The sequence below is a fragment of the Cellulosilyticum sp. genome, assembly GCF_982396655.1.
In genome coordinates, this window is the sequence record NZ_CEVXFV010000035.1 from 1 (window position 1) to 46,329 (window position 46,329).

Here is a 46,329-nt window from a genome sequence, read left to right on the forward strand (position 1 = left end):
TTATCATAGAAAGCTGTGTTAGGATTTTAATTTACAGACTTTTCTTCACATCCTCTTTCAAAGGCTGACCATATATTTGTGATGTGGATAATAAGTTTAGTATGCTTACCACGATCAACTTGAACTAATTTAATTTTACTTTTACCAAAGTCTTCAATAGAGTGTAGCTTTAATATAAAGTTACTAGAAATTAATGCCATTGTGAGCATACCTAAAACAAAGATACAAATATTCGTTATACCATCTTCTATAAGTACGGCTCTTTCAAATCCAAAGGTTGAAACCATCCAACGTGAGTAGGGTTGAACCAACTGACTAAACATCATGTAGTGTCTCCTTTATTGTAGTATTTTTGGGCTATCATTTTAAATTCTTCTAGCATTTCTTTTCTATCTTCATCAGTTACGCCTTTTTTACTAGTAACCTCAGTAAATAGATGTCTAAGCTCAGGCATTTGCATAATCATATCTATTTCATCATTAGGAAGTTTGCCATATAAGGCGAATAGCTCTTTTTTATCCACACCATACAAATCTGCTATTGCAACCAATGCTGCATCTGACGCAGGTCTTTCCCCTCTTTCAATTTGACTAATATAATTTCCTGACATATTTATTGCACGACCAACTTTAAAAACGGAAAGCTTTGTCGCTTTGCGAAGTTCTCTAAGTTTAGCACCAGCTATTTTCTTTTGTTCATTTTTATCCATACAAAGCCCTCCTTTGCTATGAGTAGTATTAGCTTGTGAGGTTTTTAATATACGTTTTGCATATTTTCCATAATGCGATTGATGGTTAATAGGTGTATTATAATGCCATAAGAAGGATAAAGCACACGCATTAAGCGGGTGATTAAAATAGATTTACAATGAGAAAACATTAAGAGGGGTGTAACGTTTATGCATAAAGAATTTAAAGGTGTTAAAATCACAAGAAGATTACAAAGATATATAGGTTACGCAGAAAATAAATATAAAAAATTAAGCTTGTACGGGGAAGTAGATTTATGGGAAGTGCTTGCAGGATACAGTTTAATTATGGAACAACCAAAATGTATGCAAATGTTTATCTATGATTTAATTTGTGGTGAGTTTGTCCATTTTGGAGAGTATTCAGTTGTAAGGGATATAGATGGAGATATATATGTAAGAAAGTTAAATAAGCATAAAGTAAATATGTAGAGATTTGTTTTAATATATATGTGGAATTCCAGTAGAATAAATCATTAATTAAGCAGTTATAAATACTAATTCCAATTGAAAAGAATTAATAAAAAATTGCTATCAGTAAGCAATTATGGTATTATTTTCTTTGTGATATACATCACAGTTAAAAATAGCAGTATTATTAAATATAAAATTTACTAATAACAATTCTCAACACCTTACACGTTTTGAACCTCAAAGTCTACACAGAACAATATGCTACACTCAAGGATGCTTGATCTTCTTGAAGATGATGATGACGTTCAGAACGTGTATCACAATTGGGATGAAGAGTAATCCTTTGATAGTCAAGGGATTGGTAAAAATATAGTTATAAAAATAGCGTCAGTGATGACGTACAAGGACTTTCAGTGATGATGTACAAACATGCTAAGTATATCATCATTGGAGTTTTTTTTTTTTGTCTAAAGGACTATTGTTAGAAAAGTTGCTTAACGACTATTTATTAGGAGTTCTTTAGCTATTTAGAGAATGTTGAAGTTACTTTGGAGACTTAATGTTAAAATCAGATTTTGTATAAAATATAAGAAGCACGGAGATTCAAACTCCGTGCTTTTATTATAGTCTATGGCTAATTGATTAATCTTCTGATGTTGGGCAAGTATCACATTGACACTGTTGAACATCATTGTTATCTACATAATGTGCTATAGTTCTAATTCTAAAAGTTCTAGCTGCACATGCAGTAGCAGCTGTATCATCAATCATAAAGTTTACACAATGGCAATCTCTATCATTAGCACAGCTATTTCCTGTAGCTGTAGCTGGTAGTCTAATAATTTTATGAGCAAAAGGTACTTCTGTTACACCATCACTTTGTAATTCCGTTACAAATATACCGACATTAATATCCTTTTTTTGACAAACAGGAGGCATGTCGAGGTGTACAGCAAGTCTTCTTCCATATGAAAGTAGGGTAGGTGTTACCGTTTGTTCTACATAGTCTTCACATGAACTATCAATAACAGCTTCTTCGTAATCATTATTACAAGTTTCACAACATGTAGTTGTGCTTGTAGGGCAAGTGTTTGCTGTTTTAGTTGATGGCTGAATGATATCGGATGATTTAGGTTCACCATTAACTACATAATATACTGTTAATTTTGTTGCGAAAATAGCCACATTAGCATTTCCAGTATAAAGTGATTTAAATGTTAATGTTTTTGTACGCGTAGTTATAAGACTGCCAAAATCCCATGAGCCTTTTCCAGTAGCAGCAACATAACTAAGAGAATATGCCAAGTACAACGTCAACCACCTATTATATAACATTCGAAGTTGAAAGTGGGGATCGAATGGAATTTATAGTACAGGGGCAAGAGTATGGCATGTTGGTAGAACAAGATCGAGGAAAGTTAACTTTTCAAGGGACACGTTATCTTGGATTTGTGCGTAATTTAGATTAGGCTATCATCAATAAATTTATATAATAAAGCGGCCTTAGAGCTTGTAGTATTTAAGTATATTTGCCAAGGCATGGACATAAAATAAGCTATCAGTAAGTCGTAAGATAGGAGACCAATCCATAAGGAGGGAATAAGATGACAAGACTTAAATTATTAGGCGGTGTTGTAGGTTTTGTATTAATGTCAGTAGTGGCTATGGCAAATGTGGCACTAGAAGAGCATGGCAAGGTTAATATAAGTAAGATGGATGAGAAAGAGGAAGACGATGAAGCATATCAAGTAAATGAAAATGGTGAAACCTATGGCACTAATAATCCTGAGCTAGGTTATGAACCAGATTTAATGGCAGCCATCGGGGAAAATGGCGTATATGGATATGTTAGATCGGAAGATTTAGCGGGGATTGACTTTAAGACACCAGAAGAAGCTATTGAATGGCAAAATAGTAGGCCAGGAGTGAGGGAAATTCCTGTTTACGATCAAGAAGGAGAAGAAGTAATTGATACATTTAGAATAAGTGAGTAATTTTTAAAAGAGGAATAGAGGAGAGAAGAAAAGTAAAATGAATTAAAGATATAGATTAAAAATAGATAGAGTTATGCGTACTAGAAAAGCGACATTCCTAATAGTTTGGAAGGTCGCTTTTTGATTATGCAATTGAGCCATGAGATTGAGGTGGTGTTTTATACTTTCTGTATGCCTAAAGCGGTATATTATAGAAGTTGTTAAGGGGTTCATGTGAAGTATTGTAAACTCAATATAATATTTAAGTTGACAATTGCTAAAGAGTATTTTATCATAATTTTATAAAAAATGATAAAAAAGGGGACGGGATGATGAAAAATAAAGAAAAAGTATATGGCATGGTTTTAAATGCTATATTAGGGGTATTGTTGGCAATTTCAGGAATGATTAAAATGCCCGCTTTTATTCCTGGAGCAGAATTTCAGCTTTCAGCGCCCTTAGCAGTTGTGTTGGCGGCGTGTTTTGGATTTAAAAGGTATTTCATTACAGGAATTATTGCAAGTACGCTAAATTTTGCACTAGGTACCCATACGATTGTTAATATTATTGTTTCTTTAGTATTTAGGGTTGTGGCAGGTGGAATAATTGAGATTTTTAAACCCAATTTGCTTTCTTTAAGTATAAGTGGCCCTGTAGGGACATTAATGGCACGTATGATATTAGCTGTTATTCTGAATGTAAGTGCATGGACGCTCATTATAGGGGCAATACCAGGAATGATTTTTACAGCTGTTGGGGCAAATGTTTTATATCCTATCATATATAAAATTGTAAGGATTACGGTGTTTAAAAGATATCTTAAGAGGAAAGATTCTACTAAAGAAATGGGGAGAGCATATGACATTATATAGTGTAAAAATGAGAGGTGCGCGTCAGGAAAAAGAAAAGTCTATACATATTTCGGGGGCTGAAAAACTTGTGTCAGAAAAAAATTTAGTAGCATGTACAAGTGCATTTTTAGATCGGGCATTATATCATTCGAAGGGACAAGCTGATTTTATTAATTTAAAGGTAGAAAAGGTAGCACATGAAGAAATCTTATATTTAGAGGCATTACCTGTAAGTACTATTGTAGTTAACAATCCTCTAGAAGGTACTTGGAAGCTTAAGTCATTATTAGAAGAAATAGATGTGCCACATGTAGAGGTTATTTTAGAAAAAATGCAAGAAACCTATGGTATGCGAGGGGCGATGCTTTTAAATGTCGATACAATGCAACGTCTAGAGCCAGATGAAGAAAGAGGATTAAGAGCAACTTATATGGATCAAGAAGAAATGCAAGGGCGCTTTCCGGCTTATAAGAATCATTTTCAAGAAGCCTTGGTATTAGCGACTAAAGTTGCACATGCACCAGGTATTATTGCAGAAATTTGCATTTCAGATGATCCTGATTATGTAACGGGTTATATTGCAAGTGCTACACTAGGTTATGTACGCATTAGTCAGTTAAAAGAAAAGGGAAGTCCGAATGGTGGGCGTATATTCCTATATAAAGGGAGCCAAGATGAAGTACCAGCATGTATTCATTATTTGGAAAAACAAAAAGTCATTGTAAAAAATATGCCTCAGAAGAATACAATCTCTAGTCCTAATATTTTAAAAAAAGATAAATGGGAAAGGCTTGAAGCAGAAATTAAGGGATTAAAGCAAAAAGAACTTTATAGGCAAATGCGCGAGCTCGAAAGTGCACAAAGTGCGTATGTAACTTATAAGGGAAGACAGGTTTTAATGTTGGCGTCAAATAGTTATCTAGATTTATGCAATGAGACACGTATCAAAGCCTTTGCAGCTGAAGCTTTACAAAAATATGGGGTCGGTTCAGGTGGTGCAAGACTTACAACAGGGAATACAACATTATATAGAATGTTGGAAGAACGATTAGCGCAGTTTAAAGGAACAGAGGCAGCCTTGTTATTTAATACAGGATATATGGCAAATGTGGGGATTATTACAGCTTTATGTGATAAGCAAAGTGTTATTTTTAGTGATGCATTAAATCATGCGAGCATTATAGATGGGGCGAGGTTAAGTGGTGCTAAAATCATTATATATGCCCATAATGATATGGCAGATTTAGAAGAGAAAGTGAAAGCCAATCCTTGCGAGAAGGGGCTTATAGTAAGCGATGCTGTTTTTAGTATGGATGGTGATATTGTTAACTTGCCTTTGCTTGTTAAGATTGCAAAAAAGTATGGTTTATTCTCTATGATTGATGAAGCCCATGCAACAGGCGTGATAGGGGAAGGTGGCAAAGGTATTGTCAGTTATTATAAAGATGAGGCTATGCCAGATATTTTGATGGGAACTTTAAGTAAGGCTCTCGGTAGTGAAGGAGGATTTGTATGTGGATCTAAGCTTTTGATTGATTATTTACGCAATAAAGCAAGAAGTTTTATTTTTTCCACAGCACTTGCACCTGTAAATGTGGCGGCAGCACTTAAGGCATTAGAAATCATAGAAGCGGAACCTTGGCGTGTAAAAAAACTTCAAGAAAATGTTAGCTATTTCTGTGAGATGCTTAAAAAACAAGGTGTTTCAGCCGTCTCATCAACAGCTATTATTCCTATTCATATTGGTGATGCAAAAAAAGCCTGTGAAATAGCAAATCAACTATTGGATGAAGGCTATTATGTTTCAGCTATTCGTTATCCTACAGTTAAACAAGGAGAAGCAAGACTTCGCATTGCCCTTATGGCAACGCATACAAAAGAAGTATTAGATGAAGTAGCACATGTTATTGCAAAAGCTATAAACTCATAAATAAATGGAAACTATTGTATCTCATAGAATTTTAGAAGAAAGGCAAAATAAAAGGGTAAATTTATTTAAGGAGATGATCCCCTTATGAAAGAGGAAAAAATAGAGATTCGTGCTTTATCTAAATCTCAAGCTAAAAATCAATTACTTAATTCATTAGAAAAGATAGAGGGTGTAAAACATGCTTCTATTGATAGTTCAGGTGAAGTAGTAAAGGTTACTTATGATAGTCCAGCAAGTGCCCAGCAAATTGAGCATTGTATATATGGCGCAGGCAATAAAATTAAATAAATAAGGTCAGTTAAAGAGCACTAGAAGTTAATTCATAGTGCTTTTTGTTTGCTAATGTTTAGATTATGGAATAATATATATCTTATAATACTTTATTAAATTATAAGACATTCAGTTGGGGGGAACTATGGAACTTAAAGTAATTCATGAAGATTTTACAGTATGCCAAATTAAAGACACAAAAGAAGTAAAGTTTGAAGATGATTTTTGCTTTCTTTTAAAAACAGATGAGGAATTATCACTTGTTTGCAAGACGCTATTTGTACCAAGTAATACTATAAATAGGGAAGATGGTTGGAAAGCTTTTCGCATCGAAGGTGTTTTAGACTTTTCACTCATTGGTATTTTGTCAAAGATAGCAACGGTGTTAGCTGAAAATAAGATTGGAATTTTTGCAGTATCTACTTTTAATACGGATTATATATTAGTTAAGGAAGAAAACTTTAAAAAAGCTTTAGTTGCTTTAGAAGAAGCTGGATATAGCATAAGAAAAGGTGAATGAGAAGGCTGAAAATAAAGTGACATTTTTAAGATAATATAATTTATCATCATAAAAGGCTTCTAATTGTAACATGTTGGGAGCTTTTGTTGTATTTACAAATTCTCTAATTTACAATATATTCTGAAATATAATAATAGGAGGCGTTGTGTAATGAAAAAACATGGTTTTTTAGGCTTGTTTTTTGCACTCTTTATGTCTGTTATAATGCTAAATAGCACGAGTATTTTGGCAGCTACAGATGTAAACCACCCTGGATTTAGAGTAGAGGGCAGATTCCTTTATGACAACCAAGGTGAAAAGACTATTTTGTATGGCATTAACAAAATGGTTGTTTGGATGGACAAAGATGGTGACCCATCCTTTTCTGAAATTGCTAAAACTGGCGCAAATTGTGTCAGAATCGTATGGACGATGAAAGATGGTACAGCAGCAGAATTAGATAAAGCTATCACAAATTGTCGCAGCGAACATATGATTCCCATGGTAGAGCTTCATGATGCGACAGGTAATTTCAGCCAGTTATCTAGCCTTGTAGACTGGTGGGTGGATCCAGCGACAGTAGAGGTTATTAAGAAGCATCAGGAGTATCTTTTAATTAATATCGGTAACGAAGTGGGTGACGGTAATGTTTCTGATGCAACATTTAAGGAAAGTTATATAGAAGCAGTCATAAGAATGCGAGAAGCTGGTATTCATGTGCCATTAATTATTGATGGTTCTTCTTGGGGGCAAGATATTAATAAGCTTCAAGCATGTGGCCCAGATATTTTAGCTGCTGACCCAGATGCAAACTTAATGTTTTCTGCCCATTTGTGGTGGCCTTATATGTATGGCCATACAGCACAAGAAGTTATTGATGAACTTACAGAAACAGCAGAAATGGGATTACCACTTGTAGTGGGTGAATTTGCAAATCAATGGGAGCAGACAGAGCAAGGGCAGATTCCTTATAAAACAATTATGGAATACTGTGCGAAATATGAGATTGGTTATTTGATTTGGTCATGGGGTCCTGGTAACAGTCCTCAGACATTCTTAGATATGACGACAGATGGCACATTTGATACAATGCAAGATTGGGCAAAAGAAATGGTATTTGATGATAAATATGCCCTTGCAAATCTTGTTCAAAGACCAGCTTCAATGTTAACAGGTCTTCCAGCTAGCTTACCAGAAGCACCATTAGCAGCAGGGAACCTTGCAGGGGGTAAAGCTGTAACCTATTCTACCAAAGAAGGTGCAGCTTATGAAGGCAGCAATGTAACAGACGGGAATATGGATACACGTTGGGCATCTGATGCTAATTCTCAAACAGATTGGATAATGATTGATTTAGGTGAGACAAAAGAAATTAATAAGGTGCTCATTGATTGGGAAAATGCTTATGCCACACAATATCAAATTCAGGTTTCAGATGATAAACAGACTTGGAAAGATGCTTATAGAACATATAACGGCAAGGGTGGTCTAGAAGAAATTGCAGTAGATGCCACAGGTCGCTATGTTAGAATTTATTGTACACAAAAATATGGTTATACATGGGGTTATTCTATTTTTGAAGTAGGTATTTATGGCCCTGAATCTGAGTTATCAGCTTCAGTTACACCGACTATTGCTGTCTTTGATAAAAATGTAAGTAAACAAGAGGACTTAGTCTTTACATTAGATTCTAAAACAAATACATTAGTTTCAGTTAAAAATAAAGATGTTGTTTTAAAAGCTGATAAGGACTATGTAGTATCAGGAAATCAGTTAACCATTACAAAAGCATATTTAAGTACACTTGAAAAAGGTAAAGTGCAATTGACATTAGTTTACGATGCGGGTGTTAATCCTGTTATTAATATTGCAATTGGTGATACATCACCGATTGTGGCGTCATCTAACTCAGTGATTGCACCTACAACAGCTACTTTTGAAAAAAAAGCACCAAGTGAAGTTAAAGTTGAAATGACATTAAATGAGAATACGTTAACGGCTATTTTAAATGGTGCAGAAGCATTAGTAGAAGGGAAAGACTATACAGTAGAAGGCAGTACAGTAACAATTTCTGAAGCTTATCTCATGTCATTAGCGACAGGTAAAGCAAATTTAACCTTTGTATTTAGTGCTGGCGTAAATCGTTCATTAATGATTACAGTTACTAATACCGTTCAAAATGCATCTGTTTCGCCATCTAATGCAATATTTGATAAAGCGCAAGTAGCTGATATTACAGCTAATTTAGATTTAAAAGGTAATACTTTAACAGCTATTAAAAATGGGGAAATAACTTTAGTAGCAGGTGAAGATTACAGGATAGTAGATGATCAGGTGACTTTTAAAGCAGATTATCTTGCAACATTAGAAAGAGGAAACTATACATTTGCCTTTGAATTTAATGAAGGTGAAGTAGCAAATTTAATTGTTAAAGTCATTAACTCAGCTGAAAAAGATTCAGTAGTGACACCTAACGAAGTAATCTTTGATAAATATGTAGATTCAGAAAGTGGCGAAGTATTAAGGGATGTCAACTTAAATATAGCATTTAATGGAAATACATTAGAAGCTATTAAGCTTGATGATACAGTGTTAGTAGCGGATGAGGATTATGTTGTAACAAGTGAAGGTGTCACATTCCCAGTAAGTTATCTTATGAGCTTAGCAAATGGTAATTATGAACTTAAATTTGACTTTAGTGCAGGTGAAATGCAAGTTGTTACACTTGTTATTAAAGAAACAACACCAGTAGCAGAAGGTGCAATTAGCGTAGAACTTACTTCAAATAGCTCAGTAAGCACGAATACATTAAGCAATAACTTTAAATTACAAGTAACAGATGAGAGTGAATTTGACTTATCTAAATTAGATATTCGTTACTATTTTACAGCAGAAGATATGACAATTGGTCAAACATGCTGGATTGATAATGCATCTATTCAATATACATGTGATCCATGGTATATGAGTATAACGAGTAATGTAACGGCTAATATTGTAAAAATGGACGTACCAACAGAGACAGCTAATACATATCTTAGTTTGACCTTTGACTCAGGTGCACAGCTCAATCAAGCAGGTAAGATGGAAATTGCAACACGTACAGCCAATAATAACTGGTCAAATTTTGATCAAAGTAATGATTTCTCATGTAATGATGCAACTAAGGTAGCCGTATTTTATGATGGTAAGCTTATCAGTGGTTCTATGCCAAGATAAGTAAAAAAATGTACGCCGAAAGATAGAAGACTTTTTAGTTTATACCTTTAGGCGTACATTTTTGTTTTTATAGTATGGTATAATGGCTGTAAGAGCTGACTTTTTTCAAAAGATGGAAGTAGCAGTCAGTCAAGGACTTTATAAAAAATATGAAGAGGTGGATGAGCAGGGCATAATAAGTATTTGTATGCAAAAGTATGGGAAGAAGAGCAGGCGGGGCAACTGCAAAGAGCTTTTATAGATTACTGCAGGATATTATACGATTGCAAAGCGTAAGGAGAGGCAAGTAGAGTAGGTACTACAAATGATAGAAGGTTATTTAATAATAGAGAATAAATGCCATGAAATGAGACAATATCAGTTCGTGGCATTTTTATAGACTTGTTCGATTTTGAACTTGTAGATGTTAGGCGAAAGTGGTTAGCATTACATTCTCGTATAAGCGTTTTATAAGTGTTCAGCTTGTGCACGTTCTAGGGCGTTTTCTAGGTTGCCATAGAGCGTGACATCTAAGTAGTGCATTAAAAGGTCAGCACTTAGAGGTGTTTCAGCAATACACCAATTGATGACTTGACCTAAAACAGCATCAATATAAAAATCTGAAAGAAACTGTAGATATTGATCTGAGATTTTCATATCACCAATGAGTTCATTAATAATAAGGTCTATAATATGCTTGGCATCCTGATAAAAAATGCTTTTTAGGTTAATACGACCTAAACTATTGAGGGCACAAATCCATACGGCTACATTTTCTTGAATATAACGAAGAAGGAGTAAAATACCATCCTGCCATGTCTCGCAACTTTTACTTTGCTTTAAAAGTTCAATAGCTTCTTGTTGAAACATCCAAATAGTAAGGTCATAGATATCTTGGAAATGATAATAAAAGGTTTGGCGATTAAGATCACAGTCTTCTGTAATTTCACGGACAGTGATTTTTTCTAAGGGTTTTTTAGCCATATATTTTTTGAGGGAATAGGCCATACGTTCCCGCGTGAGTCTAGAGATTTCTTCTTGTTTCATATAATGGCTCCTTTCATATATTTTAATATAGCATTATCTAAAAATAAAATAAACGTTAAGTATAGAAAAACTAGACAAAGGCAATCACTTTGTCTAGTTTTTTACATTTGTTAGAGGATTGTAGATTTTAATGTAGTGTCATTACAGATACAATAAAACAGCAAAGATAAGCATTTTAAGTGCTTTAATTTAACGAGGAGAGAAAAGGAGGTACTTCTTATGAAGTACAATCAAAAAATAGATTTTCAAGCACACTACTTACCACCTACATATTATGAATTCCTTGATAGTCAAGGATTATCTATGCCGGATGGTTTCCCCACACCAGAGTGGGATGAAGAAATACAAAAGGAATTAATGGCGGATTTAGGGATTGCATTTGCACTTTTAACGGTGTCTTCACCAAGCCTTTATACAAAGGATAAACAAAAAACATGTGATTTTGCAAGAAGGGTGAATGAAGAAGGTGCACAGATTGTAAGCAGAAATTTACAGCAATTAGGATTTATTGCCACTGTGCCATTACCTTATATTGAAGAGAGTATCGCAGAAACAATTTATGCATTAGATACATTAAATGCAGATGGCATTGGACTTATGACGAATTACGGCGGTATGTATTTAGGCGATTCAAGTCTAGAGCCATTAATGGCAGAACTTAATAAGCGTAAAGCTTTAGTTGTTTTACACCCTACAGAGCCGGCAGTAGTGGTTCCTAATGTATGTGAGGGGATGTCTATTCCCACTATGGAATACTTTTTTGAAACAACCCGTACTTTTAGCAATATGGTGATACATGATTTATTTGAACGTTATCCAGATATTAAATGGGTATTACCACATGCGGGTGCTTTTATTAGTATTCTGGCAGACCGTTTTGATAGTTTTGCACTTATGTTACGTTTCCAAAATCCAACACTTGGTGTAGATATTCTGAAAAGTATGGCACATGTTTACTATGATGTGGCGGGATTTAGTGAACCTAAGCAAATTGAAATGCTTTTAAGAAATGTAGCGGTAAGTCATTTAGTTTATGGAAGTGATACGCCTTATACGCCTATTGAGGCATGCATAGGACAAACAGAAGCATTAGAAGATACCAATAAATTAACAGATGAAGAAAAACAGATGGTCTTTACAACGAATGCCTTGGAGTTAGTTCCAAGATTAAAGAATATAATGAAAAAATAAAGGAGTATAAAATGAATTTATTAGATTTAAAACAACAATATGAAATAGAAGTAAAAGCACCAGTAGGGGGGATTAAAGCTATTGTAGATATTACACGTGAGGGTGAAAATGCATTCCATGGTAAAACGCAAATTATGGGAAAGGAATGTGTCTTTGATAAGGGTCAAATTAACAATGTTAATAACTTTTTATTCCATGTGACAGTTCCATTACCTTTTGGAAAATTAGAGTTAGATGTCAATGTAGTGGTGGATGAAGAAGGAAAAATAAAGGGGGAAGGTGTAGCACCTAGACGCAAGCCTATGTGCATTGTCGGGAAGCGTGTTGCATAGCTACTAAAAATAAAGGAGGACAGTAAAGTGACAAGAACGAACAACAAAATAAGTTTTATGGAAAAGATGGCAACCTTTATTGTAGACAAACGGAATGGCATATTTTTGGCTTTTTTAGTGGCAGCTGTTTTTTGTGCTTTTTCCTCAAGTTGGGTAAAGGTCAATGAAGACATTACAACCTATTTACCTGAGACTACTGAAACAAGGCAGGGTCTTATAATTATGGAGGAGGAGTTTGTAACTTATGGGATGGCAGAAGTGATGATTGATAATGTCACTTTTCTACAAGCTCAACAAATTGCAGATGAAATTTCCCAGATACCAGGGATTAAAGAAGTAGTTTTTGAGGACAATAATGAACATTATAAGGGGGCAGCAGCCCTCTTTAATATTACGTTTAGTGGAGGAGAAACAGATGATATTAGCATAGAAGCAATGAACCAGATGAAAGAAATGCTAGTATCTTATGACACATATATTTCTAGTGAAGTAGGTGCAGGATTAGCCGCACTTATTCAGTCAGAAATGAATATTGTCATGGTGGTTGTCATGGTTATTATTCTGTGTGTCCTTTTATTTACGAGCCATACTTATATGGAGATTCCAGTACTTTTGATTACCTTTGGAATGGCAGCCTTACTGAATATGGGAACTAACTTTTTATTTGGTGAGATTTCCTTTGTTTCTAATTCAATCGGAGTTGTACTGCAGTTAGCTTTGGCTATTGATTATGCTATTATTTTATGTCATCGCTATATGGAAGAGAGAACTCATTTAGCACCTCGAGAAGCAGTTATTATTGCATTAAGTAAGGCGGTTCCTGAAATTTCGTCATCTAGCTTAACCACAATTTCAGGGATGGTAGCACTTATGTTTATGCAATTTGGCTTGGGATTTGACTTAGGCATTGTTTTAATCAAGGCAATACTGTTTAGTCTTTTGTCTGTATTTACCTTAATGCCAGGATTGTTAATGTTATTTTCATCATGGATCGATAAGTCACACCATAAGAATTTTGTACCCAATATTACAAGCTGGGGAAAATTAAGTGTAAAGACGCGTTATATCATCCCACCTATTTTTATGATTTTGCTAATCGCAAGTTTCCTTATCTCAAATAATTGTACCTTCGTATATGGCTATACGACACTATCAACCATTAAAAAAAATGAAAGCCAAATTGCCGAGAAAAAGATTGAAGAAACTTTTGGGAAAAACAATTTACTCGTTATAATGGTACCTAATGGAAATTATAAGCAAGAAGAAAAATTGATCCAAGAACTAGAAAAATTAGAGTATGTGGATTCGGCCATGGGACTTGCAAATATTGAGGCAATGGCTGGTTATGTATTAACAGATGCATTGATACCACGTCAGTTTGCAGAACTTACAGATTTAGATATTGAGGAAGCAAAATTACTCTATTCAGCTTATGCAGCAAAAAAAGAAAGCTATGGTGAAATTATTAGTGGTATTGATCAGTATAGGGTACCACTTATTGATATGTTTGGTTTCTTGTATGAGCAAAAAGAACAAGGTTATATCACTTTGGATGATGAAATGAATGATGAGATTGAAGAGATTAATACGCAGCTTAATGATGCAAAATTACAACTTCAAGGTCAAGATTATAGTCGCATGCTACTGAATACAAGTTTACCTGAAGAAGGCGAAGAGACATTTGTAGCCCTAGATGAATTACATGCCATTATTCAAAAATACTATCCACAGGATACTTATATTGTAGGAGATTCTACAAGTGATAATGATTTAGGAACCAGTTTTATAAGAGATAATGCAGTGATTAATATCTTATCAGCACTGTTTGTGACAGTCATTTTACTCTTTACTTTTCAATCAGCGGGACTTCCTATTTTATTGATGATGATTATAGAAGGTAGTATTTGGATGAATTTCTCCGTACCTGTGTTAACACATACTAATATGTTTTTTATGAGTTACCTTATTGTAAGTTCTATTCAAATGGGTGCTAATATTGACTATGCTATAGTGATTACCAATCGTTATCAAGAATTAAAGAAAAAGATGCCCCAAAAAGAGGCAATAGTGGAGACCTTAAATCAGGTATTTCCGACAATTATTACGTCGGGATCTATTTTAGCAGCAGCGGGTCTTTTAATTGGGGTACTATCTTCAGAAGAAGCTATTTCTTCTATTGGGATTTGTCTAGGAAGAGGGACTATTATTTCTATTATTTTAGTGATGGGTGTTTTACCACAGCTTTTAATATTAGGAGACTTTATTATTGAAAAAACAGCTTTTACAATTAGTCTGCCAAATCGCTTGCAGATGGAAAAAAGATACTTAGAATTAGATGGACATGTGAAAGGTTATGTATCAGGTAGAGTTGATGCGCAGATACAAGGTATTTTAGAAGGGACTATTATACCGGTGACAGAACCTCAAAGGTCTGAAGGTGCTGAAAGGTCCCAAGAAGAAAAGGAGGAAGCTAAGGATGAGAAGGCATAATAGATGGACAACATGGATTTTGATACTGTCTTTAGTGGTTTCTTTATTTGGAAATGTGGAGACAATTTTTGGTGCAGATGAAAATGTTGTTGCTATTGGCAGTGTGACAGAGCTAATTCAATTAGCTGAAAACTGCACTTTAGATACATGGAGTGAGGGGAAAACTATAAAGCTCACTACTAATATTGATGTTTCCGAAATAGATTTTGAAGGCATTCCTATTTTTAGTGGAACCTTTGAGGGGAATGGCTATACGATTACAGGTTTAAATATTAGTACTAGCGGTTCCGTACAAGGACTTTTTCGCTATATTAAGGAAGGCGCCATTGTTAAAAATCTCACTGTAAAAGGAAATGTTGTTCCAAGTGGGACTAAGAAAACAATAGGTGGTATAGCAGGTAAAAATGCTGGAACCATTAAAGGATGTCAATTTATAGGTAGTGTAAGTGGCGAAAGCTATATTGGTGGGATTGCTGGGATTAATGAATCTACAGGGAAAATCATTGAAGCGATTTCACAAGGAATGGTAGTTGGCGAGCACTATATAGGTGGCATAGCGGGTGAAAATTTAGGAATCATTTTAGAGAGCATCAATAAAATGAGTGTGAATACTTCGGCTACTGAGGAAAAGGTAAGCTTGGAGACATTAGAAAAAATAGAGTTAGGAGAATTAAATTCTACAGAAAATACGACAACTAAAACAGATGTGGGGGGTATTACAGGGTTTTCAACAGGTATTATACAAGGTTGTAAAAACTATGGCATAGTAGGTTATAAGCATATTGGTTATAACATAGGCGGCATAGTGGGAAGACAATCTGGATATATCAGTGATTGTACAAATTATGGTGAAGTATATGGGAGAAAAGATGTAGGCGGTATAGCTGGGCAAATGGAACCGTATATATCACTGAAGTTTTCTGAGGATAAGATTTCTGATTTGCAAGATGAATTAAATCGCTTGCAAAGTTTAATGAATAAAACAATTGCAGATGCAAGTGATTATTCATCAGAGGTTTCAAGTCGGTTAAATACAACAAAAGGGTATATTGATTCTGCATTAGAAACGACCAATACACTGATAAATCAGACAGGTGATATTTATAATGAAAGTGTAGATAATATCAATGATTTAAGCGCGAGAGTAAGTGATACCCTAGAAAGACTAGTACCGATTATGGCACAGACCACAGTAATTAATGAAGAGTTATCTCAGGCGCTCGTGCAGTTAGCAGAAGTCATTTCAGCCTTAGAAGTGACTTCTACTGAAGGAAAAAAGGTGCTTAATCAGTTAGAAAAAACTTTAGATAGTACGCAAGATAATGTAGAAGATTATATAAAAGCCATGGCGCATCTATCAGCAGCATTTAAACAACTAAAAGCAGCTATTGGTGATGAGAATGAGATGAGACTGGCACTTGAGGAATTAAGTCAAGCTTTTAAGACGTTGGGAACAAGTGTAAAGTTAATCGGTAAAGGATTTAATGAGATTTCAGAGGAGATGGCACAACTTAAAAATTGGGTTCAAACAGATGAAAGTTGGGAAAGTTTAGTAGAGGGCTTTGATGAAGTGGGAGAAGCCTTAGAAGAAATGAACATGGCAATCATGCAGGCACAGGTAGCTGTAGAAGCCATAATAAGTGCAACAGATTTAGCAAGTGTAGAGGCGGCGCTTATAAGTTTACAACAAGCTACTGAAAATGGTGCGGCAGCAGCTGTGCATCTAAAAAATGCTTTGGCAAAAATTAATGTAGAGGATATAAGGAAAGTGATCTAGAGGCAATTCAACAAGAGCTTAATGAAGCTGTAGCAGATTTACAAATAGGCCTTGAAAATATAGAAAAAGCATTAGAATTATTGAAAGAGGCTATTTCTAATGAGGAGGCAGAAGCGGCAAAAGCTGATTTACAAGAGGCTTTAAAAAGTGTGTCAGCAGCACTGGAAAAGGCACAAAATGCTGGAGATAAGATGCGCATAGCATTGGAAGAAATCAAACAAAGTGGTGTTGCAGGAGAAGCTTCAGAAAGTATCGTTAAGCTTCAAAAGGGAATGGAGAATATTAAAGAAGGGCTAGGAAAGCTCGCTCAGGCAGTATCCGCCATTCAAGATGCTATGAACGGCGCAGCAGGAAATATTGATAGTACTAAGATTGAATCAGCGCACAATCAGTTAGAAGCTGCTATGGATCAGTTGATAGGTGCTATGGCGCAAACAACTTCAGTGATTTCAGAGTTAAAGAAAGTAATTAGTGTGACTGGAGATACTATAGTCGCAACTGATGAAGCTATGGCAAAAATCAAAGAAGTAGTACAGAAATTGCAAGGCATATCCATTAAGACAACGGCTGTTTTAACAGATATCAATGAGGTGGTCACAAATCTGGCCAATCAGCCAACGCTTACAATTCCTAATTTAGATAGTGAATATATGAATAATGCCAATCAGCTTACAACTACATTAGGGGATATTTCTAATGCATTAGGTGGGCTTGATAGAAGTGTTTCAAGTTATAATGATTTGATTCTTTCAGACATACAAAGTATCAGTAATCAATTTTTTGTGGTTACGAACTTACTTATTGAGATGACGCTAACAAATGAAGAAAATCCGCTGGATTTAAGTGATTATAAAGCAGATATTTCTGATGCGGATACAGAAGGCAATATCCAAGGTAAGGTTACAAAAAGTACCAATGTAGGACAAGTACAAGGTGATGTGAATGTAGGGGACATAGCAGGTGCTATGGCCATTGAGTATGATTTTGATCCAGAGGATGATGTGACAAAGGTTGGAAGTAGTTCTCTAAAATTCCAGTATCTTGCGAGAAGTGTCATTAGACAATGTACCAATAAAGGAGCGGTGACTTCTAAGAAGAATTATGTAGGTGGTATTGTAGGACGTATGGACTTAGGAACAGTCATTAACAGTATGGGTTATGGTAATATTACAAGTAATGATGGAGAATATGTAGGCGGTATAGCCGGTGGGACATATAGTCATATTAGAAACAGCTTTGCGATGGCGGTGCTTTCGGGTAAAAAGCATGTAGGCGGTATAGCAGGGTATGCCTCTAAGCTAACAAATAATTATGCCATGGTAGCCATAACAAATGCAGTAGAAACAAAGGGTGCCATTGCAGGTGAGGTGGAGAGCCTTGATGCACAAAATCAGAACTACTTTGTAGACCGCAAGGTTGCAGGTATTGATGGGATAAGTTATACAGGAAAGGCAGAACCTATTTCTTATGAAGCATTTACTAAAGTACAAGGATTGCCAACAGCATTTACGACTTTACAAGTAACCTTTGTAGTAGATGGGGAAACAGTGGCACAAATACCATTCCAATTTGGTGGAAGTATTGATACAAGTAAGTTACCTGAAGTGCCGGAAAAAGAAGGTTATTATGGTACGTGGCCTGAATTTGAGTATAATGCATTGACATTTTCAGAGACGTTAGAAGCTATTTATACACCTTATACTTCAGTCATTGCAAGCAGTACAGCAAGAGACGGTAAACCACTTGCATTAGTAGAAGGGACTTTTGCCCCAGATACAGTATTAAATGTCATGCCGTCTGAAACGGCTCTGCCAAAAGAGGTAAAAGGAAAAGGTGAAGTTTGGAAGGTAGTCCTTACTGGCAAGACTTATAATAAAGAAAAGAGTTATAGTTTACGCTTATTAAAAGCTGTCAGTGGAAAAACTAATATTTATGGCTTACAGCAAGATGGCACTTGGAAAAAGCTTACGGCTAAAAATAATGGCAGCTATATCTGTGTAGATATGGCAGGAAATACACAAACATTTTGTATAGAAAATGTAAGTTATACTAAAGAAATCATTTTTGGTGTAAGTATGACAGTCATTGCTTTAGCAATAGCAGTTGGCAGTATATTATTTTTAAGACGAAGAAAATCAAATAAATAACTCTACGGAGCGTTTATTGAAAGTACATCTTCCAATATTTATACTAAAGATATAGGTTATAAATAATTGGGGGGATTGAAATGAAAGTATTAGTTTTAAATGGTAGCCCTAAGGCACAAAGTGATACAATGCACATAACAAATGCATTTCTAGAAGGCTTAAATAAAAAACAAATGCATGAAATAAAAGTAATAAAGGTTATAGAACAAAAGATTAAGCCTTGTTTAGGATGTTTTAACTGCTGGCAGTCTGCCGACATATGTTGCATACAAAATGATGATATGCAAGGCATATTAAAGGAAATTGTAGCTTCAGATCTTATAATATGGAGCTTTCCATTATATTGTTATGGGATGCCATCTCATTTAAAAGCAGTATGTGACCGTTTACTACCGCTTTCAAATCTAGCAATGAGAGAAGAAGAGGGCAAAGTTGTTCATGAATCAAAAGTAGATTTATCCTCTAAAAAGTATATAATGATTTCAGGGTGTGGTTTTCCTGACTTTGAAGGGAACTTTGCACCAGCTGTTGCACAATTTAAGAACTGCTTTGGAAAAGAGACAGTGACTATTTGTATTTCAGAAGCACCTATGTTTAATGTAAAAGAAGCAGAAGCTGTAGCGAGCCCTTTGCTAGAAAAGATTAAAAAAGCTGGGGAAGAATACAATATGACTGGAAAATTAGCACAAGAAACCATTAAAGAAATAGAAACACCAATGATTCCTAATGAAGTGTATATTAAAAATATCAATGGACAATAAAATAATAAATCTAGATATTTTCGAAAAATATAATAATATACTTTAAAATAATCCAATAAAGACGATAAAAGAGTTAAGTCATGTACTACATACTTAGCTCTTTTAAAATTTAAAAAATAAGAAGAGAGCTATATAAATAACATAGGCGTGGAAATAATCTAAAGAAATATAAGACATAGCAAACATGAGGAGGAAAGTAGATGGGAGAACTTGCAAAACTTCCGAATATCGGAAGTACGGTAGAAGAACAGCTTAATAAAGTAGGGATTTATTCTTACGAAGCACTAAAAGAAGTAGGGAGCAAAGCTGCCTGGCTTAAAATTAAGGAAATTGATGAATCAGCATGTATTAATAGGTTATATGCCCTAGAAGGCGCTATAGAAGGCATTAGAAAAACTGCACTGGCAGAAGAAAAGAAACAAGAATTAAAGGATTTTTATAATACACATAAGTAATTTTGTGGTTTCGCTATATTTACTTTTAAGCATATAATTGTTAGAATAATGTAAACATAAAAAGTGTAAATGGTGAAATTAGGGGGAGAATATGGAAGAAAAGCAAGGCATAAGGCTGTATAATTTGATTTTTCCAATTTGGCTATTATGGGTATTTCCATTAACATGGATTGTTGTGTTACCGGCAAACTTTATAATTGATAGTTTGGTGGTATTAATTACCTTAAGGCTTCTTAAAGTAGGGAATATAAAGCAAAATTATAAAAAAGCTATCTTAAAGGTGTGGGGCTTTGGATTTTTATCTGATTTTATAGGAACAGCCTTTATGGTTCTGGCACTATTAATAGATCATTTATGGGAATATGATACAGCCATTGGAAAGTAGTGGTATGACTATATTGCAATGCCAGTATCTTATAATGCTTTTGAAAGTATATGGTCTATTATTTGGGTGACAATATGTGTGATTATAAGTAGCTTTTGTATTTATATCTTTAATTATAAAATCAGTTTTAGAAAATTAGAGATGGAAGAAGGAAATAAGAAGAAATTAGCTATAGCACTTGCCGTATTTACAGCACCATTTTTATTTTACATACCAACGAGTATATATTAGCTATTTAAAAAGTACGCTTACATGAATAATGTGGCGTACTTTTGCTTTTGGCCTTTAATAAAAACAAGAAAAATAAGTGTTATTTTTGAAACATGTAGAAAATATTAATAAAAAATGATATAATTTTTAGAAAATTAAAGTATATTATAAATTTCACATAGCTATAGATTTCACATTTATAAAATTTAGTTATTCATGATTTTTAGTCGTGTGAAATCATTGAGAGAAACCTATTTACCTACATGTATATTTCAAGGTTTTAGTTGGTTTCTCTATATAACATAATGAATAACTAAATTTTTTAAGCTTATTAGAGCAGAAAGTTATGAGGTGGCAGTAGAAATGCTTGAGATGACACATTAGTATAAGGAGGTAAAGATGAAGAAGGTAGTATGGTTAAGTTTAGGAATATTATTTATTGCAAGCACTATATGTATATTATTTAAGATTAAAGCAGTAGAAGTAAATACAGCAATCAATGCTTATAAGGACTATGAAGTGAGTGAAATAGATAGAGAGAAAGATTCAAGTACGTATACGTTACATAGATAATAGGGACAGCAGTATAGAAAGATATAATAATTAGAGATTAATAAAAAAAATATGAATTAAGTATGAAGCTTGTACTATAATTATAGTAATGAATATATTTTTAAAGGGGGAATAATTTATGAAAGAAGTTTATGCATTTTTAAAGAAGTGTGAAACATATTATATTGCCACGATGGATGGGGATCAGCCAAGGGTACGCCCTTTTGGAACCATAGATTTTTTTGAGAATAAGCTTTATATCCAGACAGGGAAAATAAAGGCAGTTTCTAAACAACTTCATGCAAATCCAAAAGTTGAGATTTGTGGGATTGTCAATGGAAAGTGGATACGTATAGAAGCTATTGCAGTTGAGGATGACCGCGTGGAAGCTAGAGAGCATATGTTGGCGGCTTATCCTTCATTAAAAGCAATGTATGCAGCAGATGATGGGAATACAGAAGTATTTTATTTAAAGGATATGAAAGCAACATTATATGCATTTGGTGAAGAGCCACAAGTTATTGAACTGCGATAAAGATTAAAGCAATAATTACATAAGAAGAGGGGGGCTCGTATGCTAGGCCTTTATTTTAGCGGCACAGGGAATACAAGATATTGTATGAACATTTTCTTAAGGAGCTATGGTGAAAAATCACAGCCACTTGCGATAGAAGATGATAAAACGAAACGTACAAGAGCTTATCATGATTTGATGAAAAAATCACTACAAGAAAATGAACTCATTGTTTTAGCTTATCCCATATACTATAGTAATTTACCTAAAATTGTTTATGATTTTATTGTCAGTCATCAAGATGAATTTAAAGGAAAAAAGGTTTTTCTTATGGCAACAATGGGGCTTTTTAGTGGGGATGGTACTGGGTGTGGTGCACGTTTACTTAAAAGGTATGGCGCAGAGATTGTGGGCGGTTTGCACGTCAAGATGCCGGATTGTGTTGGGGATGTCAAACTACTCAAGAAACCGGTTATAGAAAACAAAGAGATTGTAAAAGAAGCTGAACGAAAGATTATAGCAGCTGTAAGGTGTTTAAAAGAAGGGAAACCACCACAAGACGGTTTAGGCATGATGGCACAGTTAGCCGGGTTGTTTGGACAACGTTTATGGTTTTTAAATAAGACAAGACGTTATTCCAATAAATTAAAGATAGATGCATCAAAATGTATAGGATGTGGTAAATGCAGTCAATTATGTCCTATGCATAATATAGAGCTAGCTGGAAATAAAGCAGTTCCAAAAGGAAAGTGCACAATGTGCTATAGATGTATTAGTAACTGTCCTAAAAAAGCAATTACGTTAATTGGCAAAGAAGTTTATGAACAGTGTAAGGTAGAAAGATATATATAAAGCTATTTATATAGGAAAAAGAATTGAGACTTGTCAAAAAATGATGAGTCTTTTTTATTGTTAAAAAATAGCAAAAAGAGTACAATAACAATAGATGGTATTTTAAAAGCAGATGATACAGAGTAGATAAAACTTAGTATTTGAGAGATATAGGGGGATTTCACAATGAAACAGAGAAGCATTATACTTATACCACAGTTTAGGGGGAGAGAGATGGTGGAAAATATCAGAGATAAATATGACCCATTAGCACATAAAGTCAATGCACATATTACTTTAGTTTTTCCATTTTGCAGTACATATAGCACAAGAGAGTTAGAACTTTGGTTAAAGAAAATTTTAAAGAATGTGGAGCCTTTTGAAGTTGAGTTAAAAGGAATTTCTATGGCAAGTAATGCTTTTGAAAACTATTTGTTTTTAAATATTGTAAGGGGAAGAGAAGAAATTATGCAGCTTAATGAAACATTATATGACGGACTTTTAAGAGAGTTTAAGAGTGACTTACCGTATATACCACATATGACGCTAGGTAAATTGCAAAATAAAGAGGAATTAGATGCAGCTTATGAGGAAGTAAAGAAATTACAAAATACATTTGTAGCACGCATTGACACGGTTTATATAGAGGAAATTGATGAAGATGATTCATCAATCATTGAGATTGCATATAATTTATAAATGTCAAAATAGAGGTGGAGAAATTGGCAATTAGACAAATAAGACTTGGTGATGATGAGATTTTAAGAAAGAAGTGTAAAGAAGTAAAAGTAGTCGACGCACAAATTAAGGTATTATTAGAAGATATGCTAGAAACATTGCATAATACGCCTAATGGTGCGGCAATTGCAGCTTGTCAGGTAGGTATTTTAAAAAGGCTTGTGGTCATTGATATGAATGGTACGCTGCTAAAACTAGTTAACCCTAAAATTATTGAAACAAGTGGGAAGCAGGAGTGTGTGGAAGGGTGCTTAAGTTTCCCTAATAAATTTGGAAAAACGATACGTCCACAGAAGGTCACAATTGAAGCACTTAATGAAAATGGAGAAAAAATGATATTAACAGGAGAAGGGGACTTGGCAAAGTGCTTTTGTCATGAAATAGATCACTTAGATGGTATTGTCTTTATTGATAAGATTGTAGAGCCAATCATTAAATAAAAATTAAATAAAATTAGATAAAGGAGATTAAATAATGGAGGGATTTGTAGAAGTGCCTCATCATATTAATTTTTTAGCAAAGAAGTTATTTGAACATATTGACGGTGAAATTCAAGATGGGGCTATTGCTTATTTAGAAAAACAAGGGGGCGGCCCTATAGAAAATCATACACATGAGCATAATCATTTATTTATTGTTATAGAAGGGGAAGCTGTAATTATTTTAAATCAAGAAAAAGTAATTTTAAAGCAAAATGAATCTTATCTTGTAAAGGGCGATATACCACATTCTATATGGAATAATAGTGATGAAACTACGGTAATGTTAGGCATTTCAATTAGGTAGTAATGTTGGAGATAAGGTATGGAAAATTTTAGCCAAAATCAGGGAATTGATGCTTTAGAAAAACTGGAAAGGATGCTTTATAATTGGGTGAGGGCACATTATGAAATAAGTGAGAAAAGAGAAGCAAAAATAGAAAGTAGATTAAAGCATCTTAAAGAAGTCAAAGAAATAAGTCTAGAACTACTAGAAAAGCTAAATAGTGCAGATGAAAAAAATAAAAAGGTACTTATAGGTGCAAGCTATTTGCATGATATTGAGAAATTTAAAGATGATGAAAAACATCCTTTATTAGGCAGTATTTTTGTGAGAGCCTATGAAGCAGAAATTTTACAAATGGGATTTGAAAAAGAAGAAGTAGCAGAGCTATGTGAACTTATTTTATTTCATAATCAAGGTTTTTATAAAATAGGCCTGGAAGGCAATCTTATAGAAAGTGAAGAAAATAAGCACCGTAGCATTTTAATACACATTCTGCAAGATGCCGATAAGATTAGTAAAATTTATAAAGGTAAAGGCGACATGTATATGTTGCCTTGGCGTGCTTTAAAAGATGATGATGTATATAAGGCGGCAAAGCAAAGAAATATGGCGATTCATATAACAAAAAAAGGATTAAATACCGAGGTAGCCTATAAAACATTTGAGGAGCGATTTAATCAGTATATAAAAGGTTTAATTGATTGAGTATAAGTCTTAACCTATAGTCTTTATAACAATATAACTATTTGTTTATAGGAAGGCACAGTGCTAAAATAGGGACAGATAAGAATTTAGAAAAATCAATTAAAGGAGGATGGACATGAAAGCATTATCAAAGTTTAAAGTGGCTATATTAATGGCAGCTATGGCTGGTGTTGTGGCATTTAATGGGGGAATATCGCCTATACTGGCTAATGATGAAATAGCCGTTAATACAAAGTCAAATGCTGTAACGATTTTTCAAGGTGCTGAGTCTATAGGCACATGGCAGTTTGCACTTCCTACAAGTACCATTAAAAATGGTGGTACATTTGATAGTAGTATGATAAGTGAAGCAGGCTACTTTTATCTTACTTATACAGGCGATGAAAGTGAGGTGCAAATGATTCTTCAAAGTTGGTCTGGTGGGGCTGGTTGGGCACAGGTTGCACCAAGTGAAGTAGGCGCGCTTGGGAATGATACATATTATGCAAAATTTGATTATGCCACAATGTCAGCAGCATATGGTACAAATTTTGCGGCATTAGATAAGTTTTATGTTTTTTCAATTACAGAGCCCATTACAATTTGTTCTTTAGAATATAGAGAAGATGTGATTGATCCATCAGTTCCTACAGAACCAGTTGAGCCACCGGTAGTGGACCCTACAGAACCAGTTGAGCCACCGGTAGTGGACCCTACAGAGCCAGTTGAGCCACCAGTTACAGACCCTACAAAGGAAGTATCAGAATATAGTTTTAAGGCGACAGCTGAAAATGTGAAACAATTAGGCAGAAGTTACTATTATAAAGATGCTTTATGGCTCTCCTTATCAGGTGCTGGGGTAGAATATACCTTTGAAGGAACTAAAGCCAACGTGACAATATTAGGTGATAATGTGGCAACATCTTCCTGGGGTGAAAGTAGCCGTGCAAGAGTGGGCATTTTTGTAAATGATGTTTTAGTTGTTGACAAAATGATTACAGAAGATGAGCAAACTTTTGAGATTTTAAATAGCAATGTAGTTCAAAATGCTAAGGTACGTATTGTGAAGCTTTCTGAATCAGCTAATTCAACAATTGGGATTAAGTCATTAGATGTGACAGCTACAGGTCCTATTGTACCTACTAAGGCTAAAAATCATAGTATTGAATTTATAGGAGATTCTATTACCTGTGGTTTTGGCGTAGATGATGAAAATCCTAACGGAAGCTTTACAACAGCTACAGAAGATGCAACCAAAACTTATGCGTATAAAACGGCAGAGGCACTTGATGCAGACTATAGCTTAGTAAGCTATAGCGGCTATGGTGTGATTTCTGGTTATACCAATAATGGTCTTAAGGCAGAAGATGCCTTAGTTGCACCTTATTATGATAAAATAGGCTTCTCATATGGTTATTTTAATGGCGAAATTGAAGTGGCCACATTACCTTGGGATTTTAGCAAAGCACAGCCAGATTTGATTGTAATTAATTTAGGAACCAATGATTTAAGTTATTGTGGCAATGATGTAGCGAAACAAAAAGAATTTGTAACGGGCTATATTGCATTCTTAAAGATGGTACGTGAAAAGAATCCACAAGCTACAATGCTCTGTACACTCGGTATTATGGGGGATGCATTATATCCTGCCATAGAAGAAGCAGTCGCAGCGTATACACTTGAGACGGGAGATCATAATGTTGCAAGTATGAAGTTTGATGTACAGTCATATAATGATGGTTTTGCTGCATGTTATCATCCAACAGAAAAAACACATAAAAAAGCCGCTAGGAAGCTAACGGCTGAAATTGAAGAACTCATGGGTTGGGAGGCAAATTAACACCATCCCACCCCTAGTAAATAAAATTTTTTGTGAGAATCTAGGCCGTTGATATATAGTTCAAACTGATGAGGCTTCGGTGTATTTTCTTCTAGTACACACATAGGTCTCGGAAACTGCCAGACGAATTGGCAGTAACCTTGTAAGAAATGGGTATGTACTTTATCAATATGAATGGTTGCAGTTGCAAAATTAACATCGTTTGTTTGAAAAAATAAGAAGACAAGTATTTTACAACTTAAGGAAAAATACAAATAGTGTTCTAAGTGAGATAAGTCATTACAAAGTAGGTTAGAAAAAATGAAATCTGGGTTTTCTCTCAGGGTAAAGTTGGTATCACTTATTTTATAGAGTGCTTTAGCACTTAAAAAATGCATATTTTCATAGGGGGCAAAGAAGTAACATGGAGGTAAAAATTTCTTTATGTTGCTTTTTTGCATGCTGATTTGTTTAAAATAGTAACAGATGCAGTCTGCAATAAGTTGATGTCCGAGTTGGTGCGGATGAATATAATCGGCATAACAATCAGACCAACATAGCATTTGCGCATTGAAATAGGTTTCTAGGGCATCCCCTAAGTTAATCACTGGAAGGTCATAATATTTTCCCATATGGGTCATATAAGGTGCAGCAGTATGGCTCGCCTGATCTTTTAAGGTGAGAATGATAAGAGCAGGTTGGGAAGGGAGGTTCAGGAGACTACGTATCAGGCTTTCAAAACGTATCATACCGCCTTGATCAAGTGTTTCATTAACGGAAAAATCAATAATGACTAAGTCTGGGGCAAAATCTCTAATATGACTTTCTGTAAGAATAAGTCCCAGTAAGGCAAAGCTGCAAGAAATACCAAGATTAAGGTATTCTACTTGCCGTGGCCCATAAAGCTTTTGAGATAGAAAGTCATAGATTAAATTCCCATAAGGCATAGCAACCTTTTTATTTGCAATAAGGCCTTCTGTAATAGAACCACCTAAGGTGACGAAACGCAGCACCTCATTATGTTGTAATTTTTCGGTTACGTGTTGAATACGCTGTGAATGACTGGTGTGTAAAAGGGCAGATGCAAGTAAGTTTTCATAGTGGGCTTCACCTAGTTTTTGTTTAATTGTCATCATTAATCCTCCAAGTCCCTATGCTAATAAGCTGTTTAAGAAGCAAACTATATTCCATAGCAATTTTAGAAAAATAGCCGTTCCTTCTAGAAACAAGTGAAATGGTACTTTTACAAAGTGGATGGTTTAAGGCATAGTAATAAGGATGTTGATAAAAATTACCAAAACGTATGAGTGTATCAGGGATAAATGAAAGACCTAGTCCGGAGAGTGTAAGAGCGAATAAGGTGTCGAGCGTTTTAACTTCTAGCAATGTGCGCGGTTTGAAATGAGCAGTTTCACAAATTGTACGAATTAAATCTGCAGGATATTCCCCCTCTGTGGTACAAATAAATGGCACATCCTGAAGCAGACTTAAGTCAATAGGGGGGGACATAAGCGCTTGAAGAGAGTTGTTTTTAATATCTGAGGCTGTAAGTCGGTAGTCTTTAAGCGTATCATTTAAGGGATGAGTAGGTGGAAGTGCCAAATAAAGCTGTTCTGGGGCTAAGTCTTCCACATGAAAGGTTTTATAGTCAAACGCATAGGTGCCAATCACTAAATCTAGTTTACCTTGCTGAATAAGTGCTAGAAGATTTTCCATACTATCTTCCATAATTGAAATTGTAATAGCAGGATATTGTGCATGAAAAGCAGTAATACTTTTAGCGAGTAAATATGAGGCACGAAAAGAAGAGGTACCAATTTTAAGGGTGCCTTTTTTGAGTGCCATTAAATCATAAAGTTCATTTGTTAAATCATCTTCTAAATCCTTCATTTTCTGAGCAGCTGCAATATAAACTTCACCCGCCGCGGTGAGGCGTATAGGTGATGTACTACGATCAAAAAGAGAAAGCCCTAATTGCTTTTCTAGATTAGAGATATATTGACTTAGTGAAGGCTGTGTCACATAAAGTTTCTTGGCAGCTTTTGAAAAGCTTCTAAGTTCCGCAAGTGTTAAAACATATTCTATTTGCTGGGAAGTCATGAATAAATCCTCCTATAAGGTCCTGAGATATTATGAATTAACTATACTGCAAAAAAGGATGATTAAAAAGATTGAAGTATTATGATGTAAAGAATAATGTATAAGTTGTAAGGTAGCAACCCCTTAAAATTATATGAAATGACACATAATTGTTTTATAATAAGATGATAAGTTTAAAATAAGCAATAGATGTAAAAGTAAGGAGAATTTTAACGAGATGTTATTTATAATGGATATTGTACCTATGATGAAAGTCCTTTTAAAAGCGCCAAGCAAATGCCAGACTTGTGAGCAGATGGGAGAGCTTGAACTCATTAAAGCATATCATTGCTTTAGATTATTTTTTATACCACTTTTTAAATGGCATGTGCAGTATTATTTAAAACATAGTTGTGGTGCCCAAGTAGAAATTACAGAAGAAGTGGCAACAAGCATTATATCAGGACAAGTAGACCTTGCCAGTGTATATTTTAGCCATAAGGTAACAGAACAAAATGTCTGTATGTATTGTGGAAGACCGCTACAAAGTGGATTTGAATACTGTCCATATTGTGGAAGGAAACATTAAGAGAAGGAAAGAATTTTTATAAAAATAAAGGGCATTGTTTGAATGGATAAAAGAATTTATTATAGATTTACAGCAAACAGCTGGAGCTATAAAATAGATAGATTAGGGGAGAAGATTATGAAAGATATAAATAAGGCACTCATTGATTGGGCAATCCAAACAATCGAAAGAGAGTATCCAGAGGATGTTGCCGTACTTATAGGACGTAAGGGGGCTTGCAAGATTCCAACTGATTCACAGAACGTGGCATTTGATTTTTTTATCCCAGCTACAGAGGGGGCTATAACTTTGCAAAAACATTTATTATTGAAGAGATGAGCTATGATTTATTTGCAATGTCTTGGGAACGTGTAGAAGGGCTTGCTCAGTGTAATGAATCTTTAACAGCACTTCTTGCGGATGGGGAAATTTTGTATGCACGGACGAAAGAAGAAGCTAAACGCTTTTTAAAATTACAAGAGACTTTAAAAAACAATTTACAAAATCAAAATTTTGTGTTTAATAAAGCATTAGAAAAAGTAGGTGCTGCAAAGACACTTTTTGAGAAGTTGATTTTAGAGGATTCTTTGAGCTATGTGTGTAAAAAGGCAGGCGGGATTTTAAATTATTTAACAGAGGCTCTTGCGCAAGAAGCTTTTATGAGGAACGTAACTGTAAAATTCGTCAGCAGTTTGAAGCAGGAAGTAAGCTTGAGGATTTAGACCAAAAGTATAGTTTGTCAGTAGACACGATACGTAAAATTTTATATAAATAAGTTAAAGTCCAACACGATAAAAATCTTTACCTAAAATAAGAGGAGGCATCAAGAAAGGCTATATAATTTCTGGGTGCCTCCATATTGTGACATAAGTAAGTATAAAAACTAGAGGAGTTTAATATGAATGTATATGACAAGTTATTAAAGTTACAAGTTATAGAAAATGCATGGGAAGAATGGGCGGCTTATCGTTTAAGTATTACGCAGTATTTAATTGATAATATAGAGGATCAGCGTGAATTGGCCATTTTTGGTGCGGGGCGATGTAATGATATGGACCTTAAACGTTTGCTCATGCATTTTGACCACTTGGTGTTAGTGGATTTAGACAAGGACAGTATGCAGGAGGCACTAAAAAAACAAGGCTTAGAAAATGAGCCGAGAATAACACTTATTACGGCTGACTTCGTAGGAATTACACCAAATGACTATCGAAGTTTTGCAGATACTTTAGTCTATACGGTACGTCAAAGAGGGCTTGAAACATCTATGGTAGAATTGACGCAGGTGGCAATAAGAGAACTTGATAAGTTGTACCGACAAGCTATGGAAATGCCGTTAGTATTTAAAAAGTATAAAAATATTGCAGTTATCGGTATTCATAGTCAGCTTATTTCGATGTTAGATTGGATTTGGCAAGCGATACTGCAGACATTAGGACGACAAGAAAGTAGCGTGCGTCAAAAAATTATGGCCATGAATACGGCATTTATTCAGCGATTTGATACGGCTTTACTTGAAAGTGCAGAGGGTCAGATTGTAATGGGCTATGAAATAGAACGCATAGGGAGACCTGGTGCAGTACAAGGAGCTATGCAAGGGGCCATTGATTTTAAAGAGCGTGTAGACCGCGGTGAAATCAAACTTTGTGATTTTAGTCAGATGGATTGGCCATTTGACCAAAAACAAGGTATTGTGTATCATATGGGAATATTTGCAGTAGAGAGGCTAGAAAGTAGGGATTAGTTAGAAAGTAGAGATTAGTTAGGCGGAAAAAATGAAGATTGAAGGATGGAGGAGAAGAGAATGAGAAAATTAGGAAAAGAGGAAATGGGAAAGATTGCTGGCTTATTTGAAGGAAACCAGGACACTTTAATTTGGTCTTGTTTAGAAGGCGTGATGGGGAGTGCGTGGTGTGATGAATTAGGGACAGCAGCACAGGTTATAAATGGGGATTTTTGTTTTTTTAGTGGTGATGCTAGAGGTGAAGAAGCAGAATTATTAGTAAGGCATATTCCAGAAGAATATCCCAATGATTATTTACTAATGGTACCAGGAGATAGGCAGTGGGGGGATTTGATTGAAAAGGTTTATGGGGAAAAGTGTTATGCCTTTAAGCGGTATGCTTTTAAGAAAGAAGGGGATGTATTTGACCGTCAGAAGCTTGAAGGTTTTATTCAAAGCTTACCCGCTGAATTTACCATTTGTCCGATTGATGAGAAGATGTATGAAAGATGTTTAGAAGAAGAATGGTCTAAGGATTTATGTGCGCAGTTTAAAAGTGGTGAAGACTATGTACGAAATGGTTTGGGATTTGTAATATGTTATGAGCATACACCTGTATGCGGTGCCTCTTCATATACAAGGTATCGTAAGGGCATTGAAATCGAAATTGATACAAGAGAGGATTTTAGAAGAAGGGGACTTGCCACAGCTTGTGCTGCAAAGCTTATTTTAGCCAGCTTGGATAAAGGGCTTTATCCAAGCTGGGATGCAGCTAATTTACATTCTGTCGCATTAGCCAAGAAACTAGGTTATCATTTGAGTCATGAATATATCACTTATAGTGTATTAAGCCTCAAGAGAATCTAGGAAACGGACATGATCGGTATAAAGTTTACCTGGGAATAAAGTCAGATAAATGTCATTAAGATTTTCATAGATAAAGTCGTCATGCCATTCAGGGTCGATTGGCAGATAAAGAATAGTAAATTCTACACCGAAGCAGTTGGCTGTAACACCGGTTTGTGAGAGACCATTTCTTTCATAAAAGGCAAGGCGTTTTGTACGAATCTTTAAATCGGCAGCATCTTTAGCTGTGCGTAGACTTTCAATTTCTATAATAATACCTTTATAGTCTGTACAATGGGCTTTAAGCATTTTTAAAAATTGACTACCATAATCTTGCCCTCTAAATCCTTCACATACAGCTAAATAATCAAGCAGGAGTACATTACCGCCTTCTTGATGTGTCAGAAAGGCATAGGCTCTAAGTGAAGTGCCTTCAAATAATCCAAAGCCTTCATAAAGTCCTTGAGATATAAGATTTAGGATACTTGTTAAGGGTTTAAGTTCATCAGCAGGAAAGTCGTTTTTCATATGCGTATGATAAATCGTTGCAATAGCTTCTGGGCTTAAAGATTTCATTTTTAACATAACTATTCTCCTTAATATAAGTTGTCATATAGAATATAAATGGGGTAAGTCAGCATTGACTGCCGCTTTTAATTTAGTAGATTGTTCTCTATATAGGTTTACATATAAATATGAGTATATAATGAAGAATAGAAGGTGTCAATATAAGAAGAAATGCCAAAAATAAGGAGGTTTTATAAAAAGTTTTAAGGAGATGGCTACATGGCAAATTATATTGTGGTATACTATAAAATATAGATTTCACATTTATAAATTTTAGTGAGTAAAAAAATGGAGGCAGTACAGTGGACATTAAAGAACTTGATCGACTTGCAAAAGAAAACAAACCAATGCCAGAGCGCCTAGCAATGTATGAACAATGCTACTATATTGCTTCAAGAGGATTGTATAGACAATACGATACAGGGGACATTACTTTAGAACAAGCTAAAGCAGAAAAAAGCCATGTGGTGAAGCAGTATCAAGAAGGAAAGCAGCAATGGCAACTTTTTATTAGTTTATATGAGATTCAAGATAAATTACAAGCCTTACAAAAGGATGGTTTTAATACCGCACTCGAAATGGAAATATTAGCGCTTATAGATAAAACACTTGAAAAATAGTATGATTAGGGAAATATTGCGCCACTCAAACATATGTAGTATCCTAATAGAGGAAGTAAAGGAGGTAGAAAAATGTCTCAACAAGAAAAACATTTAAAAACATGGGATGAAGCTATCTTAGAATTAGGCAGCTTTATTCAAAAATCAAAAGCTGAAGAAGCAAAGAAAGCTGCAGAGCAAGCTGAAAGTGTAGAAGAAGAGAAATCATCTAAATAATAGATTAAAGCATAATAAAAGTGGGAATCACAGAAAAATTTTGGGGTTCCCACTTTTATTATGTATTTATTTCAATAATGAGTTTATTTAAAAACTACGCATTAGGCGTTTAAGCCTTTGCGCATAAGACGTTGTTTCGTCATAATGAGACGATTAAGTGTATTTTCATCACTGCTTGATAAGTTGACAAACTTAACACGATGAGAATAAGCACCAGAAAGTGTACGTTCACCATCAAAGAGCACTCTACCAACAAGCGAAAGTCTTGTTTCTAAAAAGTCAAAAGATACATAAAGTAAAGTGTTTGCTTTTAAACATGCATCAATGACTAAACATACACCACCAACACTAATATTAACAATTGTCCCTTTATAATGAGGGGAATTAACTGGTGGAGTTGTCATGTCTTCTAGAAGGAGCTGATAGGTTGCATCCAGACTTGTATCTAATCTAAAGAATTGACGTTGTTGTTTACGTATAAGTGGTTTTAAGATTTTACAAGAATAATAAACATTTCCATCTTTTTTTAATGGCGCCAAGACTTGAACCTGTGTTGTATAAAGTGCTGTTTTGGTCATAAAGGTAATTTCCAAAGGCCTTGCAGTAGATAAAATAACCCAGTCTAATTGTTCAAGTGGTGCTGCCAGTGTAATCGTATCATTTTCCCATTCAGAAAGTTTCGTAACATATGTTTTATCATCTACAGCAATACGTATTTTAAGGTTAATATCCTTAAGTAAACTTTCGCGATAGGCAATGATGCTGTCATGTGTCAATACAGCTACGTCTTTTGTTGTGCCTCGTTTTAGCAATGTAGTCTCCCCCTTAATATTGTAGACAATTTAAAAAGGCGTTATGATACATCCCCATTGTCTATTCCATAAATATATCTCCATTAAGTATTATACAGTATTTACCTATTTTTAATCAAGTTCAATGTCCCCAGTGAGATGGAATCTATAGAATATGTTAAAAGACTTGCAAATCTTTGGTGAATATGTAACAATATTTCTTGAAATAATGAGATAATAGTTAAAAGATAGTAACTTACAATGAAGGAGCATAACGATGCCTAAAAGAAAACAAATCGTAGAAGGCGTGATTGAACATGCCGTATTCCCAAATAAAGGGGTACTCTATTTAGATAAAGAACCAATTTTCGTAACAGGAACATTCAAAGGTCAAAAAGTCCGTGCCAGATTACACAAAAGAAAAAAAGGTAACTGGGAAGCACAGCTTTTAGAAGTATTAGAAACACCAGAATACTTTGTAGAAGCACCATGTGAATACTTTGGTAGATGTGGTGGCTGTACATCACAGCAACTTGCTTACGAAGACCAAATTAAATTAAAGCATGACCAAGTAAAAGAACTTCTTGAAAATGCTAAAATCACAGGCTATGAAGACCTTGGTGTAATCGGCAGTCCAGAAAGCTACGGCTACCGTAATAAAATGGAATTTAGCTTTGGTGATGAAGTGAAAGACGGGCCTATGACACTTGGGATGCACCGTAAAAATAGCACGTATGATATTCTGACAGTAGATGGCTGTAAGCTTGTCGATGAAGACTTCAGCAAAATCCTAATGTACGTTTTAGCATACTGTAAAGAAAATAATCTTCCTTATTATAAGAAACTGCAACATACAGGTTTCATGCGTTACTTAGTGGTAAGGCGCTCAAAAACATTTGGTGAAATCCTAATTAATATCGTAACCTCTACACAGATGGATCATACATTTGAAAAATTAGTAGAAGGTCTTAAAGGATTAGCGCTTAATGGTAAGATTGCAGGAATCATCCACACATATACAGATACCTTAGCAGATGCCATTAAACCAGAAAAGGTAATGATTTTAGATGGTACAGATACAATCCGTGAAAAAATTCTCGGCTTAGAGTTTAAAATCTCACCATTCTCATTCTTCCAAACAAACACATTAGGTGCAGAGGTGCTTTACAAAAATGCCCTTGACCTTATTGATGATATGAACAATAAAACAGTGTTTGACCTCTACTGTGGTACAGGAACAATCACACAAATCATGGCAACACGTGCCCAAAAAGTATACGGTATTGAAATTGTAGCAGAAGCCATCGAAAAAGCAAAAGAAAATGCCGCATTCAATGGCCTTGATAACTGCGAATTCATCGCTGGTGACGTCCTTGTAGAAGTAGATAAATTGACAGGTTCACCAGATATTATCGTTCTTGATCCACCTAGAGATGGGATTCATCCAAAAGCAATTCAAAAAATCATTAACTTTGGTGCAAAAGAATTACTTTATATTTCTTGTAAGCCAACATCACTTGCAAGAGATCTGCCAATCTTACAAGAAGCAGGATATAGTGTAGATAAAGTGCTTTGCGTGGACATGTTCCCACAAACACCACATGTCGAAACTGTTGTTAAACTTCATAAATAAATCTATTGATATTCAATGTGTGTGAGGTTTTGTTGTATTGTTGAAGTGAGGTGGTTGGACACTTATTGGACACTTTTATGATAAAGAGTTTAAATTGTTAAATGTAGCATTAAATTGTTCAGCAACCTTTTTATCAACAGCATCTATTGTGCTAGTATAAGTATTCAGTGTAATATCTGTTTTAGAATGTCCTAAACGTTTACTTACAGCCTTTACATTTGCACCACTATTAATTAGAATAGTAGCTTGTAAATGTCTAAGGTCATGGAAACGGATAGCAGGTAATTCCAGTTCTTTAAGTAGAGCAGTAAATCGTTTACTTAAACAATGTTTAGAGATAGGTTTTTTAGTTATATGTGACCAAAAGATTTGTTTAGACATAGGGATATAAGGTAAACTATGTATATATTCACTTAAACAATCTAATACAAATTGAGGAGCATATATTTTTCTCGTAGAAGTAGGAGTTTTAGTTGATGTGGCTGCATCAATTAATTCTCCTTTTTCATTTCTAATTTGCCCCATCTGTTTGTCAATATTAATGATACCAGTTTTAAAATCAATATCATCAATCGTCAAGGCTCTAATTTCTGAATTTCTTAAACCACAACCTATGGCAAGATAGAATGCAGATTTATGCATTAAATTCAGCTCTTGATCATTATAGTAAGTAACTAATTTTTCAATTTGCTCAAGTGATAATAATTCTGTGTGTGAGCCAGTTTGAGCACGCTCATATTCTATCTTTCGATAAGGACTAAGTTCAACCATTCCCCATTTTTCAGCAAATGAAAGTGTCTTACTTAAACAAGCTAATATATTACTTACAGTGTTTGGTTTAAGCTGCTTAGATAGTTTATTAGCAAATTTTTGTATATGGATTGGTTGAATATCTTTTATATCCAAAATGCCAAATTCAGGTAGTATATATTTGTTATATGCTGTTTCATAAACACGTTGTGTATTTACCTTGAGTTTGGGAAGTACATATTCGTTATAGACAGTATCTGCTAATTGATTCATAGTAATATTCTTAGTTAAATTAACTCTACCAGCTATAATATCAGCTTTAAAAAGCATATGTTGCTTTTCGGCTTCCTTAAGTGCAGCTTTCGCACTAAGTGTTGGAGGAGCCTCAAAGTTCATAGTATATAATTGTTTTTTATGTTTAACTCTAAATCTCCAAGTTCTTTCTCCTCTTTTATCCATTGACATAAAAAGGCACATCCTTTCAAAAAAATATTCAAGAAAATTATAGTTTACATTCAGTTACTATGCAAACAAAAAAGGGTTAGACAATAAGATGCATAACCCTTTTTACTATTTAGAAACTAAAATTAAAAATAAACAGATAGAACTTAATCTATTGATAACTACAGTTTCTAATAACCTTTAATTCAAGCTTATCAACTTTATTTTCAACTCTTTTAAGCCCAGTAGAACTTCTATATCTTTATCCAATTGAACTTTTCATGCGTCAAAGGGAGCTTCAATTTTAGGCATCATATTGTGTTCTATTTCCACGTTAAGCTTATCAATTCTTTTCTCTAATTAAGCTACATCTTCTTTAGTTGCCATATTTTCATCGAGCTTATTTAATTTTTCTAATATCGGTTTTAATGTATCTCCCATATTAATCATCCTTTCGTTTATTTTTTTGTTTTATTATTTCGGCTTTCAATGCACTCGATTAGCTCTAATGCAAGTTCTTCTGTAAGGGTGTGACCACCAGTATTGATATGAACCAGCCCCATTTCATTAAGTTTTTGTTTAGTTTCTTCTGTTAGTAAAGAAGTATCATTAATTAACATAATATTATCACCTTTCATGTTTATTTTTTGTCTGTGAACATCTTTATTAGTCTTAATGGCTCAAACCAAATTGTATGCTCGTTTATAGTTACATATAATCCATATTTTTGTTTGTAATATTCAATAGCTTCCATCAGCAATTTTTCTGTAACCTCTAAGTAGTTAGCAAGTTCGGTACGAGTTAGACAAGGATAGTCTATTGCTTCAACAAGGGTTGTTAATGGAACTGTATGTTCAATTCCCCATCCTCTAGCCTTTTGTTCTTGCTTTTTATTATTAGTGTCATTTTGATTTAATATATTACCAGTACTGGTAAAATGATGACCGAGTTCTTCGCCTAAAGTGCCATGTTTTTCAGCATTAGTAGAGGATCTATTTATATAAGCGACGTTATCAACGTAATAGCCGCAGTCACTAGATAAAGGAAGTTCATATGATTCAATACCATGCTTTCTAGCTTCTTCAAGTAGTTTTTCGTATTTTGTCACATTAATCACACCCTGTATAAAAGTTATTTTCTTTTTTCTTGAAGTTTAGCTCTGTGTTTTAGAACCATTTCAAGATTAGACATGTTTTCCTCGTCGGTTAAACCATCAGCATGAGCTGCAATAGTAGTAAAACCATATTTTTCAATAGTAGCAGATATAGAATCAGCAGTATTAGTAACTTCAGTAGCAACATCAGTATATTTAGGAATTTGAGTTAATTCAGCTACACGCTTAATAGCTTCATCCTTACCAACATCATTTAATTTATTGTAGTTAGTAAGTAGAGTTTTTTCCTTTTCCGAAATAGTGGGTTGCGATGATTCTAATCCTAATAAATAAGATGGGCTTATTTCAAGAACCCCACATATCTTTTCTATTGTATCTGGGTCGGGTTTGTTTTGATTATTTTCCCAATTACTTACACTATTATGTTTTGCTCCTATCAATTCAGCAAATTGCCTCTGTGTTAATTTTTTATCTTTTCGTGCTTTTCGTATTTTATTACCAAAATCCATTAGTACACCTCCACCTTTTATTATATGTAGTATTTTGATTTTGTAAATATGGTATTTCGATTACTTTGAAATTTATTTTGATTTTCTATAAAAATACTGTTGACATTTCGAAAAAATTGAAATAAAATACATATAAGTTCGAACAAATCGAACAAAAAGAAAGGGAGGATAATATGTGTGTTGGTGAAAAAATAAAACATTATTTAATAAATAACGGCATCTCTCAAACGCATATAAGTCGTTCAACAGAAATACCATTACCTAAGTTGAATTTAGCACTTCATGGAAAAAGGAAATTAACTTTTCCTGAATATGAATTAATATGTGGGGCTTTAAATGTTGGAGTTGATAAATTCTTAGAACCAAAGAAACCACAAAATTCAGATATGCATTTCAGAAACAAAGAGGAGGAGCAAGAGCATGAGTCAAAAATTAGTTAATACATTAGCTCAATGTGATAATACACCAGTGATTTTAAATGACGTAAGTAATGAAGTAAGAATTACTAGCGTTGAATTAGTAGAGATGATTAATACTTTTAGAAAAGAAGAAGGTAATACAGTAGAGAAAGAACATAAGGATTTATTAAAATCTATCAGAACAGAAATTGAAATGCTTGAAAAAGCAGGGATTAAAGGACAGGGAAATTTTTCGCCGTCCTCGTATATCAATAAGCAAAATAAACAACAACCTTGCTACTTAATGAATAAAGCAGGAGCATTACAAATGCTAAATAAAGAGTCAGCAGTAGTTAGATATAAGACAGTTCAGTACATAGAGAATTTGGAGCAGGCTTTAAAGGAGCAACAAACACTTCCCCAAGGCCTAAGTCCACAACTGCAGTTTCTAATCAATATGGAACTGGAACAGAAGAAGATACAATCACAACTCAACCAAGTAAATCATCGTGTATTAGAAGTTAAAGCTACAGCAGAACAAGCTACTAAGCAGATGGAGATTGTTAAAGATGCTATGTTACTAGACCACGATAGTTGGAGGGGAGAATGTAACAACATTATTAATAAAATTGCTAAAGAGCAACGTGGTGGCACAAAAGAAGCCTATAAAGGTGTTAGGGATGAGGTCTATAAACGAGTAGAGCAAAGAGCAGGTGCCAATTTAAAGCAACGTGTCATCAATAAGCAAGATAGAATGAGACGTGAAGGGGTATCTAAAAGCAAGGTTGATAAAGTGAGTCAAATAGATATTATTGCAGAAGATAAGCGTCTTAAAGAAATTTACATAGCGATAGTCAAAGAAATGGCTATTAAATATGGTGTCAATCAGAAAGGAGCATAAGAAAATGAAACAAGAACTAACTAGAGCCTTATTACAAGGCGACCATACACCAGTAGTTTTAACTAATAAGGATGGTCAAGTGCTAATAGAAGAAGTAATAAAAGTAGAAGTAAATGAAAACCAAGAACCAATAGTAAGTGCAAGAGAGTTACATAAAGCACTAGGAGTAAAGAAACACTTTACTGACTGGTGGGTGCAACAACTTAATTATGGATTTGATGAAGACGTAGAATATACCTATTCACCTAGAAGTGAAGAGGTTCAAAATAATGGTGGAATACAAGTTAGAACACTTGACGACTACGCAATGAAACTAGACATGGCAAAAGAATTAGCAATGGTAAGCAAGACAGAAAAAGGTAAAGAAGTTCGTCGTTATTTTATTCAAGTAGAGAAAGACTTCAACAGTCCTGAAAAGATTATGGCTAGAGCATTAAAGATAGCAGAGCATCAGATTAGTGTGCTAAGAATAGAAAATAATGAACAAAAACAACAGTTGGAAGAAGCTAAACCTAAGGTAATATTTGCAGATGCAGTAGCTGCGTCAGACACATCAATACTGATTGGTGATTTAGCAAAACTATTAAAGCAAAACGGTGTAAATACAGGACAAAAGCGTTTATTTTAATGGCTTAGAGAGAATGGCTACTTAATTAAACGTAAAGGGGCTGATTATAACAGTCCAACACAATACTCAATGGAATTAGGGTTATTTGAGGTAAAAGAAACAACTATTACGCACAGTGATGGACACATAACTGTTAGTAAAACAACTAAGGTTACAGGTAAAGGTCAGCAGTATTTTATTAATAAGTTTTTACAAAAGAAAGGAGCATAAAAATGCGTATAAAGCAAGATATTAACAAGCAAGCTTTACACGAAAAAATGTATAAAGCAGCTCACAAAGGTACAAATAAAAAATTATTTAATGGTGTTATGGCAGTTACAACATTGTCTTATAAAAACATATATGAACAAGATGATTTAAAAAAATACTATGCTTTATCAAGTGAAGTAGTGAAGGAACTGGAAGAAGCTACACCAAGACAACTCATGGATATTTTTCCTGTACATAAAGAATATGACGGAGCTAAGTATCATTCGAAAGATTATTTTTCAACTATGAAGTACTTAAAAGAGATAAATTTAGATGAGCCATTAGGTGAAAAACTAGAAGACTTTATTTGGCATTATTACAACTGGGAGTTATGGTACTTTTGGGATAATCATAAATACTTTGCTCCAGATGAGTTGGTTAAAGAAACTGAAAGGCTCGAAGAACTTAATAAGCTTTTAGAACCTCGATTAAAAGAGATTACAGAACTGCAAGGAATGGCACAAGAGGCAATAAATGATACAGAAAAAGCTGATGTAACGGTAAAAAAGCTTTCAGAGGAACTTGATAAGTATAAGAAAAAGAAACTCAGTATAAAACGCATTTTATTGAAAAGAAAATTTAATAAAGCAGTACTAGAAAGAAGTTATCATGTAGATGCAGCACAACTATTTCTGATGATAATAGATGCTCGTAGATGTGAGCTTGCACAGTTAGAGGAATGGGATGAAGTTGTAGAAGACTTAATGAAAGTAGATAGAACCTTTGCAAATGATATTATTAGACTTCTAAATAAACTAAAAAAAGGAGCATAACAATGGGTGTAGTAGAAAAATTTTTAGATGATTTAAAGGTTACAATCATCAGCACACTTAGAGAATTAATTCAAGAAGAAATACAACAACAAACAACCGACAAATGGTTGGATAAAAAACAACTCGCTGAATATTGGGGAGTAAGTGTTAAATGGATTGATAATCATTTAGATGAAATACCACATTCTAAAACAATTCCTTGGAGATTTAAAAAATCACTAGCTGATGAATGGAGAATGGGTGAGCATAGAAAACTTGAAGTAGTTCAAAAAAGCAATGTGACTGTTAAAAACTACAAAAGTAATAATTTCAAGGTGGGTAATTAGTCAAGTACCCATTGAAAGGAGGTGAACATTTGAAGCATTTAACAGTCGCAGCACTCATTATTTATGTATCATGGAAATTTGGACAATCATGGATACATAAAAATGAGCAAGCAAAGGTCTATAAGAGATAAAGACCTTAATAAAAAACATACAAGGTCATTATATCAGAAAAAAACAATTTTATAAATAGAGAGGTTGAAAATGGCTAAAAAATACTACTGGTTAAAGATGAAAGATGATTTTTTTAGGCAGAAGGAAATTAAAAAGATACGAAAAATAGCAGGTGGTGATACATATACAATTATCTATTTAAAATTAATGTTATTAAGTTTAAGGAATGAAGGTAGGTTATTTTTTGACGGGATAGAAGAAAGTATAGCCGAAGAATTAGCATTAGAAATTGATGAAGATTCAACTAATGTTCAAACAGTTTTAGGATTACTAATTACAATGCACATCATAGAAGAAATTTCTGAAGGTGTAGAAATAGCTAATATAAAACAATATATTGGTTCAGAAACTGCTGGAGCAGAAAGGACTAGAAGGTCAAGAGCTAAAAAACAATTAGAAGAACAAAAAATGTTACAATGTAACACCAGTGTAACAAACTGTAACACAGAGATAGAGAAAGAGATAGAGAAAGAAATAGAGAAAGAAATAGAGAAAGAGATAGAACTTAACAGTTCTTGTGATGAAGAACCATCACCTAAAAAGATATCTATTAATTACAAACTTATTATCGAAGAATGGAACAGATTAGGATTAAGTCAAGTATCTAAAATAACACCTAATAGCCAAAGACAAAAGATGTTAAAGGCTCGCATACGAGAACATGGACAAGAAGTTTTCATTCAAGCTATTAGAAATATATCACAATCAGATTTTCTCAAAGGAAAGAATGATCGTGGCTGGACCATAAGATTTGATTGGTTCATTAAACCAAATAATTTCCAAAAAGTCTTAGAGGGAAATTACACAACAAGCAGAGCAAATAAAGTTCAAAATGCTTCAAATGATACAGATGAACCATACATTCCATACTAGAGGTGAAACATGAACTTAACAGGAAACAGTAAACTTAAAGCAGCAATGGAGCGTATTAAGAATAAAGCGTATGTAAGTGATACAAAAAAGTACATATGTGAATTATGTAAAGATACAGGAGCAATAGCCATTACACATGATGGTAAAGAAATCCCAATGTTAGATGCAATAGGACAGATTAGGGTAAAAGTTTGTAAATGTGTCATAGAGAAGCAGATTCAAGAAAAGTTAAAGTGTACAGGCTTGAATATGGATGAATACAAAAATAAAAGCTTTGAAACTTTTAAGTGCGATACAGAGGAAGCCCAAAAGATGTATGACTTAGCACAATCATTCTTGAAAGATGATGAAGCAAAAGGAATTGGTTTTTGGGGTAATAGTGGTACAGGAAAAACACATATATGCATTGCAATATGCAATGAACTGTTGAAAAAAGGTATATCACACAAGTATTTCAATTACAGAAGAGACATACAAAGATTAATAGCACTTAGGTTTAAAGAAGAAGAGTACATTAAGGTACTAGATGAGTTTTTATCAGCAGAAGTATTGTATATAGATGATTTGTTTAAGCTCTCACAGAATAACGATGGGACATATAACAAGCAGGAGTTACAAATAATGTTTGATATTATCAATACACGTTATCTTAACAAGAAAATAACTATTTTTTCAAGTGAATTAACAGTATCTGAAATAACAAAAATTGATAAAGCAATAGGGAGTCGCATTTTTGAGATTGTAGATCCATACGGTCTTAAACTTGAAGGCACCAATAGAAGATTTAAGGTAAGGGAAACAAGATGAATGTTCAAGTTAACAAAGTGGTATTATGGGCTGTAAATATTGCAGACAAATATCATGTTGGTGTTCAAGGAGTGATTGATAATTATCTCGTAGCTTATGAACAACTAGGGGATAGCAAAGAAGCAATGGCCTTCATAGAGAGTGAATTAAAAAGGTGAGGTAAGCATGGATCTAACAGTAAAAAGTAGAGAAGAAAATATCTATTACCTGCAAGGAACAGAGCGCAGAATAGCAATGGATAAAGAAAAATGAACAAGCCTTGTAGAAAAGCATATTAAAAACCATAACCACTATGCAATCTTAGAGAAGATAAAAGGCACAGTTAAGCTATGGAATGATAAAGACAATATTCATGATATTGCATTAATTGTATATGCATCTAAGTATTGCAAAAGTGTGCAGGAGCTAAAGGCAGAAAAGGACAAAAAAGAAGCAACATTCAACTTCAATGTCGTAAAAGATGACATGGGTAGCGACCAGTTGAAATTGTATTAGAGAGGTGGAAAATGGTTATTTTCAAAGATGACAAGCCATATTTTGTTGAAGAGATTGAAGATTTAGCAGAGCTAATGGGTGAGGATGTTTTTGAGCAGGTTAAAGACTACATTGAAGAAAACTATGTTTCAAAAATTGAAAGACTTGAAGAGGAGATTGATGGGCTTGAAAGTGAGGTTGGAGAACGTGCAGATGAAGTTGAATCGTTGAAAGATGATGTTGAATATCTTCAAGAGAAATGTGACAAAAAATACGAAAGACTGAAAAGTGCAGTATCAGATTATTTAGATGTATTAGATGAAAGCGTATTAGATAAAAATCAAACTTATTACTTTGACAAGTTAGTTGAAGCACTAAAGGAGAATTAGGATGGCAATTTACACAATCAAACTTGAAAGAGAAGTAAAACAAGAAAAATTACAAGCAGTAGCAAGTCAAATTGATGCACTTGAAGATAAACCAAGTGGCACATATGAATTAATCTGGGAGTTTGCAAGAACAGGGAAAGCAGTCAGCTATTGTAACGATAGGGTGTTATGGCTAGGTTGGCAGATGGAGAAGAATGGTGTGGCTGTGAATTGGTCTAAGAGTTCTTAAAATCGTTTCTAAGACATTTTTACACATAAAGGTGAATAAAACTACATAATAAATTAAAAAACGCAATACAAGAGAAAATAGAAGCAAAAGGAGTAAGTCGTGAAAAAAGATATGCTATATATGGCTGTTACACCTGATAAATATGAGTTACCTATTTTTGTTGGTAATTCTACTGAGGTTGCAGAATGGGCAGGTATAACATTAAATGCTTTATACAGTTCTGTATATCACAAAAGAAGTGGTTCAGTTAATGGATATAAATTAGTAAAGGTTGAAATTAAATAAAATCAATTTTTGAGAGGATGGTTGTATGGAATATATCAATTTTGCAGAAAGAGCTGCAGAAGCATTAAAAAAACTTTTAGATAGTGAAGAATTTAGAAATGCTTTAGATAAACTTCGTGATTTAGCAGTAACTTTAGAAGATGCACAAGCGTATATCGAAGAGATTAAAAAGAAAAGACATACATACATTCGAAAAATGAGTGTTATTAGCAAGAAAGCACTTAACATGATTAACTCTAAGGTTGTTAGAAGAAAAACGAATACAAGGGCACGTGAGAGCCATAAAAAGACTTTTAGTGAGGAGGAAGATGATGAATGAAAGAAAGAGTTATTCAAGTAAAGATACAAGCATCTGATAACTATTGTACAAGCAGAGACACACAGAAAAGATGTAAACACATGAAAGAAACATATATGTGTAATCAGTTCTGCCAAGTGTTTAGAATGCAGCTTGATTTTGATGAAGAAGAAAAAGCGTATATCAGACCAGTTGAATGTATAGCTGCTGAGCAAGGTAAGTTTTTTTAATAAAAGTTGATTTTGAGGAGGGTAAATGTGAAGACAATTCATTACTTTAATTCAGATGCAGAAGCAAACGTTCCTGATGATGCAATAGAAAAGGAGAAAAAGCTAAGACAAACTTTATGTGGTTATGCAAGAAGAAATGTTGCGATTGATCCTAATAGAGTAACGTGTAAGGCATGTAAGATTGAATTAGCTAGAAAAGGTTATGAGCTTGGAAGAAATTTAACAGTCAAAGAAAAGCTAATGAATATCTATTTGAATTGCAGCACTAGAAAGTTCGCAAAAGTATTTAGTGAGTATGCTGAAAGTAGAAATATTAGCAAGTGGGATAGCAGGAAGAAAGATAACTCAAATTCATATTATGCAGAAGGTAAAGATGAATACTGGGATAGAGTTGATTGCAATATATATCTTCCAAAGAATGAAGAGTTAAGTCTTCATATAGTTTTAAGAAAAAAATCGTATTTGTTTATTGTTTTTCAAGATGAAACTATATTTGAATACGACAGAATAGAAGGAATAAAGACTTACGAAGAAGAAAAGCTTAATAAAGCTTTAGAAGTACATAGAAAGCTATTTAATATGCTATTAGCTAATAGCTAATAAAAGATAATTTTGAGGAGGTACATATGAGTCAAAAGTATAGAGCGGTAATTGAGTTTACTCTTGATGAAGAAGATGAAGCAGCTAATGCAGAATATGCAGCTGACATAATGAATGAGTTAAAAGAAGTTGTAGAGTACAACTTAAATAAAGCAACTCTTGAAGAGGTAAATTATTAAAAGTGATTTTTTGAGGAGGAAAACATATGAGTATTACATTTAAACAAACAATTATTCACACGCTGGACTTACAAATGGGAA

59 protein-coding genes and 2 pseudogenes are annotated in these 46,329 nt (G+C 34.1%); 49 read left to right on the plus strand and 12 right to left on the minus strand.

Annotation, left to right across the window (positions count from 1 at the left end; genetic code table 11):
• Positions 1-26: 26 nt before the first annotated feature.
• Positions 27-326 carry a hypothetical protein gene (locus tag AC1VAQ_RS13985; protein ID WP_302597541.1) on the minus strand — a complete coding sequence of 100 codons (300 nt, stop codon included), beginning with the start codon at positions 324-326 and terminating at the stop codon, positions 27-29.
• Complete coding sequence (locus tag AC1VAQ_RS13990; RefSeq protein ID WP_302597540.1) at positions 323-709, minus strand: helix-turn-helix domain-containing protein; 387 nt, start codon at positions 707-709, stop codon at positions 323-325. Before AC1VAQ_RS13990 ends, AC1VAQ_RS13985 begins: the two co-directional genes overlap by 4 nt.
• 189 nt (positions 710-898) lie before the next feature.
• Here AC1VAQ_RS13990 and AC1VAQ_RS13995 point away from each other — a divergent pair, with 189 nt between their 5' ends.
• Positions 899-1,180 carry a hypothetical protein gene (locus AC1VAQ_RS13995; protein ID WP_302597539.1) on the plus strand — a complete coding sequence of 94 codons (282 nt, stop codon included), beginning with the start codon at positions 899-901 and terminating at the stop codon, positions 1,178-1,180.
• Positions 1,181-1,804: 624 nt separating this feature from the next.
• Here the strand turns inward: AC1VAQ_RS13995 and AC1VAQ_RS14000 are convergent.
• Positions 1,805-2,473, minus strand: coding sequence for a hypothetical protein (locus AC1VAQ_RS14000; protein ID WP_479904046.1), 669 nt, complete (start codon positions 2,471-2,473; stop codon positions 1,805-1,807).
• On the opposite strand from AC1VAQ_RS14000, the pseudogene AC1VAQ_RS14005 reads away from it, so the two are divergent.
• From AC1VAQ_RS14005 to AC1VAQ_RS14040, 8 genes and pseudogenes are all read left to right on the plus strand, one after another.
• Positions 2,467-2,631 (plus strand): annotated as a pseudogene (locus tag AC1VAQ_RS14005) (DUF2500 domain-containing protein); the annotation flags it as partial. The gene AC1VAQ_RS14000 and the pseudogene AC1VAQ_RS14005 sit on opposite strands and share 7 nt — an antisense overlap.
• Before the next feature lie 135 nt (positions 2,632-2,766).
• On the plus strand, positions 2,767-3,156 hold the full coding sequence (locus AC1VAQ_RS14010) for a hypothetical protein (RefSeq protein ID WP_302597534.1): 390 nt from the start codon (positions 2,767-2,769) through the stop codon (positions 3,154-3,156).
• Positions 3,157-3,467: 311 nt separating this feature from the next.
• Positions 3,468-4,007 carry a hypothetical protein gene (locus AC1VAQ_RS14015; protein WP_302597533.1) on the plus strand — a complete coding sequence of 180 codons (540 nt, stop codon included), beginning with the start codon at positions 3,468-3,470 and terminating at the stop codon, positions 4,005-4,007.
• Positions 3,994-5,916, plus strand: a complete 1,923-nt coding sequence (gene bioF / locus AC1VAQ_RS14020; protein ID WP_302597532.1) for an 8-amino-7-oxononanoate synthase — start codon at positions 3,994-3,996, stop codon at positions 5,914-5,916. The genes AC1VAQ_RS14015 and bioF overlap by 14 nt, the downstream gene beginning before the upstream one ends.
• A gap of 84 nt (positions 5,917-6,000) precedes the next feature.
• Positions 6,001-6,204, plus strand: a complete 204-nt coding sequence (locus AC1VAQ_RS14025; protein WP_302597531.1) for a heavy-metal-associated domain-containing protein — start codon at positions 6,001-6,003, stop codon at positions 6,202-6,204.
• 127 nt (positions 6,205-6,331) lie between these two features.
• Positions 6,332-6,706, plus strand: a complete 375-nt coding sequence (locus tag AC1VAQ_RS14030) for an ACT domain-containing protein (RefSeq protein ID WP_302597530.1) — start codon at positions 6,332-6,334, stop codon at positions 6,704-6,706.
• 150 nt (positions 6,707-6,856) lie between these two features.
• Positions 6,857-9,904 (plus strand): X2-like carbohydrate binding domain-containing protein, encoded by a 3,048-nt coding sequence (locus AC1VAQ_RS14035; protein WP_303244137.1) that lies wholly within the window; start codon positions 6,857-6,859, stop codon positions 9,902-9,904.
• A gap of 82 nt (positions 9,905-9,986) precedes the next feature.
• Positions 9,987-10,145: a hypothetical protein gene (locus AC1VAQ_RS14040; RefSeq protein ID WP_302597528.1), complete on the plus strand. Its 159-nt coding sequence runs from the start codon at positions 9,987-9,989 to the stop codon at positions 10,143-10,145.
• Positions 10,146-10,351: 206 nt separating this feature from the next.
• Here AC1VAQ_RS14040 and AC1VAQ_RS14045 read toward each other — a convergent pair whose 3' ends face one another.
• A complete protein-coding gene (locus tag AC1VAQ_RS14045; protein ID WP_303244138.1) occupies positions 10,352-10,930 on the minus strand; it encodes a TetR/AcrR family transcriptional regulator C-terminal domain-containing protein in 579 nt (192 codons plus the stop codon).
• 219 nt (positions 10,931-11,149) lie between these two features.
• On the opposite strand from AC1VAQ_RS14045, the gene AC1VAQ_RS14050 reads away from it, so the two are divergent.
• The 17 genes from AC1VAQ_RS14050 to AC1VAQ_RS14130 all read left to right on the plus strand — a co-directional run bounded on the left by AC1VAQ_RS14050 (position 11,150) and on the right by AC1VAQ_RS14130 (position 26,602).
• Positions 11,150-12,121 (plus strand): amidohydrolase family protein, encoded by a 972-nt coding sequence (locus AC1VAQ_RS14050; RefSeq protein WP_302597526.1) that lies wholly within the window; start codon positions 11,150-11,152, stop codon positions 12,119-12,121.
• Between the two features lie 11 nt (positions 12,122-12,132).
• Positions 12,133-12,453, plus strand: a complete 321-nt coding sequence (locus AC1VAQ_RS14055) for a hypothetical protein (RefSeq protein ID WP_302597525.1) — start codon at positions 12,133-12,135, stop codon at positions 12,451-12,453.
• Positions 12,454-12,480: 27 nt separating this feature from the next.
• Positions 12,481-14,943 (plus strand): efflux RND transporter permease subunit, encoded by a 2,463-nt coding sequence (locus AC1VAQ_RS14060; RefSeq protein ID WP_302597524.1) that lies wholly within the window; start codon positions 12,481-12,483, stop codon positions 14,941-14,943.
• Complete coding sequence (locus AC1VAQ_RS14065; protein WP_479904047.1) at positions 14,930-16,720, plus strand: hypothetical protein; 1,791 nt, start codon at positions 14,930-14,932, stop codon at positions 16,718-16,720. The genes AC1VAQ_RS14060 and AC1VAQ_RS14065 overlap by 14 nt, the downstream gene beginning before the upstream one ends.
• An 80-nt stretch (positions 16,721-16,800) precedes the next feature.
• Positions 16,801-18,867: a hypothetical protein gene (locus tag AC1VAQ_RS14070; protein ID WP_479904048.1), complete on the plus strand. Its 2,067-nt coding sequence runs from the start codon at positions 16,801-16,803 to the stop codon at positions 18,865-18,867.
• 80 nt (positions 18,868-18,947) lie between these two features.
• Positions 18,948-19,628: a flavodoxin family protein gene (locus tag AC1VAQ_RS14075; protein ID WP_302597522.1), complete on the plus strand. Its 681-nt coding sequence runs from the start codon at positions 18,948-18,950 to the stop codon at positions 19,626-19,628.
• Positions 19,629-19,828: 200 nt separating this feature from the next.
• Complete coding sequence (locus AC1VAQ_RS14080) at positions 19,829-20,083, plus strand: TfoX/Sxy family protein (RefSeq protein WP_302597521.1); 255 nt, start codon at positions 19,829-19,831, stop codon at positions 20,081-20,083.
• Between the two features lie 91 nt (positions 20,084-20,174).
• Positions 20,175-20,468 (plus strand): hypothetical protein, encoded by a 294-nt coding sequence (locus tag AC1VAQ_RS14085; RefSeq protein ID WP_479904049.1) that lies wholly within the window; start codon positions 20,175-20,177, stop codon positions 20,466-20,468.
• 18 nt (positions 20,469-20,486) lie between these two features.
• Entirely contained in the window at positions 20,487-20,699 is a 213-nt protein-coding gene (locus AC1VAQ_RS14090) for a hypothetical protein (RefSeq protein ID WP_479904050.1), read from the plus strand.
• A gap of 378 nt (positions 20,700-21,077) precedes the next feature.
• Entirely contained in the window at positions 21,078-21,251 is a 174-nt protein-coding gene (locus tag AC1VAQ_RS14095) for a hypothetical protein (protein ID WP_302597519.1), read from the plus strand.
• A 118-nt stretch (positions 21,252-21,369) separates the two neighbouring features.
• Positions 21,370-21,765: a pyridoxamine 5'-phosphate oxidase family protein gene (locus AC1VAQ_RS14100; RefSeq protein ID WP_302597517.1), complete on the plus strand. Its 396-nt coding sequence runs from the start codon at positions 21,370-21,372 to the stop codon at positions 21,763-21,765.
• Between the two features lie 39 nt (positions 21,766-21,804).
• Complete coding sequence (locus tag AC1VAQ_RS14105; RefSeq protein WP_303243805.1) at positions 21,805-22,596, plus strand: EFR1 family ferrodoxin; 792 nt, start codon at positions 21,805-21,807, stop codon at positions 22,594-22,596.
• Positions 22,597-22,761: 165 nt separating this feature from the next.
• Complete coding sequence (locus AC1VAQ_RS14110) at positions 22,762-23,274, plus strand: 2'-5' RNA ligase family protein (protein ID WP_479904051.1); 513 nt, start codon at positions 22,762-22,764, stop codon at positions 23,272-23,274.
• Between the two features lie 23 nt (positions 23,275-23,297).
• On the plus strand, positions 23,298-23,753 hold the full coding sequence (def, locus tag AC1VAQ_RS14115) for a peptide deformylase (protein ID WP_302597512.1): 456 nt from the start codon (positions 23,298-23,300) through the stop codon (positions 23,751-23,753).
• 34 nt (positions 23,754-23,787) lie between these two features.
• Entirely contained in the window at positions 23,788-24,099 is a 312-nt protein-coding gene (locus tag AC1VAQ_RS14120; protein WP_303243806.1) for a cupin domain-containing protein, read from the plus strand.
• Positions 24,100-24,117: 18 nt separating this feature from the next.
• A complete protein-coding gene (locus tag AC1VAQ_RS14125; RefSeq protein WP_302597509.1) occupies positions 24,118-24,783 on the plus strand; it encodes an HD domain-containing protein in 666 nt (221 codons plus the stop codon).
• Positions 24,784-24,898: 115 nt separating this feature from the next.
• Complete coding sequence (locus AC1VAQ_RS14130; RefSeq protein WP_479904052.1) at positions 24,899-26,602, plus strand: SGNH/GDSL hydrolase family protein; 1,704 nt, start codon at positions 24,899-24,901, stop codon at positions 26,600-26,602.
• Here the strand turns inward: AC1VAQ_RS14130 and AC1VAQ_RS14135 are convergent.
• The gene (locus tag AC1VAQ_RS14135; RefSeq protein ID WP_302597506.1) at positions 26,599-27,714 is read right to left on the minus strand and encodes an SGNH/GDSL hydrolase family protein; all 1,116 of its coding nucleotides are present in this window, start codon (positions 27,712-27,714) and stop codon (positions 26,599-26,601) included. The genes AC1VAQ_RS14130 and AC1VAQ_RS14135 overlap by 4 nt on opposite strands.
• A complete protein-coding gene (locus tag AC1VAQ_RS14140) occupies positions 27,704-28,681 on the minus strand; it encodes a LysR family transcriptional regulator (RefSeq protein WP_302597505.1) in 978 nt (325 codons plus the stop codon). The genes AC1VAQ_RS14135 and AC1VAQ_RS14140 overlap by 11 nt, the downstream gene beginning before the upstream one ends.
• Positions 28,682-28,898: 217 nt before the next feature.
• On the opposite strand from AC1VAQ_RS14140, the gene AC1VAQ_RS14145 reads away from it, so the two are divergent.
• From AC1VAQ_RS14145 to AC1VAQ_RS14165, 5 genes are all read left to right on the plus strand, one after another.
• Positions 28,899-29,249 carry a zinc ribbon domain-containing protein gene (locus AC1VAQ_RS14145; protein WP_479904053.1) on the plus strand — a complete coding sequence of 117 codons (351 nt, stop codon included), beginning with the start codon at positions 28,899-28,901 and terminating at the stop codon, positions 29,247-29,249.
• Positions 29,250-29,291: 42 nt separating this feature from the next.
• Positions 29,292-29,567, plus strand: a complete 276-nt coding sequence (locus tag AC1VAQ_RS14150) for a hypothetical protein (protein WP_302597501.1) — start codon at positions 29,292-29,294, stop codon at positions 29,565-29,567.
• On the plus strand, positions 29,564-29,950 hold the full coding sequence (locus tag AC1VAQ_RS14155; protein WP_302597500.1) for a hypothetical protein: 387 nt from the start codon (positions 29,564-29,566) through the stop codon (positions 29,948-29,950). The genes AC1VAQ_RS14150 and AC1VAQ_RS14155 overlap by 4 nt, the downstream gene beginning before the upstream one ends.
• Before the next feature lie 176 nt (positions 29,951-30,126).
• A complete protein-coding gene (locus AC1VAQ_RS14160; RefSeq protein ID WP_302597499.1) occupies positions 30,127-30,972 on the plus strand; it encodes a hypothetical protein in 846 nt (281 codons plus the stop codon).
• A 60-nt stretch (positions 30,973-31,032) separates the two neighbouring features.
• Positions 31,033-31,818 carry a GNAT family N-acetyltransferase gene (locus AC1VAQ_RS14165; protein WP_479904054.1) on the plus strand — a complete coding sequence of 262 codons (786 nt, stop codon included), beginning with the start codon at positions 31,033-31,035 and terminating at the stop codon, positions 31,816-31,818.
• Here the strand turns inward: AC1VAQ_RS14165 and AC1VAQ_RS14170 are convergent.
• A complete protein-coding gene (locus AC1VAQ_RS14170; protein ID WP_302597497.1) occupies positions 31,798-32,382 on the minus strand; it encodes an N-acetyltransferase in 585 nt (194 codons plus the stop codon). The two genes, AC1VAQ_RS14165 and AC1VAQ_RS14170, sit on opposite strands and share 21 nt — an antisense overlap.
• Positions 32,383-32,666: 284 nt before the next feature.
• Here AC1VAQ_RS14170 and AC1VAQ_RS14175 point away from each other — a divergent pair, with 284 nt between their 5' ends.
• Positions 32,667-32,984, plus strand: coding sequence for a hypothetical protein (locus AC1VAQ_RS14175; RefSeq protein WP_302597496.1), 318 nt, complete (start codon positions 32,667-32,669; stop codon positions 32,982-32,984).
• 72 nt (positions 32,985-33,056) lie between these two features.
• On the plus strand, positions 33,057-33,200 hold the full coding sequence (locus AC1VAQ_RS14180) for a hypothetical protein (RefSeq protein ID WP_302597495.1): 144 nt from the start codon (positions 33,057-33,059) through the stop codon (positions 33,198-33,200).
• A gap of 101 nt (positions 33,201-33,301) precedes the next feature.
• Here AC1VAQ_RS14180 and AC1VAQ_RS14185 read toward each other — a convergent pair whose 3' ends face one another.
• Entirely contained in the window at positions 33,302-34,012 is a 711-nt protein-coding gene (locus AC1VAQ_RS14185; RefSeq protein ID WP_302597494.1) for a flagellar brake protein, read from the minus strand.
• Positions 34,013-34,268: 256 nt separating this feature from the next.
• Between AC1VAQ_RS14185 and rlmD the strand changes: the two genes are divergently transcribed.
• A complete protein-coding gene (rlmD, locus tag AC1VAQ_RS14190; RefSeq protein WP_479904055.1) occupies positions 34,269-35,624 on the plus strand; it encodes a 23S rRNA (uracil(1939)-C(5))-methyltransferase RlmD in 1,356 nt (451 codons plus the stop codon).
• Between the two features lie 75 nt (positions 35,625-35,699).
• Here rlmD and AC1VAQ_RS14195 read toward each other — a convergent pair whose 3' ends face one another.
• The 4 genes from AC1VAQ_RS14195 to AC1VAQ_RS14210 form a co-directional block, all read right to left on the minus strand.
• Complete coding sequence (locus AC1VAQ_RS14195; RefSeq protein ID WP_479904056.1) at positions 35,700-36,839, minus strand: tyrosine-type recombinase/integrase; 1,140 nt, start codon at positions 36,837-36,839, stop codon at positions 35,700-35,702.
• 434 nt (positions 36,840-37,273) lie between these two features.
• A complete protein-coding gene (locus AC1VAQ_RS14200; RefSeq protein ID WP_302597061.1) occupies positions 37,274-37,435 on the minus strand; it encodes a hypothetical protein in 162 nt (53 codons plus the stop codon).
• A gap of 20 nt (positions 37,436-37,455) precedes the next feature.
• Complete coding sequence (locus AC1VAQ_RS14205) at positions 37,456-37,923, minus strand: ImmA/IrrE family metallo-endopeptidase (RefSeq protein ID WP_302597062.1); 468 nt, start codon at positions 37,921-37,923, stop codon at positions 37,456-37,458.
• 23 nt (positions 37,924-37,946) lie between these two features.
• Complete coding sequence (locus tag AC1VAQ_RS14210; protein WP_302597063.1) at positions 37,947-38,438, minus strand: helix-turn-helix domain-containing protein; 492 nt, start codon at positions 38,436-38,438, stop codon at positions 37,947-37,949.
• 173 nt (positions 38,439-38,611) lie between these two features.
• Between AC1VAQ_RS14210 and AC1VAQ_RS14215 the strand changes: the two genes are divergently transcribed.
• The 15 genes and pseudogenes from AC1VAQ_RS14215 (at position 38,612) to AC1VAQ_RS14285 (ending at position 46,248) form a co-directional block, all read left to right on the plus strand.
• On the plus strand, positions 38,612-38,878 hold the full coding sequence (locus AC1VAQ_RS14215) for a helix-turn-helix domain-containing protein (RefSeq protein WP_302597064.1): 267 nt from the start codon (positions 38,612-38,614) through the stop codon (positions 38,876-38,878).
• Positions 38,859-39,737 carry a Rha family transcriptional regulator gene (locus tag AC1VAQ_RS14220; RefSeq protein ID WP_479904057.1) on the plus strand — a complete coding sequence of 293 codons (879 nt, stop codon included), beginning with the start codon at positions 38,859-38,861 and terminating at the stop codon, positions 39,735-39,737. Before AC1VAQ_RS14215 ends, AC1VAQ_RS14220 begins: the two co-directional genes overlap by 20 nt.
• Before the next feature lie 4 nt (positions 39,738-39,741).
• Positions 39,742-40,575 (plus strand): annotated as a pseudogene (locus tag AC1VAQ_RS14225) (phage antirepressor KilAC domain-containing protein).
• A 2-nt stretch (positions 40,576-40,577) separates the two neighbouring features.
• Complete coding sequence (locus AC1VAQ_RS14230) at positions 40,578-41,387, plus strand: hypothetical protein (protein WP_302597066.1); 810 nt, start codon at positions 40,578-40,580, stop codon at positions 41,385-41,387.
• A gap of 2 nt (positions 41,388-41,389) precedes the next feature.
• Positions 41,390-41,713 (plus strand): hypothetical protein, encoded by a 324-nt coding sequence (locus tag AC1VAQ_RS14235; RefSeq protein WP_479904058.1) that lies wholly within the window; start codon positions 41,390-41,392, stop codon positions 41,711-41,713.
• Between the two features lie 201 nt (positions 41,714-41,914).
• Entirely contained in the window at positions 41,915-42,757 is an 843-nt protein-coding gene (locus AC1VAQ_RS14240; RefSeq protein ID WP_479904059.1) for a phage replisome organizer N-terminal domain-containing protein, read from the plus strand.
• A 9-nt stretch (positions 42,758-42,766) separates the two neighbouring features.
• Positions 42,767-43,564 (plus strand): ATP-binding protein, encoded by a 798-nt coding sequence (locus AC1VAQ_RS14245; RefSeq protein ID WP_302597645.1) that lies wholly within the window; start codon positions 42,767-42,769, stop codon positions 43,562-43,564.
• Positions 43,561-43,722, plus strand: a complete 162-nt coding sequence (locus AC1VAQ_RS14250) for a hypothetical protein (protein ID WP_302597646.1) — start codon at positions 43,561-43,563, stop codon at positions 43,720-43,722. Before AC1VAQ_RS14245 ends, AC1VAQ_RS14250 begins: the two co-directional genes overlap by 4 nt.
• Positions 43,723-44,070: 348 nt before the next feature.
• Positions 44,071-44,427, plus strand: coding sequence for a hypothetical protein (locus AC1VAQ_RS14255; protein WP_302597648.1), 357 nt, complete (start codon positions 44,071-44,073; stop codon positions 44,425-44,427).
• A gap of 1 nt (position 44,428) precedes the next feature.
• Positions 44,429-44,656, plus strand: coding sequence for a hypothetical protein (locus AC1VAQ_RS14260; RefSeq protein ID WP_302597649.1), 228 nt, complete (start codon positions 44,429-44,431; stop codon positions 44,654-44,656).
• Between the two features lie 99 nt (positions 44,657-44,755).
• Complete coding sequence (locus AC1VAQ_RS14265; protein ID WP_302597650.1) at positions 44,756-44,941, plus strand: hypothetical protein; 186 nt, start codon at positions 44,756-44,758, stop codon at positions 44,939-44,941.
• Positions 44,942-44,966: 25 nt separating this feature from the next.
• Positions 44,967-45,260 (plus strand): hypothetical protein, encoded by a 294-nt coding sequence (locus AC1VAQ_RS14270; protein WP_479904001.1) that lies wholly within the window; start codon positions 44,967-44,969, stop codon positions 45,258-45,260.
• On the plus strand, positions 45,257-45,469 hold the full coding sequence (locus AC1VAQ_RS14275) for a hypothetical protein (RefSeq protein WP_479904060.1): 213 nt from the start codon (positions 45,257-45,259) through the stop codon (positions 45,467-45,469). The genes AC1VAQ_RS14270 and AC1VAQ_RS14275 overlap by 4 nt, the downstream gene beginning before the upstream one ends.
• A gap of 27 nt (positions 45,470-45,496) precedes the next feature.
• Complete coding sequence (locus AC1VAQ_RS14280; protein ID WP_479904061.1) at positions 45,497-46,069, plus strand: hypothetical protein; 573 nt, start codon at positions 45,497-45,499, stop codon at positions 46,067-46,069.
• A gap of 26 nt (positions 46,070-46,095) precedes the next feature.
• The gene (locus AC1VAQ_RS14285; protein WP_479904062.1) at positions 46,096-46,248 is read left to right on the plus strand and encodes a hypothetical protein; all 153 of its coding nucleotides are present in this window, start codon (positions 46,096-46,098) and stop codon (positions 46,246-46,248) included.
• The last annotated feature ends 81 nt before the right edge of the window (positions 46,249-46,329 follow it).

What these genes read in the sequence shown, in the direction of transcription:
- AC1VAQ_RS14140 (WP_302597505.1), bottom strand. Translation starts at nt 28,681, where the DNA reads ATGACTTCCCAGCAAATAGAATATGTTTTAACACTTGCGGAACTTAGA.
- AC1VAQ_RS14095 (WP_302597519.1), top strand. Translation starts at nt 21,078, where the DNA reads ATGAAGAAGGTAGTATGGTTAAGTTTAGGAATATTATTTATTGCAAGC.
- AC1VAQ_RS14195 (WP_479904056.1), bottom strand. Translation starts at nt 36,839, where the DNA reads ATGTCAATGGATAAAAGAGGAGAAAGAACTTGGAGATTTAGAGTTAAA.
- AC1VAQ_RS14080 (WP_302597521.1), top strand. Translation starts at nt 19,829, where the DNA reads ATGGGAGAACTTGCAAAACTTCCGAATATCGGAAGTACGGTAGAAGAA.
- AC1VAQ_RS14210 (WP_302597063.1), bottom strand. Translation starts at nt 38,438, where the DNA reads ATGGATTTTGGTAATAAAATACGAAAAGCACGAAAAGATAAAAAATTA.
- AC1VAQ_RS14010 (WP_302597534.1), top strand. Translation starts at nt 2,767, where the DNA reads ATGACAAGACTTAAATTATTAGGCGGTGTTGTAGGTTTTGTATTAATG.
- AC1VAQ_RS14180 (WP_302597495.1), top strand. Translation starts at nt 33,057, where the DNA reads ATGTCTCAACAAGAAAAACATTTAAAAACATGGGATGAAGCTATCTTA.
- AC1VAQ_RS14215 (WP_302597064.1), top strand. Translation starts at nt 38,612, where the DNA reads ATGTGTGTTGGTGAAAAAATAAAACATTATTTAATAAATAACGGCATC.
- AC1VAQ_RS14170 (WP_302597497.1), bottom strand. Translation starts at nt 32,382, where the DNA reads ATGTTAAAAATGAAATCTTTAAGCCCAGAAGCTATTGCAACGATTTAT.
- AC1VAQ_RS14045 (WP_303244138.1), bottom strand. Translation starts at nt 10,930, where the DNA reads ATGAAACAAGAAGAAATCTCTAGACTCACGCGGGAACGTATGGCCTAT.
- AC1VAQ_RS13990 (WP_302597540.1), bottom strand. Translation starts at nt 709, where the DNA reads ATGGATAAAAATGAACAAAAGAAAATAGCTGGTGCTAAACTTAGAGAA.
- AC1VAQ_RS14165 (WP_479904054.1), top strand. Translation starts at nt 31,033, where the DNA reads ATGAGAAAATTAGGAAAAGAGGAAATGGGAAAGATTGCTGGCTTATTT.
- AC1VAQ_RS14090 (WP_479904050.1), top strand. Translation starts at nt 20,487, where the DNA reads ATGCCAGTATCTTATAATGCTTTTGAAAGTATATGGTCTATTATTTGG.
- AC1VAQ_RS14150 (WP_302597501.1), top strand. Translation starts at nt 29,292, where the DNA reads ATGGATAAAAGAATTTATTATAGATTTACAGCAAACAGCTGGAGCTAT.
- AC1VAQ_RS14270 (WP_479904001.1), top strand. Translation starts at nt 44,967, where the DNA reads ATGGAATATATCAATTTTGCAGAAAGAGCTGCAGAAGCATTAAAAAAA.
- AC1VAQ_RS14030 (WP_302597530.1), top strand. Translation starts at nt 6,332, where the DNA reads ATGGAACTTAAAGTAATTCATGAAGATTTTACAGTATGCCAAATTAAA.
- AC1VAQ_RS14125 (WP_302597509.1), top strand. Translation starts at nt 24,118, where the DNA reads ATGGAAAATTTTAGCCAAAATCAGGGAATTGATGCTTTAGAAAAACTG.
- AC1VAQ_RS14015 (WP_302597533.1), top strand. Translation starts at nt 3,468, where the DNA reads ATGAAAAATAAAGAAAAAGTATATGGCATGGTTTTAAATGCTATATTA.
- AC1VAQ_RS14220 (WP_479904057.1), top strand. Translation starts at nt 38,859, where the DNA reads ATGAGTCAAAAATTAGTTAATACATTAGCTCAATGTGATAATACACCA.
- AC1VAQ_RS14135 (WP_302597506.1), bottom strand. Translation starts at nt 27,714, where the DNA reads ATGACAATTAAACAAAAACTAGGTGAAGCCCACTATGAAAACTTACTT.
- AC1VAQ_RS14085 (WP_479904049.1), top strand. Translation starts at nt 20,175, where the DNA reads ATGGAAGAAAAGCAAGGCATAAGGCTGTATAATTTGATTTTTCCAATT.
- AC1VAQ_RS14230 (WP_302597066.1), top strand. Translation starts at nt 40,578, where the DNA reads ATGCGTATAAAGCAAGATATTAACAAGCAAGCTTTACACGAAAAAATG.
- AC1VAQ_RS14160 (WP_302597499.1), top strand. Translation starts at nt 30,127, where the DNA reads ATGAATGTATATGACAAGTTATTAAAGTTACAAGTTATAGAAAATGCA.
- AC1VAQ_RS14130 (WP_479904052.1), top strand. Translation starts at nt 24,899, where the DNA reads ATGAAAGCATTATCAAAGTTTAAAGTGGCTATATTAATGGCAGCTATG.
- AC1VAQ_RS14110 (WP_479904051.1), top strand. Translation starts at nt 22,762, where the DNA reads ATGAAACAGAGAAGCATTATACTTATACCACAGTTTAGGGGGAGAGAG.
- AC1VAQ_RS14250 (WP_302597646.1), top strand. Translation starts at nt 43,561, where the DNA reads ATGAATGTTCAAGTTAACAAAGTGGTATTATGGGCTGTAAATATTGCA.
- AC1VAQ_RS14255 (WP_302597648.1), top strand. Translation starts at nt 44,071, where the DNA reads ATGGTTATTTTCAAAGATGACAAGCCATATTTTGTTGAAGAGATTGAA.
- AC1VAQ_RS14120 (WP_303243806.1), top strand. Translation starts at nt 23,788, where the DNA reads ATGGAGGGATTTGTAGAAGTGCCTCATCATATTAATTTTTTAGCAAAG.
- AC1VAQ_RS14035 (WP_303244137.1), top strand. Translation starts at nt 6,857, where the DNA reads ATGAAAAAACATGGTTTTTTAGGCTTGTTTTTTGCACTCTTTATGTCT.
- AC1VAQ_RS13995 (WP_302597539.1), top strand. Translation starts at nt 899, where the DNA reads ATGCATAAAGAATTTAAAGGTGTTAAAATCACAAGAAGATTACAAAGA.
- AC1VAQ_RS14235 (WP_479904058.1), top strand. Translation starts at nt 41,390, where the DNA reads ATGGGTGTAGTAGAAAAATTTTTAGATGATTTAAAGGTTACAATCATC.
- AC1VAQ_RS14260 (WP_302597649.1), top strand. Translation starts at nt 44,429, where the DNA reads ATGGCAATTTACACAATCAAACTTGAAAGAGAAGTAAAACAAGAAAAA.
- AC1VAQ_RS14105 (WP_303243805.1), top strand. Translation starts at nt 21,805, where the DNA reads ATGCTAGGCCTTTATTTTAGCGGCACAGGGAATACAAGATATTGTATG.
- AC1VAQ_RS14200 (WP_302597061.1), bottom strand. Translation starts at nt 37,435, where the DNA reads ATGTTAATTAATGATACTTCTTTACTAACAGAAGAAACTAAACAAAAA.
- AC1VAQ_RS14025 (WP_302597531.1), top strand. Translation starts at nt 6,001, where the DNA reads ATGAAAGAGGAAAAAATAGAGATTCGTGCTTTATCTAAATCTCAAGCT.
- AC1VAQ_RS14055 (WP_302597525.1), top strand. Translation starts at nt 12,133, where the DNA reads ATGAATTTATTAGATTTAAAACAACAATATGAAATAGAAGTAAAAGCA.
- AC1VAQ_RS14275 (WP_479904060.1), top strand. Translation starts at nt 45,257, where the DNA reads ATGAAAGAAAGAGTTATTCAAGTAAAGATACAAGCATCTGATAACTAT.
- AC1VAQ_RS14155 (WP_302597500.1), top strand. Translation starts at nt 29,564, where the DNA reads ATGAGCTATGATTTATTTGCAATGTCTTGGGAACGTGTAGAAGGGCTT.
- rlmD (WP_479904055.1), top strand. Translation starts at nt 34,269, where the DNA reads ATGCCTAAAAGAAAACAAATCGTAGAAGGCGTGATTGAACATGCCGTA.
- AC1VAQ_RS14100 (WP_302597517.1), top strand. Translation starts at nt 21,370, where the DNA reads ATGAAAGAAGTTTATGCATTTTTAAAGAAGTGTGAAACATATTATATT.
- AC1VAQ_RS14245 (WP_302597645.1), top strand. Translation starts at nt 42,767, where the DNA reads ATGAACTTAACAGGAAACAGTAAACTTAAAGCAGCAATGGAGCGTATT.
- AC1VAQ_RS14240 (WP_479904059.1), top strand. Translation starts at nt 41,915, where the DNA reads ATGGCTAAAAAATACTACTGGTTAAAGATGAAAGATGATTTTTTTAGG.
- AC1VAQ_RS14075 (WP_302597522.1), top strand. Translation starts at nt 18,948, where the DNA reads ATGAAAGTATTAGTTTTAAATGGTAGCCCTAAGGCACAAAGTGATACA.
- AC1VAQ_RS14050 (WP_302597526.1), top strand. Translation starts at nt 11,150, where the DNA reads ATGAAGTACAATCAAAAAATAGATTTTCAAGCACACTACTTACCACCT.
- AC1VAQ_RS14285 (WP_479904062.1), top strand. Translation starts at nt 46,096, where the DNA reads ATGAGTCAAAAGTATAGAGCGGTAATTGAGTTTACTCTTGATGAAGAA.
- AC1VAQ_RS14145 (WP_479904053.1), top strand. Translation starts at nt 28,899, where the DNA reads ATGTTATTTATAATGGATATTGTACCTATGATGAAAGTCCTTTTAAAA.
- AC1VAQ_RS14065 (WP_479904047.1), top strand. Translation starts at nt 14,930, where the DNA reads ATGAGAAGGCATAATAGATGGACAACATGGATTTTGATACTGTCTTTA.
- AC1VAQ_RS13985 (WP_302597541.1), bottom strand. Translation starts at nt 326, where the DNA reads ATGATGTTTAGTCAGTTGGTTCAACCCTACTCACGTTGGATGGTTTCA.
- bioF (WP_302597532.1), top strand. Translation starts at nt 3,994, where the DNA reads ATGACATTATATAGTGTAAAAATGAGAGGTGCGCGTCAGGAAAAAGAA.
- AC1VAQ_RS14040 (WP_302597528.1), top strand. Translation starts at nt 9,987, where the DNA reads ATGGCTGTAAGAGCTGACTTTTTTCAAAAGATGGAAGTAGCAGTCAGT.